Raw genomic sequence first — 57,671 nt, forward strand, 5'->3', positions numbered from 1 at the left:
CCACTGATCGCGCGGCACGTCGAAGTCCGCACACAGCGCCCGCCACACGTCGCGGGGCTCCACACCATCTTCGATGGCCTGCGCGGCGGTGCGTCCGCCCAGCTGTGTCAGCACGTGGTCGACCACCAGTGAGCCCCCGCGAACCGGGCCGAACTGCGCATCGACCAGTTCGTGGAATTCCGTCAGCCGCACGTCACCAACTTACCCAGCCACCCGCTTGGCTTCATGGCACACCTGTACCGGATCAGTGACCCGATCGATGCTCTCCCCCGCGCGCCGGGCCGCCTCCCGGTAATCCCGCGACGACAGCACCTCCGCCACCTCGGCCACCAGGGCCTCGGCGGACAGCGGCCGAATCAGACGCGCACTACCTTGTCGCACAACACGATTCGCCAACTCCCATTGGTCACCACCGCCGGGGATCACCACCAGCGGCACGCCGGCGAGCAGGGTCTTCGACAACATGCCGTGCCCGCCGCCGCAGATCACCAGATCGGCGTGGGTCAGCAGCTCGTCCTGGCGGCCGAGGCCCACACTCGCCCACGGCGGCACGTCGAGTTCCTGCCCGCCCAGCCGGGAGATCACCACCCGCGAGCCGGCGGGCACGGTGCGTCCCGGGATCAGGTGTTCCAGCGTCAGTTCGGCCACGCCGTGGGCGCCGGTGGTGGCGGTCGACGGGGCTACCACGATGACCGGGCCGTCCCCCGGCGGGATCGGCAGCACCGCGGCCGTCGGCTCGAAATGCAGTGGGCCGACGATCACGGCCTCGGCGGGCCAGTCCGGGCGCGGCACCTCGAGCGCGGGCAGGGTGGCGATCAGACGGCGTACCGGCCCGGGTTCGCGCGCAGGCAGCCCGATCTGCACCCGCGCGGCCGAACGCTGACGCTGCCCTTTCTTCAACGACCGCGCGGTCAGGGCCCGCATGATCGAGTCACGTAACCGGCCGCGGATGCCGGTTCCGGGCGCCAGTCCGCTGCCCAGCGGGGGCAGGCCGCGCGATGGCAGGTACAACGGTTGCGGGTTCAGCTCGACCCACGGGACGCCCAGCAATTCGGCGGCCATTCCGCCGCAGACGGTGATCACGTCGGAGACGATCAGATCGGGTGTCAGGTCATGCAGCACCGGCGCGTTGAGCACGGCCATCCGCGCCGCGCGCTGGTTGATCTTCTCGCCGGCGTCGGCGTCGTCGTCGGCGTCGGTGACGTCGAGTCCGACGAGTTCGACGGATTCGATGCCGGCGGCCCGGGCGGTGTCGAGCCATTCGGTGCCGGTGAGCAGGACGGGATCGTCCCCGGCGGCAGCCAGCCGCAGACACAACGCGATCGCGGGGAACGCATGGCCCGGATCCGGACCTGCTACCACCGCGACGCGCACGCGCCTACCCTGCCATAGGGGTTCGCGCCTAGGCTGACGAGCATGACCGAGCAGACATCCGTGAGCTCCGACATCGACAATGCCCACACCGTCGAGGTCTTCTTGAACGCTCTGCAGGAGCAGGACTTGGCGACCGCCGACGCTCAGCTGGACGACAATCTCGTCTACCAGAACGTCGGGTTTCCCACCGTCCGCGGCCGCAAGCGGACCATGAAGCTGTTCAAGGGACTGCAGCGTCCCAGCTTCGGTTTCGAGGTGAAGATCCACCGCATCGCGGTCAACGGCCCGGTGGTGCTCACCGAACGGACCGACGTACTCAGGGTGGGCCCGGTGCGCCTGCAGTTCTGGGTGTGTGGCGTCTTCGAAGTGAGCGACGGCCGAATTACTCTGTGGCGGGACTATTTCGACATGATGGACATGCTCAAGGGCACCGCCAGGGGCCTGCTCGGTGCCGTGGTTCCGGCACTGCGTCCGACGCTCTAGGAGATCACGGTTAGCACTGACAGTAAGAAACCCAACCTTTTCCAGCTAGTCGGCTACTACCTGGGTAAACGACTGCCGGACTCGATGCTGGACTGGGTCCGTGAAGACCTCACCGGGCCCGGCGCCACCCGGCGGGTGATGCTCCGCGTCATGGTGCCGGCGTTGCTCATCCTCGCGCCGTTCTGGCTGGTCCCGACCGCCATGTGGGTGCGGGCCAGCATGACGATCCCGATTCTGATCCCGTTCATCTACTTCTCGCACGCGTTGAACAAGATCTGGCGCAAGCACATGCTGCGGGTGCACCACCTGGATCCGGACCTGATCGAGAAACTCGAGCGCGAGCGCAACGCCGGTAAGCACCAGTCCTATATCGAACGGTTCGGGCCACGCCCGGATTAGGCGCGGCGGAGCTGGCCCAGCTCGTCGAACGCCTGGGCCCAACCCATCAGCCGGTCGGTCGCGCCGGCCAGCTCATTGCGGTAGCGCTGCGCCGACATCGGTGAACTCGACATCGAGCCGGTGTTGGCCGCTGACACCAGTTGCGCTGCAGCGGTGACCATTTCGTTGTACTGCCGCACGCCGGCGTTGAGCTGAGCGGTGAACGCGTTGATGGTCGGCGCCAGATACGTCCGCGAATGCGGTGTCTCGGCCGCCGCGCGTTCCATCGAGACCACCTCGGCCGCGGTCGCTGCCATGGTCGCCGCGGTGCGGTCGGCGGCCTGGGTCAGCTCGCGAATCTCCTCTGGCGGCAACATCTTGCCGCGCGTCATCACGCCGAGCAGGGAGTGAAAGCCCCGCTCGGAGGCGCCCAGTGCCGACATCGACGGCCGGGCCACCGATCCGTGCGGAGGCAGCCGCCGGCCACTCGCCTGACGCTGCGGCGGCAACGGCTCGCCTCGAAGCCAGCGGTAGCGCAACAGCAACAGGGTCGCGGGCACCGCGGCGCCGGCCGCGATCACCCCCGTGATGATCAGCCCCCACACCGGCGTGCTCCATGTCGCGAGCAGCCCGGTGACACCCACCCAGAACACCGTCGCGAACCCGAAGAACAGGCCCAGCCGCAACGCCCAGCGCCGCTTACGCAGCAGCCGGGCGCGCGGATCGGCAGCGGCGCTGAGCTTTTGGGCCGCGGTGTCGGCGTACTCGCTGACGGTGTCGATACCGCGCTGGATGGCCGAACGCCATTGGCGCGTCAAATAGGGACTCACCGCCATCGAAGAATTCGCCTCCTACTGTCCGAGTGGCTTCTCGGGCTCGGGTGCACTGACCGGGGGCGCAGGCGCGGGGGTGACCGCCGGCGTGGCGCCAGAAGGAAGCGCGTCACCGCGCATCGAGGCCCGGATCTGCTCGAGCCGCGAGTGGCCGGCCATCTGCACGCTGGCCTGCTGCACCTCGAGCATCCGGCCCTGCACCGAGTTCTGGGCCAGCTCGGCCGAACCGATCGCGTTGGCGTAGCGGCGCTCGATCTTGTCGCGCACCTCGTCGAGGCTGGGCGTGTTGCCGGGCGCGGCGAGTTCGCTCATCGACCGCAGCGAGGCGCTGACCTGCTCCTGCATCTTGGCCTGCTCGAGCTGGCTGAGCAGCTTGGTGCGTTCGGCGATCTTCTGCTGCAGCATCATCGCGTTCTGCTCGACGGCCTTCTTGGCCTGGCCGGCGGCCTGCAGCGCCTGGTCGTGCAGGCCCTTGAGGTCTTCGACGCTCTGCTCGGCGGTCACCAGCTGCGCGGCGAACGCCTCGGCGGCGTTGTTGTACTCGGTGGCCTTGGCGGCGTCACCGCCGGCGACTGCCTGATCGGCGAGGGTGAGCGCCTGGCGGACGTTGACCTGCAACTTCTCGATATCGGCGAGCTGACGGTTGAGTCGCATCTCGAGCTGGCGCTGGTTTCCGATCACCTGGGCGGCCTGCTGGGTGAGCGCCTGATGCTGCCGCTGGGCCTCTTCGATTGCCTGCTGGATCTGGATCTTCGGGTCGGCATACTCGTCGACCTTGGAGTTGAAAAGCGCCATCAGGTACTTCCACGCCTTGGTGAACGGATTGGCCATCAGTTGCCCGCCTTCATATCGAGTGCCGCAGTTCGGTCGTCGAGCCCCAATTTATCGGTTCTCGATGCCCGGCCACACCCCTGCACGCATGTGGCCTGGACCAGACCCGATCTGTGGGTCAGGCGACCGCCATCGCGACGGGATGCGGGATGACCACCTTGGTGGCGACATCGATCACGCTGTCCTGGCCCGGCACGGCCGTCAACCGGGCAATGCGCTCACGGTCGGCCATTTTCTCTCCGGCATCGGTCAAGACCCGCGACAGCGGAACGTCGAGTGCGCTGCAGATCGCGCTGAGCAGCTCGCTGGAGGCCTCTTTACGACCGCGCTCCACCTCAGACAGGTAGCCGAGGCTGACACGGGCCGTATCAGACACCTCACGAAGGGTGCGTCCCTGCGAGGTCCGGGCGTCACGAAGTACGTCACCGATCACCTCACGCAGCAGTACGGCCATCGGGTGTCCTCCTCCACGAGTTGCAACAACTACTGCAACGCCGCGGGGCGCCGAATTGGTTCCCAGGAAACCTCAAGTTCGCTCCACCAGGCCGGACAGCCGGCCGATGGCCTCACGCACGGCAGCCAGCCGGATATCCCAGCGGGAGCCGTCGAGCGCCAATTCGGCGACCTCTGTCGGCCCGGGGCCGGCCAGTCCCAGGAAGACGGTGCCGACCGGATGCCCGCCGTGCGGTTCCGGGCCCGCCACACCGGTGAGGCCGACGCCCCAGGTCGCAGCGCATCGGTCCCGCGCCCCCTGCGCCAAGAGGGCCGCCGTCGGTGCCGCGACCGGGCCGACGTCGTCGAGCAGCTCGCGCGGCACTCCGGCCAGCGTGATCTTGGTTTCGACGGTGTAGGTGACCAGACCGCCCCGCAGGACGACGCTGGCACCGGGTACCCCGGCCAGCGTGGCCGCCAGCAGACCGGCGGTCAGCGATTCCGCGGTCGCGACGCTCTGGGCGCGCGCCGTCAACGCTGCGACCAGCGCTCGGGCGGCGTCATCGACCAGCGGGTCGCTCACGGGAGTCCCTGATCGCCGACACCACGTAGTCCAGCCCGGTGAGCACCGTCAGCACGACCGCGGCCCACATGATCACCCAGGCCACCGTCAGCCACGGCGACGGCCAGTTGTGCAGCGGAAGCACGAACAGCCCGATCGAGACGGCCTGCACCAGCGTCTTGACCTTGCCCCCGCGGCTGGCGGGGATCACCCCGCGCCGCAGCACGGCCAACCGCAGCACCGTGATGCCGAGTTCGCGGATGAGGATCACCACCGTCACCCACCACGGCAGGTCGCCGAGCATCGACAGCCCGATCAGCGCGGCACCGATCAGCATCTTGTCGGCGATCGGGTCGGCGAGCTTGCCGAATTCGGTGACCATGCCGTACGTGCGCGCCAGCGAACCGTCGAACCGATCGGTGATGACCGCGACCGCGAAAATGACGAAAGCTGTTATCCGATAGGAGCTTTCATGACCGTCGCCGGCAAAGAGCGCCAACAGGAAGATCGGGACCAGGACCAGCCGTACCCCCGTCAGCAGGTTGGCGACGTTGGCTATCCGCACGCGCGGGACCGCCGGACCGGTTTGGGGTTGTCCCGACACCGCAACAGAATATCGGTTGGCAGTCGGGGGCCTCACGCCCGATACTCTGCACCCGTGAGCTCCGATGTCGTCGTCCGCCGCGCCCGCACCTCGGATGTCCCCGACATCAAGCGTCTGGTCGACACCTACGCAGGCAAGATCCTGCTGGAGAAGAACCTGGTCACGCTGTACGAGGCCGTCCAGGAATTCTGGGTGGCCGAGCTCGACGGCGAGGTCGTGGGCTGCGGGGCGCTGCACGTGCTGTGGGCCGACCTCGGCGAGGTGCGCACCGTCGCCGTCGATCCGAAGGTCAAGGGCCGCGGTATCGGCCACGCCGTCGTCGACCAGCTGCTCAGGGTTGCCCGCGAACTCGAGCTGCAGCGGCTGTTCGTGTTGACCTTCGAAACGGAGTTCTTCGCCCGGCACGGCTTCGCCGAGATCGAGGGCACGCCCGTGACCGCCGAGGTGTACGAGGAGATGTGCCGCTCCTACGACATCGGTGTCGCGGAATTCCTCGACCTGTCGTACGTGAAGCCCAATATCCTCGGCAACACCCGCATGCTGCTCAAGCTCTGACGCGTTGAGTGAGCGTCGGCGCAGCGATTTGGCCCGGTTTCGCAGCGTCAGCGCTCGGTGAATGACGCTGTGGATAGCCGAGAGCTCCCACTGCCCGCCGCTGGCACGCTGACTGCCCATGTCGCGCGTGTTCGTTGGCTCCGAGGCATTGGCTGCGGGCCAGGTGAACCGCTATCAATTGGCAACCACCCATCAGCGCGTCTTCCCCGATGTCTACGCTCCGCGCGGAGACCTGACACTGCTGGACCGCACTACCGCGGCCTGGCTGTGGTCAGGAAGGAAGGCAACCGTCACCGGGCGTGCAGCGGCGGCGCTGCACGGCGCAAAGTGGTTCGATCCTGACATCCCGATCGAGCTCAACTTCGCGAACAATCGCAGTCCGCGCGGAGTCGTCACACGCCGTGAAACCCTGCTGGCCGAAGAACTCACCTACCGCGGCGGACTACCCGTCACGACGGTCGCCCGAACCGCGTTCGATCTCGCACGCCGTGGTACCGGACGCCGCGGGATCGCCGACCTTGACGCGCTGGCCAACGCAACCCACTTCACCGTCAGCGACGTCCTCACCATCGGCGACGCTCACCCACATCTACGAGGCATTCGACGACTGCCTTCCGCACTGAACGCCATCGACGCCGGTGCGCAATCACCGCGGGAGACGTATCTCCGGCTTGATCTCATCGATGCCGGCTTCCCGCGGCCAGAGACACAGATCCCTGTCGCCCGCCCCGGCGGTCGCTGGTACTACCTCGACATGGGATGGCCCCACATCCTGGTGGCCGTCGAGTACGACGGCGAGCATCACCGCACCAGCCGGACCGCCTACGCCGTGGACGTGGAGCGCCAGGACTACCTGGTGTCGCTTGGTTGGATCGTGGTGCGCGTGTTGGCTGACCACCGCCGTGCGCAGGTCATCGGGCGGGTGCAGCGCGCATTCATTGAGCGCTCACGTGCCATTTCTGCGTGAAAGATGGCACGCCACCACTCAATCAACGTCCTCGTAGTCTTCGTCGTCGTCGTCCCCGCCGCCACCGCGGATCGCCATCAGCGTCGCGGCCAGCTCGTCGGGCTTGACCAACACCTCGCGGGCCTTGGATCCCTCGGACGGCCCGACGATGCTGCGGGTCTCCATCAGGTCCATCAGCCGGCCGGCCTTGGCGAATCCGACCCGCAGCTTGCGCTGAAGCATCGAGGTCGAGCCGAACTGCGAAGACACCACCAGCTCGACGGCCTGCAGGAAGACGTCCATGTCGTCGCCGATGTCGGGGTCGACGTCGGTCTTCTCGCCGCTGGGCTTGGCGGTGGTGACGCCCTCGGTGTACTCCGGCTCGGCCTGGTCCTTGCAGGCCTGCACGACGGCGTGGATCTCCTCGTCGCTGACATAGGCGCCCTGCAGTCGCTCGGGCTTGGAGGCACCCATCGGCAGGAACAGCCCGTCGCCCATGCCGATCAGCTTCTCCGCACCCGGCTGGTCGAGGATGACCCGGCTGTCGGTCAGCGACGACGTCGCGAACGACAGCCGTGAGGGCACGTTGGTCTTGATCAGACCGGTGACGACGTCCACCGAGGGACGCTGGGTGGCCAGCACCAGGTGGATACCGGCCGCGCGGGCCTTCTGGGTGATCCGCACGATCGCGTCCTCGACGTCGCGCGGCGCGGTCATCATCAGGTCGGCGAGCTCGTCGACGACGGCGAGGATCAACGGGTACGGCTTGTACACCCGCTGACTGCCCAGCGGTGCGGTGATCTCCCCGGAGCGCACCTTGGCGTTGAAGTCCTTGATGTGACGCACCCGCGAGGCCTGCATGTCCTGATAGCGCTGCTCCATCTCCTCGACCAGCCAGGCCAGCGCAGCGGCCGCCTTCTTGGGTTGAGTGATGATCGGTGTGATCAGGTGCGGAATGCCTTCGTAGGGAGTGAGTTCCACCATCTTGGGGTCGATGAGGATCATCCGGACCTCTTCGGGCGTGGCGCGGGCCAGCAGCGAGACCAGCATGGAGTTGACGAAGCTGGACTTACCCGAACCGGTCGAGCCGGCCACCAGCAGGTGCGGCATATCAGCAAGGTTGGCCGACACGAAGTGGCCTTCGATGTCCTTGCCCAGCCCGATCACCAGCGGGCGGTGGTCGCCGCGGGTGGACGGCGCGGTGAGAACGTCTGCCAGCCGGACCATTTCGCGGTCGGTGTTGGGCACCTCGATGCCGACGGCGGACTTGCCGGGGATCGGCGCCAGGATACGCACGCTCTCGGTGGCCACCGCGTAGGCGATATTGCGTTGCAGCGCAGTGATTTTCTCGACCTTGACCCCCGGGCCGAGCTCGACCTCGTAGCGAGTGACGGTCGGACCCCTGGTGCAACCGGTCACCGAGGCGTTGACCTTGAACTGCTCCAGGACGTTCGAAATCGCGTCCGTTATCTGGTCGTTGGCCGCACTGCGCCGCTTCGGCGGGTCGCCGGCCACCAGGAGGTCCAGCGAGGGCAGCGTGTACGGGCCTTCGACGACGCGGTCGAGAACCGTGGTGTCCTGCCTGGTGGTGTCCTCGGCGGGATCGGGCTTGGGCGCCACCTTCTTGCGCCGAGCCTTGACCGGCTCGGGGACCGTGGGCGCATCCTCCTCGAGCGGGTAGTTGTCCAGCGGCGTGCCGACCGGACCCTTCACCCCCGGCCAGGCCGGCGCTTCGTCGGTGTAGGACCGCGGGTCGTCGTAGTAGCCGTCGGAGAAGTCTTCCGGCTCAACCGATTCGACGGCCTCGGGCTCGTCGTACTCGTCGTCGTACTCGTCGTCCTCGTAGCGGCCGCGAGTGCTGAACATCGAATACAGGGTGTCGGGGACCTCGCGGATCGTGGTGCCGGTCAGCAGCAGCAATCCGAACAGCGCGGCGATGATGAGCAGCGGGGTGGCGATCCACGGGGACAGTCCGTCGGACAGCGGTCCCCCGATCGCGAATCCGACGAAGCCCGCGGCGTGTCGCCGGCCGGCCGGATCCTGCGGCGCACCCGCCCACAGGTGCCACAGGCCCAGCACCGGCAGGGCGACCATCGCGCAGCCCAGGATCAGTCGCGGCCGGGCGTCGGGGTTGGGTTCGGTGCGCATCAGAAGGATGGCGATGGCGCAGATGATCAAGGGCAGCAGGACCACCGCACCGCCGACCATGGTGCGCAACATCGAGTCGATCCAGGCGCCCACCGGCCGGGCGGCGTCGAACCAGGAGCTGGCCGCGATCACCACCGAGACGGCCAGGAGCCCGAGGGCCAGCCCGTCCCGGCGATGACCGGGCTCTATGTCACCGGCTCGACCGACCGATCGAGCGGTCGAGCCGGCCCCCTTGGCCAACATCAGCCAGGTCGCCCGCGCAGCCCGCCCACTGGCTGCCGCGGCGGTGGCGACCGGCGAGGCGTTGCGTTTCTTGGCAGGCTTGCGCCGCGGGGCCGGCTTTGCCGACCGCGTCGCACCCTTTGACCTGGTCGTTCGCGCGCTTGAGCGAGCGGCCGTCTTGTTCGCCATGCGGGTCAGCCTAGTCCCAGAAACCCCATCCGCACCACCCACAACACCCGTTACACGGCGCGTCGTTGCCAGACTGCGACAAAGGCCGAAATCAGGCCCTCGGCCGCTCACCGGGACCCCTTCTTGCGGCGATATGAAGCAGGGCTAACGTAAGCGCCGTCACACCTATACCCGAAGAGCTGAGGAGCTCGTTCATGCCGGTTGTCGTCGTTGCCAGCTTCACCGTCAAGCCCGAATCCGTCGACGCCGTGCGCGAGGCCTGCAAAACGGCGGTCGCGGCCGTCCATGAAGAGCCCGGTTGCGACCTCTACGCCGTGCACGAGGGCGACAAGACGTTCGTGTTCGTCGAGCAGTGGGCCGACGAGGAGGCCCTCAAGACCCACAGCACCGCACCGGGCGTGACCGCGCTGTTCGGGGCGATCGGCGAGCACCTGGACGGCGCCCCGGACATCAAGATGCTCACCCCCATCCCGGCCGGCGACCCCGCAAAGGGCCAGGTCCGCCCCTGACGAGCGCCTGCGCGAGAAAGCGAGGACACCGCCCATGGGCGAACTCGACGGCAAGGTCGCGCTGATCACCGGCGCGGCCCGGGGCCAGGGCCGCGCGCATGCGCTGAAGCTGGCCTCGGAAGGTGCCAGCATCATCGCGGTCGACCTGTGCGACCAGATCGCCAGCGTGCCCTATCCCCTGGCCACGCCCGAGGACATGGCCGCCACGGTCAAGCTCGTCGAGGACACCGGCGCCCGCATCGTCGCCCGCGAGGCCGACGTCCGTGACCGGACGGCGTTGAAGAACGCCATGTACCAAGGCATCGAGGAACTGGGCCGGCTCGACATCGTGATCGCGAACGCCGGGATCGCCCCGATGGCCGACGACGGCGCCTGGCAGGACGTCATCGACGTCAACCTCACCGGGGTCTATCACACCGTCGACGTGGCGATGAAGCCGATGATCAAGCAGGGCGACGGCGGCGCGATCGTGCTGATCAGTTCGGTGAACGGGCTGGTGGGCATCGGCGCGCCGGTCGCGGGTTCGCTGGGGTACACCGTCGCCAAGCACGGTGTGGTCGGCCTGATGCGGGCATACGCGAATTTCCTTGCCGCATTCAATATCCGGGTCAACTCGGTGCATCCGGCCGGGGTGAACACTCCGATGATCGACAACGAGTTCACCCGCTCCTGGCTCGAGGGTTTCGCCCAGCAGATGCAGGGCGGCCCGGACATGAGCAACGCGCTGCCGGTCCAGACGCTGGAACCCGAGGACATCGCCAACGCCGTGTACTACCTGGTGTCGGATGCGGGCCGCTACGTCACCGGGGTCACCCTGCCCGTCGACGCCGGGTTCACCAACAAGCGCTGACATACGATCGGGTGACGATGACACCCGATCTGGACCTCACCAGCGTCCCGGCCTGGGCCGTCGAACCCAGTTGTCCGGCGGCCGATCTGACCGGCCGCCAGTACACGGTGCTGGCCATCGGCGCCGAGGCCGCCGAGATCGCCGCGCGCTGGACCGCCCAGATCAGCGCCGAGCATCGGGTACATCGGGTCGCCGACGCCGCCGAGGCATGCCGAGCGTTGGATGCCGATCTCGCCGACGCTCGGGTCGGGTGGCGGCTGCTGCTGGCCGGCCCCGCGCATGTATGCCTCCGAGTCCGGGCCCGCGCGCTGGAACTTGGCGCCACCGACGACGAGATCACCGTCGCGAGTACCGAGGTGGACACCCGCGAGGTCTATTGCGCGCACTGCCGCAGCACCACCACGGCTGCGACGGGGTTGTCCCAGGAGATCACCTGCCCCGACTGCGGGCGCCGACTCTTCGTCTACTACCACGTCTCCCGGCGACTCGGCGCCCACCTCGGGTTCGCGACCCACGCCGACACCGCGCCGTGAGCACGCTGGCGCTGGAGGTCGTCGGAATCGACGACGGCGTGCCCGGGATCAGGACCCTGACCCTGGCCAACCCCGATCGTTCCGTGTTGCCGTCGTTCACCCCCGGCAGCCACATCATCATCCAGTGGCCGGATGGCGCCAACGCCTACTCGCTGACCGGTGAGAGCGCCGCCCCCGCCGAATATGTCGTCTCGGTGCTGGAGTGCCCGCAGGGGCGGGGCGGATCGCGCTGGATTCACCGGGACCTGACGCCGGGGTCGGTCGTCCTCGCTCACCCACCCCGCAGCGCGTTCGCCCCCGTACTGCGCGCCAGACGACATCTGTTGGTCGCCGCCGGAATCGGGATCACCCCGATGGTGTCGCATCTGCGCAGCGCCCGGCGCTGGGGGCGAGACGTGCGGTTGCTCTACGTCCACCGCGAAGGACGCGGCGCATACGTCGACGAGATCACCTCACTCACCGACGACGCGTCGTTCTTCACCGACCGGGCAGCGTTCCTAGCCGAACTGTCCCCGACGCTGGCCAACCAGCCCTTCGGCACGCACGTCTACATCTGCGGCCCAAGCCAATTCATCGACGACATCGTGGCCACCGCCACCGAACTGGGCTGGCCACGAGGGCGGATCCACGTCGAACACTTCGGCGGCGAGCTGGCACCCGGTGATCCGTTCGAGGTCGAATTAGCCAGTAGCGGAGAGGTTTTCACCGTCGAATCGGGCGTATCGCTATTGGAGTCGTTGACCGCGCGCGGGCACGCCATCCCCAATTTGTGCCACCAGGGTGTGTGCGGCGAATGCCGGGTTCCGGTGCGCTCCGGTGCGGTGCTGCACCGCGACCTCTATCTGACCGACGACGAACGCCGCGAGGAGATGATGGCCTGCGTTTCCCGCGGGACCGGCCGGGTGGAGCTGGACCTGTGACCGGGCTGGTGTCCGCGCCGGATCTGGTGGCGTCGTTCCCTTTTCCGTACACCGCCGATTCCTATCGCTACAGCACGAACATCTCCCCCGCCGCGGTCGTCGTGCCCACCGCGACCGGACAGTGGGGCCGGCGGGTGGTCGACATCGACAGCGAGTACACCCATGAACTCGCCGAGCGGCGCCGAATCCTCGCCGCCGATCCGTCGCGTCGTGCGGTACTACCGCACATGCGCGTCGCCTGCTGGGACACCATGCTGGCGCTGATGACCGAACTGGCCACCGCCTACCCGGCGACCATGTCGTTGACCCGTGACGGCGACACCTGGCACTGGCGCAATGGATTGCTGGGTATAGAGCAGACTTTCGCGATCGGCGACGAGTCATCCTTGCCGTGCGATCCGCTGGCCTACATCGCAGGCCAGGTGCAAGAGGACATCGTCCTGCTCGACCAGCGCGATGGCGACCTGTTCGCCGACGCGGGTGTGGTCACCTTCGCCGCGGGGTGGTCGTTCGGGTTCGACGTCGGGATGACGTTCCTGGCGATCCACGGCCCGGTCCCCCGGCTGCGCGAGACCGGGGTGATCACGCGGGCCCGGGAATTCCTGATGCGCCTGCAGCCGAACGACATTTACCGCCGCACCAACTGGTCGATGACGGTGGGGCGCCGGCTGGATGTGTCCACCGAGACGTTCCCCGAGTGGCTACCCGATCGCGCTCACCTCGACGCGGTCGACGACGACACCTTCGGCCGCTTGATCCACCTGCGTGTGGAGGTCCAGCATCTGATTCGGCTACCGGAGTCCGGTGCGATCTGCTTTCTGATCCGCAGCTACATGCTGCCGCTGGCCGATATCGCCACCGTCGACGAGTGGCGGACCCGTACGGCGGCGGTACTGGCCGAATTGCCGGACGACATGGTCGAATACAAGGGACTGAGCACTTACCGCGACCGCGCGGTGTCCTGGCTTGACTCGCGCTGAGCGCCCGGAGCCTGTGTCGCTGAGATCCCTGCGGCGATGATGAGCACCAGCATGATCAACAACGGCCACACCGCGGGCGCACCCTCGGCGATCAATCCGAGGGCGAAGCCGGCGACGATCATCCCGACACTGATGACGATGTGGGTGCAGCTGATCAACACGGCCGCGTCCCCGCTGTCGGCGTGGTCGAAGATCCAGTCGTAGGCGGCCGGCAGCAGGGCTTGATTGGCTACCGCGGACAGCAGCATCGCCGGCCCGAACGCCCACAGGCCGGGCACGATGTGCCACTGCTGCGATGCAACGCACAGTGCGGCGGCGATCATGCTGATCGCGGCACTGGACAGGTAGACACCCCGCGCGCCCCGATGCCGGCGCACCACCCGCCACAGCGGGATCCCGGCCAGCAGACCGACGCCGACGAATACCAGGAACTCATCGACATTGATGCTCTGGCCCAGGAATTCGGCTGCGTAGATCGCGTAAAACGTGGGAGTCAGGATCACCGGCACGAAGGCCAGGTTGGTCGTCAGGAACTGCCGTAGCCATCGATTGGCATGCAGTTGCACGCGCCCCTCGCGCAGGGTGTCGACCATGCGCGAGGGACCTCGCGCCAGTTCCACGCCCGGAGCCCGCAGCCGCGCGCAGAACACGGCGCCCACCAGCATCGCCACCACCGAAATCCACAACAGGTCGGCGTCGTGCCAGCGGGGTGTGTCGGGCAGTAGACGTCCGGCGGTGAAGGCGGTGATGAGAACCACCAGCGCGCCGCTGTAGCCGGCCTGCTTCAACATCAGGTCGCCGCGTTCCCGGGCCGACAGCAACGCCGACATCGCCATCGGTGAGACCACCTGGGAGCTGCCGGTGACGGTGCCGATCAGCAAGCACGCCAACAGCAGTGGGTAAGCGAACAACCACTGCGGCGCCAATGCGATGTCGAGCGCGACCAGCGCAGTCAATGCGGCTTGAGTGAGCGCAATGCCGACCAGCAGTCCGGTCACCGAGTCCGTGAAACGTAATACCTTGGGACCCAGGACTGTTCCCAGTAGGGTGCCGGCAGTGAACGCCGGCGCAAGCAGCGCCACCACCACGCCGGGACTGCCGAGTTGATCCGCCATGTAGGGAATGACGGCCGAGATACTGCTCACCTGGACGCCCACCTTGAAGAAGGTTCCCTGGGTGAGCAGCGTCCGGTAGTTTCCGCCTTGTGCGGGACGCGTCACAAGCAGGAGAGCTTATCCGGCAGGGCGGCAGTAGTCCCCTAAACCTCGATGACGGTCGGCACGATCATCGGCTGGCGCCGGTAGGTCTCCCCCACCCACTTCCCGACCGTGCGGCGCACCACCTGCGCGATGCGCACCGGATCGGTGACATTGTCGGCGGCAAGCGATTCCAGCTCCGCCTCGACCTTTCGCGTCACCGGCTCCAGCGCCTTTGGATCCTCGGAGAACCCGCGCGAGTACAGGTGCGGCGGGGCGGCCAGTCTCCCGGTCTCGCGGTTGACCACGATCGTCGCCGCGACGAATCCCGAGCTGAGGATCAGCCGCTCGCCCAGCGTCGCCTCGCCCACGTCGCCGGAGATCAGCCCGTCGACGAACATCTTGCCGACCGGCACCGCACCCGCGATCGAGACCCGGCCGCCGACGAGGTCGACGCTGACGCCGCTCTCGGCCACCACGATGTTCTCCTCGGGCACGCCGCTGCGGGCGGCCAGTTTGGCATTGGCGCGCAGCATGCGCCAGGTGCCGTGCACCGGCATCACGTTGCGTGGGCGCACCCCGTTGTAGAGGAACAACAGTTCGCCGGAATAAGCATGTCCTGAAACATGCACCCGCACTTGCTGATTGGTAACCACCCGGGCACCGATCTTGGCCAGGTCGTCGATGACGCCGTAGACCGCCTCCTCGTTACCCGGGATGAGCGACGAAGACAGGATGATCAGGTCGTCGGAGGTGATCGTGATGCTGCGATGCTCCCCGCGCGACATCCGCGACAGCGCCGCCATCGGCTCGCCCTGGGTACCGGTGGTGATCAGCACCACCTGTCCGGGTGCCATCTCCTCGGCCATCGCGATGTCGACCACGTCTCGGTCCTCGACGTGCAGGAAGCCCAGTTCGCGGGCGATGGCCATATTGCGCAACATGGACCGGCCGACGAACGAGACCCTCCGGCCCAATGCGATTGCGGCGTCGACGATCTGCTGCACCCGGTCGACATTGGAGGCAAAGCACGCCACGATGACCCGCTGGCCTTCGGCACCGCGCATCAGCCGGTGCAGATTGGGCCCGACTTCGCTTTCCGACGGCCCGACTCCGGGGATCTCCGAGTTGGTCGAGTCGCACAGGAACAGATCCACCCCGGCGTCGCCGAGGCGCGACATCCCCGGCAGATCGGTCGGGCGGCCGTCCAGCGGCAGCTGATCGAGCTTGATGTCACCGGTGTGCAGAACGGTGCCCGCTCCGGTGTGGATGGCGATCGCAAGCGCGTCCGGAATGGAGTGATTGACCGCGAAGTACTGACACTCGAACACCCCGTGGGTGCTGCGCTGTCCCTCGGCGACTTCGACGAACACCGGATTGACCCGGTGCTCACGACATTTCGCGGCCACCAGCGCGAGGGTGAACTTCGAACCCACCACCGGGATGTCGGCGCGCATCTTGAGCAGATACGGGATCGCGCCGATGTGGTCCTCATGGGCGTGGGTGAGCACGAGGGCCTCGATGTCGTCGAGACGGTCGGAGATCAGCCGCAGGTCCGGCAGGATCAGGTCGACGCCGGGCTCGTCGTGGTTGGGGAACAGCACACCACAATCGATGATCAGCAAGCGGCCGAGATGCTCGAAAACGGTCATGTTGCGGCCGATTTCGTTGATGCCGCCCAGCGCCGTCACGCGTAGACCCCCCGGGGCCAGTGGCCCGGGAGGTGAGAGCTCTTCGTTCACCGTAAGACGCCCGCCGCGCGAAGGTCGGCGGCCAGCTCGTCGAGTTGTTCCGGGGTGGCAGGCATCTGCGGCAGCCGGGGCTCGCCGACGTCGATGCCCTGCAGCCGCAGTCCGGCCTTGGCGAAGGTGACGCCACCCAGCCGGGTTTGCGCGGCATTCAGCGGCGCCAATGTCACGGCGATCTTGCGGGCAGTTGCGATGTCGCCAGAGGTGAAGGCGGTCAGCATGTCTCGCAGCTGACTGGCCGCCACATGGCCCCACACGCTGACGAAGCCGACTGCACCCATCGCCAGCCAGGGCAGGTTCAGCGCGTCGTCACCGGAGTAATAGGCCAAACCCGTCTCAGCCATGATCTGCGCGCCGCCGTGCAGATCGGCCTTGGCATCCTTGACCGCGACGATGTTGGGGTGCGCGGCCAGGGTGCGCATCGTGTCCCACTCGATCGGGATGACCGATCGCGGCGGGATGTCGTAGAGGATCACCGGAAGGTCGGTGGCGTCGGCGACCGTCGTGAAGTGTGCGACCAGACCCGCTTGCGGCGGCCGCGAGTAGTACGGCGTGACGACCAGCAGACCGTGGGCTCCCTCGGCCGCGGCGGTCTTGGCCAGGTGCACGCTGTGGGCGGTGTCATAGGTACCGACGCCGGCGACGATACGGGCGCGGTCACCGACGGCTTCGAGGACAGCGCGCAGTAACGCCAGCTTCTCTTCGTCGGTGGTGGTCGGTGACTCACCGGTGGTGCCGGACAGCACGAGCCCGTCGCAGCCGGTGTCGACCAGGTGGATGGCGGCACGCGCGGCAGCGACGGTATCCAGCGTGCCGTCGGGCTTGAAGGGAGTCACCATTGCGGTCAGTACGGTGCCCAATCGGGCGCTGACGTCGACTCCGCTGGTGCTCATGGACACCTAGATTACCCGCTCCGGGTCACGCCTCCGTAGCCAGCGGTGAGGTCGCAACCTCCGTGCCGTCAGCAAGTTCGCTGATCTCGAAGTCGGCGAAGACGGCGGGCGCGGTGGCAGCCAGCTGACGCAGGCAGGCGATCGCCAGCCGGCGAATCTCCACGTCGGCGTGCTCGCTGGCCCGCATGGCGATGAAATGCCGCCAGGCCCGGTAGTTGCCGCTCACCACGATGCGCGTCTCGGTGTCGTTGGGCAGCACCGCGCGTGCCGCCTGACGCGCCTGCTTGCGCCGCAGCATGCTCGGCGTAGCCGGCTGATCAGGCCCCGCCGGCTGGTCGGCAAATTTTGTTTCCAGCCGGGTCAGCAGTTCCAGGTAGGCGGCGCGGCTGGCGTCGGCGGCGGCGAGCAGGATCTGCTGCAACTCCGGATCGTCCTCCAGCCCGGGCGGCACGACCACTTGGGCGTCGTTCTCGGGCACGTACCGCTGGGACAGCTGCGAATAGGAGAAGTGCCGGTGCCGGATCAGCTCGTGCGTGCAGGACCGGGAGATGCCGGTGATGTAGAACGACACCGAGGCGTGCTCGAGCACCGAGAAGTGGCCCACGTCGATGATGTGTTTGAGGTAGGACGCGTTGGTGGCCGTCCGGGGATTCGGCTTGGACCAGCTCTGGTAGCAGGCGCGGCCGGCGAACTCGAGCAGCGCCTCGCCGCCATCGGCGTCGGTGGTCCAGGGCACGTCGGCGGGCGCCATGAACTCGGTCTTGGCGATGAGCTGCACGCGCAGCGGCGCGATCTCGGCCACGGGCTCACCTTAATGCGCCCCAGACCCATCACCCGTCAGGTCCCCGGCATAGCGAACCTGGTTTCCGCCGCCGCGTTTGGCCGCGTACATGGCGGTGTCGGCCTGGGCGATCAGACATTCGACGAGCTCGAGCGGTGTCAGCGCGGGCGCGCGCATCATGATCGACGCCAATCCCAGGCTGGCGGTCACGCCCCACGGGAGGGCGGCGATGGCCTTGCGCAGCTCGTCGGTGTTCTGCCGGGCTTCCTCGAGACTGGCCAGCTGCGCGAAGAGGAATTCTTCGCCACCGACCCGAGCGATGGCGGTATTGCCTCCGCCGACGTTCCTGAGGCTGTCGGCGACGGCGACCAGAACCATGTCGCCGGTCGGGTGGCCCAAGGTGTCGTTGAGCCTCTTGAAGCCGTCCAGGTCGATCATGACAACCGTGAAGGAGGGCTGAGAACGGTAGTCGGCGTGCCGCAACAGGGCCTGTGCTGACCGGAAGAAGCCACGGCGGTTCGGCAAGCCGGTCAGTGTGTCGGTGGACGATCTCAGCGCGTCGATCGACAACCAATGGACAAGCACCTGGCCACAGAACGGCACCGCCAGTATCCCCCCGCACAGAATCAGCACGCTGGACAGGGCCATCGGGACGTCACCGGCCATCGCCATGCGTGCGGCGCCGACCGCGGCGGTTGCCACCCCGGTGCCGAGTGTCAGAACCAGCAGCGGGGCGGTGTGGCAGAAGGCGACGTAACCGGCCAGACCCACGAAGGCGACCGAACCGAGCATGGCGGTACGAGGGTCGGATTCGACCAGAACGCCCGCGGCGATACACGCATTACCGACGACCGAAAACACCTGCGACTGAATGCGAGTCGGCCAACGACGGCCGTAGGCCACAGCGATCGCGGCGAGCGTTGCGCTGGCCAGGTAGGTGACCGTCCGCTGCGTCGAGGTCTGCGGCCCGGATGGACTCGCCAGGGTAAGCGCAATGGCGGCAGCGACGATCAGTAAGACGGAGAACATCAGCCAGCGCATGAACAACAGCAGATGGCGTGCCTTCAGGTAGGACGTCAGCCAGTCGTAGTGATCGGGCTGTCGCCACCAAAGGCCGATACCGTGCACTTGTCCGCGAGCCCCCTACCGTGATCGTGCTAGCCACCGATGGTAGTGATGTCGGCGAGATGCGATAGCAACTTCGCGTAGGTCGGTCTGATCATCCTGCGCGACAACGGTGTTCGGTGCGCGCGACAGGTCAGCGCAAGGCTTGCCGCAGAGCCGGCGCAACCTCCCCGCGCCGGCCGACCGTGACGTCACCCAACCCCAGCCAGGACGCCATGCTCTGCAGTTCGGCGGCCAGCCTCGGAGCGATGACGGCCGGGTCGTGGCCGGGCTCGGCGAACGCCCCGACCACGTTCAACCGATCGCTGGTCCGCTCGGCCTTGAGGTCGACTCGGCCGACCAGCCGGCCGTCGAGCAGGAACGGCCACACGTAGTAACCGAACTGACGTTTGGGTGCGGGCGTGTAAATCTCTATGCGGTAATGGAATTCGAACAGCCGCTCGACCCGCGGACGGAAGAAGATCAGCGGATCGAACGGGCACAGCAGGGCGGTGCCGCGGTCCAGCCGGGGCACGCTCTGCCCCGCGCGCAGGTACGCCGGTGCCGGCCAGCCGTCGACCTCGACCTCTTCCAGCTCACCGTCTGCGACCAATGCGGCAACCGCGGGCTTGCTCTGCTTCGGATTCAGCCGGAAGTAGTCGCGCAGATCAGGTTCGGTCCCCACCCCGAGCGCGCCGGCAGCGCGGAGCACCAGCTCCCGCACCGCCTCGACGTCATCCACGTCGCGCGCGAAGACCTCGGGCGGCAGCACCCGCTCGCTGAGGTCGTAGTGCCGGGCGAACCCGACCCGGGTGGCGGTGGTCAGCGCTCCCGACGCCCACAGCGCCTCGGCCACCCACTTGGTGTCGCTGCGGTCCCACCATGGCCCCTTGCGCCCACGCGGTTCGGACTCCATGTGCGCCTCGATCTGGCCCGCGGTGCTGGGGCCGAGTTCGGCGACGGCGGCGAGGATGTTCTCGGCCAGCGCCGGGTTCTTCTTGACGATCTCGGTGCCCCACCGGCCGTGGGTGTATTCCCGCATCCGCCAACGCATCAGCGGCCAGTCCTCGACCGCCATCAGCGCAGCCTCGTGCGCCCAGTATTCGACGAGAAGGCGCGGCGCGCGGGCGCTGTGGCTCCATGCCGCGCCATCGAGCACGTCACGGTCGTAGGGACCCAGCCGGCTGAACACCGGCGCGTAGTGGGCGCGCACCGCCACTGACACCGAATCGAGCTGCAGCACCTGAATGCGGTTGATCAGCCGGCGCAGGTGCGCGCGGGTGACGGGTCCGCGGGGCTTGGGGTCGGCCAGGCCCTGTGCCGAAACGGCGATGCGGCGGGCCTGAGCGGCGGACAGCCGGGTCATGCCCGCAAGTAGCGGTGGAACCGATAGCGCAGCCCCGAACGACTGTCTTGCCAGGGGCCAGACTTGCCGACCCACGATTCGTCCAGAACCGGCGCCAGGGCGTCGTCATCCTGCAGGCGCAGGTCGATCTCCACCTCTGTCACCTCACAGTGCGTCGCCAACGGAAGGGCGAGGTGATAGACCTCCGCCCCGCCGATCACCCACGCGTTCTCGTCTTTCACCCCGTCGAGCCCGGTCACCACAGTCGCTCCATCAGCCATGTAGTCAGCTTGCCGGGTGAGTACGACATTTTTTCGGCCCGGCAGTGGCCGCACCGACGCCGGCAGCGACTCCCAGGTGCGCCGACCCATCACGACGGTGTGCCCCATCGTGAGGTCCTTGAAGCGCGCCAGGTCCTCGGGCAGGCGCCACGGGATGCCGCCATCGCGGCCGATGACACCTGAGGTCGACTGCGCCCAGATCAAACCCACACTCATACGGCGACCGGCGCCTTGATCGCCGGGTGCGGATCATAATTGCGGATCTCGACATCTTCGAACGTGTAGTCGAAGATCGAATCACGCTGAGCCAGTACAAGTTCCGGGTACGGACGCGGGTCGCGGCTGAGCTGCTCGGTCACCTGCTCGACGTGGTTGTCGTAGATGTGGCAGTCCCCTCCGGTCCAGACGAACTCCCCCACCTCTAGCCCGGCCTGCGCGGCCATCATGTGGGTCAGCAGCGCGTAGCTGGCGATGTTGAACGGCACACCCAGGAAGAGGTCGGCGCTGCGCTGGTAGAGCTGACAGCTGAGCCGCCCGTCGGCCACGTAGAACTGGAACAGCGCATGGCACGGCGCGAGTGCCATCTGCGGGATTTCCCCGACGTTCCACGCCGAGACGATGATCCGGCGGCTGTCGGGGTCGGTGCGCAGCAGGTGCAGCGCGGCGCTGATCTGGTCGACGTGCTCACCCGACGGCGTCGGCCATGACCGCCACTGCACGCCGTAGACCGGCCCGAGATCGCCGGTGGGAGAAGCCCATTCGTCCCAGATACTGACCCCGTGCTCCTGCAGCCAGGCGACGTTGGAGTCGCCGCGCAGGAACCACAGCAGCTCGTAGACGATCGACTTCAGGTGCACCTTCTTGGTGGTGATCAGCGGAAAGCCGGCCGACAGGTCGTAGCGCAGCTGGTGGCCGAACAGGCTGCGGGTGCCGGTACCGGTGCGATCGGATTTCGGTGTGCCCTGCTCGAGCACAAGTCGCAGCAGATCCTCGTACGGTGTGGCGATCGGCACGCCGCTCAGCTTACGTCCGGTGGTGGAGAGTACAAACGAAGCCATGCCGACCATCTCTGACACCGTCACCACCGCCGATGGCACCTGTCCGGTCACCCTTGCCGTCCCCGAGGGGCAAGGTCCGTGGCCCGCGGTGATCATGTATCCCGACGCGGGCGGTACCCGTGCGACGTTCGTCGACATGGCGGACCGGCTGGCGGGCCTGGGATATGTGGTGCTGGTGCCCGATGTGTACTACCGCAGCGGCGACTGGGCGCCGTTCGACATGGCGACCGTGTTCAGCGACGGGGCCGAACGGCAGCGGCTGTTCTCGATGATCGGCAGTGTCACTCCCGACGCGATGGCGGCCGACGCTCGCGCGTACTTCGACTACCTGGCGGCCCGGCCCGAGGTCAGCGGCGAGAAGTTCGGCACCACCGGCTACTGCATGGGCGGCCGCACCTCGTTGATCGTCGCGGGTCGGGTGCCGGAGCGGGTCGCGGCTGCGATGTCGTTCCACGGTGGCGGGCTGGCTTCCGGCGATCCGGCGAGTCCGCATCTGCTGGCCGACCGGATCGGCGCCACGGTCTACGTCGGCGGCGCACAGGACGATGCATCGTTCACGACCGCCGACGCCGAAACCCTGGACAAGGCGCTGACCGATGCCGGCGTCGAGCACACCATCGAGTGGTACCAAGCCGCTCACGGTTTCGCGGTGCCGGACAACCCACCGTATGACGAGGCCGCCGCGCAGCGGCACTGGGACGCGATGAAGGACGTCTTCGGAGCGAGCCTGTCGTCTTAGGGAGCATGGTCGTGCCGGTGGCGGATGCTGCTCAACCCGCGGATGACGCCGCGCGATGCGTAGATCGCGACGACGCCCGACAACACGATCAGGAAGATGAACATCACCAGCCAGTTGCTGCGGCTATGCGGGACGTTCCACCAGACGATGGTGAACAGGACCGCGCACACGAAGACCACGATGTCGCGCCAATTGCCCTTGTAGGACGCGGCGATCTCGCGCAGTTCGCGACTCTTCTCGGTGGCGGTGATGAGGTCGGCGATGCGGTCGTCGATGCTTTTGCGTAGCGCCGCGCGCAGTTCGACGTTCTCTTCCGGGATCTTGTCGAGCAGCTCGATATCGTCCTTGATCGCGCCCCGAACATCAGGGCCCCTCAGATTGCCCGCGGCGACACCCAGCAGCGCGCCACCGGCGATCGGGGCTGCCCCCAGCGCGATATCAGCGATTCCCATGGCACAGACGGTACCGACCGGCCCAGCGGTCCAGGAAGCGCGTCAGATCGGGTCACTGCCCCATCAGCGTTGCCGCTACCGTCGCACCGAGGTTCCAGCACGCCTCGACGTCGGACTTGGCCGGCTTGCCCATGACGACGACGGTTTCGACTGCCTTCACCCAACCCAGTCCGGCGGTGATGCCGTCGATGGCACGCTGCGCTCCCTCGGTGCCCTCGTTGCCGTGCAGGTAGACGCCGAACGGCCGGCCGCGGGTGGAGTCCAGCAGCTGGTAGTACGACTGGTCGAAGGCGTGCTTGAGCGCCCCGCTGATGTAGCCGAGGTTGGCCGGGCTGCCCAGTAGGTAGCCGTCGGCTTCGAGCATCTCGGCCGCCGAGACCGTCAGCGCCGGCCTGCGCACCACCTCGACCCCCTCGATCTCTGGATCAGTAGCCCCGGCGAGCACCGCCTCGAACATCTCCTGGCAGTGCGGCGACGGCGTGTGGTGCACGATCAGTAGGCGCGCCACAAGCGAACCTCCGTCCCGTGGTTCAACGGATCAAGCCAACACCCTCTGTCGGACGAACGCATCGCCCGGGCATACCGTACTGGTCCGTCAGCCCATCGCATCGGCCTGCGCCAGGTATCCCTCGAAGTCCGCTCTGAGCGCCTTCTCCCGGAAGCGGTTTGAGAATTGCCGGTAGCCCAACTCATCTCCAGCATTCCTGGCAAGCAGCGCCCGTAACCGCAGGAGCGGTAGTTCGTGCAGGACAAACCCGGGGTCGGTCGGCACGGCAGCCAGCGCGCGCACCGCTTTCTGGGCTTCGTCGACGTCGGATGGTGTGCCGCGACAGAGTAAAGCCTCGCCAAGCACCTCGGTGGCAGGGCCACGATAGAGCATCTCGCCGGTACGGAACTCGTCGTCCACGACCTGGCGTGCCAGTGCGATGGCGCCGTCGAGTTCGCCGGACCCGAGTTTTGCCCGAGCGAACTCGATATCGGTCAGCCTCTGCAATGTCAGAGTGAGTTTCTCGCCGACGATCATCTCGCGTGCTGCGGTCAATGCGTCGACGCCCGCCGCTCGGTTGGCGTCGGGACTGTGCAGCAATGCCATCGCTTTGATCAGATATGCAAAGGCGACGGCGGTGTTGTCCCCGGACTGTTGGGCGATCTCCAGCGATTCCGAGGTCGCCGAGATATCTTCCGCGTCGGGCACTATGGCGCGGTTTGGCGTCGCCCCCGCGAATTTGTAGATCTGGGCGAGAACTCGGGTTGGGGCGTCATACGATCGCGCCATCGCAATGCCCCGCCCGATGTCAGCTCGCCATCCCGGGCGGCCCAAGCACATCGCCGATGCACCTCCCAAGGTGATGGCCCAGGCAAGCGGAGATCCGATGACGAAGTTCCCCCTGACGGGGTCACCGTCCGCGAGGTCGATGATGCGCTGTGTCAACCGCAGGCTTTCGATCACCTCACCGGCTTCGAAATGAGCCTGCGCCGCACCATAAAGGAGGCCGACGGACATCTCGGGCTCTCCTATCGACTCGACGAGTGCCGCGAACTCGGATGCCGTCTGTACGGCTTCGCGGTGGCGCGAATTGAACGTCAACGTGTTGAGGTGACCCGCCATGCCCACTGCCAGCGACTTCTTGTCGCCTGCTGCGGCCGTGATGTCGCGCAACTCCTCGAAGCCAGTGGTCTCCGGAACACCACCCACCCGAAAGGCGCTGCCGCACAGCAGAGCCCGCGGCGAGATCCGCATTGCCAAACACTTGGCGTCATCGCCGGGGATTTGGTCGGCAACGCGTACGGCTTGTTTCCAACTTGCTCGTGCCGCCCGGATGTCGCGCTGGCCATACCCGGTCGCGGCGCGCATGAACCATTCATAGGCATCGGACAGCTCACCCGCGGACTCGAGTTGAGTCGCGATCATGGCCGCACCCTCACTGGTGGCTGCAGCACTGGTCTGCTGCATCATCGCCGCTACCCGCCGGTGCAAGTCCGAGCGCGCGGCCTTGAGCTGCGATTCGTACGCCACCTTCTGTGTGAGTGGATGGTGGAAGGCGTATTCGGCGTCGGCTCCGTACGTGAGCTGGTCGACGAGCTCGGCTTCAATGAGTGGCGTCAGGTCTGGTCGCTCGAGCAATCGCTCCAACAGCCCGGCGCGAAATCGAGCACCAATGACCGCTGCGGCGTTCAACGTCCGCTTCGCCGAGGGAGTGAGCCGGTCGATCCGGTCACCGATGGCGGCCTGCAATGTGGGTGGTACATGCACGTCGTCTACTTGTCCGAGACATTTGTAGGCGCCTGGCTCGCCCTCGATCTCACCGCGTTCAGCCAGATCGCGCACGATCTCCTCGGCGCAGAACGGGATGCCCGCCACGCGGGAAGCGACCACGGTAGACAGCCTGCCCACCGACGAATCCACACCGAGCAACTCGTCCAGCAACTCACCGATGTACGAATCGCTAAGCGGTGCAAGGACGATAGCCTCGGTTCCAGCGAGATCCGTCAGGGCCCCCTGGTACTCGGAGCGATAGGTGATCAACATCGTTGCCCGCATTCTTGGGAAAGCGGCAGCGAAATCGGCGAGAATCGACTCGCTGACACTGTCTATCCAATGCGCGTCTTCGATGACATATACGGCGGGGTTCGACCGAGCCAGCGAAACGGTGTTGATGAGTTCGATGAGCCGGCGCCGCCAGGCGTCCGGGCCGATGTCAGGCAGCGCCATTTCGGTATCGCGGATGCCCAGCAGCTCGTCGAGCAACAACAGGTCCTCGGCATCGGCACGGGGAGCGGCTGCGCGCACCCGCATCCGGGCGGCCCCTGTTGGGAGGCTGCCGATTCCGAACATTGCGCGTAACAGTCGCGAGACCACCTGGAACGAAATCTCCCGGGTGTGCGATTCGCAGTAGGTGGAAAAGATCTCAAAACCCCGACCCGTCGCCGCGGCGACGGATTCGCGAACCAACCGCGTCTTGCCGATACCAGGCGGCCCCGACACGGTAACCACCGACCCGGACCCATCGAGCGCCTTATCCAGGATTGCCGAGATTCTCGCCGTCTCCGTCCCGCGGCCCACGAGGCGAGAATGCCGACGACCCACTCGGCGTTCAGCAGAGGCTGACAACAACTGATAGACGGGCACTGGGTCCACGAAGCCCTTGACGCGGACGAATTCCTTTGTGCCTAACACGAAATTGTGCTGAACGAGGCTGGCGGTCGACTCACTGAGCATCACCCCTCCCGGCGGCGCGATCGACTCCATGCGCTGAGCCAGGCCGACCTGCTCGCCGACTGCGGTGTAACCGAAAGAGCCTGAACCCATCTCACCGGCAATCACTTCACCAGAGTTCAGCCCGATCCGTAGCTTGAGATCGATACCGTCCTGGCGTCGAACGTCTATGGCGAGCGGCCGCGCCGCCTCCTGGATCGCCAACGCGGCCAGACAGGCACGAACAGCATGATCCTCAAAAGCTACCGGCGCGCCGAACACCGCCATGATTCCATCGCCGGTGAAACTGCCGACCGTGCCCCCGAATCGCCTCACCACCCCAGCGCACCTGTCGGCCAGTTCGGCCATGATCTCGCGCAGGCGTTCCGCACCCACCGCCGCGGCGATGTCCATCGAGCGGACCACATCGGCGAATACGACAGTGACCTGTTTGTACTCAGGCCGGGCACCGGCGTCGCCGACCGGTGAGCCACAGCTGTGACAAAACCGTGCGCTCTCCAAGAGCTCGGTGCCGCACGTCAGGCACACCACAATGAGCGTCATCCGACCCTCCGCCGATCCGGGACGCGCGTTAAGTGCTCCCTAAAGCTAGCGGGTTGACTACGTCCACGCCGGGCATCGGCGTTCGTGATGCCGATGTGCCAGCACCGATCCTGGCAAAATCGGCAGAGCCAGGCGCACCTGCCTGTCCCGTGCTAAACCATGCCTAGCGATGCCCGAGCGACCGAGCGGGGGCCAAGCTATGAGTGCATCGAGCAATTCGAGCCCGGTAGGCCGGGTCGGCGCTCTGGCAATCGCACTGGGAATCGGTTCAGCAATCCTCTGGGCACCCGGGTTATCTTTCGCTGACTCAACAGGTTCCGGAGGCTCCGGCGGTTCGGCCTCCTCAGGACCGTCGGCCGCCAGAGCACCCTCGACTGGCCACGCCGCCCCGACTCGAGTGCGCCCCGCCCGGCCGTCGACGGGTGGCTCTTCCCGCGCGAAGACCAGCCCGGGGCACGAGGAACGTGCGTCCGATACACCCTCGGCGGAGCCGGTTCACCGTATCGGCGTCAGCGGAGCCACACCGGCGTCAGCCGCGATACCGGAGGCCTCTCCACTCGACGCGGGTGCGACCTTGCTGGCGGCATCGAACGTTGCCGACAAGCCACATGCTGCGATGGTGGCAACGCCTGCGGGCATTCTCGGCTCGATTCTCAAGGTGTTCGGGATCCCCAGCCCGCCGCACCTGCCGCCGCCACCGCCGCTGATGTCGTTCGTCCTGGAGTGGGCCCGCCGTACCCTCAACGCGTCGACCTCGACGTCGGCAACCTCAATACAACCGGAGTTGAGCTCGACGACCACCACCATCAACGTCAAGGACTACGGAGCGGTGGGCGACGGCGTCACCGACGACTCGGCGGCGATCAAGGCAGCGGAGTCGGCACTGACGTCCGGCGAGCGCCTCTACTTCCCCGAGGGCGACTACCGGTTCGCTCAGCAGAATCCCGCAGGCAACGCCGCGATCCTCCTCAATGGTCTGTCGGACGTCACGGTGGAGTTCGCGCCAGGCGCGCGTCTGCTGATGGACAACCTCGATGCCAATGGCCTCGGCACCAGTTACGGCATCCGCGTCGTGGGCGCGGCATCCGGCGTGACGATCCTGAACCCCACCATCGAATGGACCACCCGCCCGTCGGCCCGAAGCTTCGGTGACGGCATCTCTGTGCTGGGCTGGCCGTCCGATTCCCCTCCTCCGGTTGGCTGGAGCGGCTCGACCGGTGAAGTCGCAGACATTTCGATCGTCAATGCGCGCGTGGTGAATTCACCGCAAGCCGGCGTCGTGGTGATGGGCGCCTCCGACGTGACCGTCACCAATCTGACAGTGATCGGCTCCCTCGCCGACGGGCTGCACTTCAACGCCGACCGCCGGGTCACCGTGGACGGGCTCTACGCCGAGAACACCGGTGACGACGGTCTGGCCTTCGTCACCTACTACGACCCGACACAGCCATGGACGTACGGCCCTACCGACGGGCCGTTCAACGAATCCGGTCTCGGCGAGTGGAACAACAGTGACTCAACGGCGACGAACATCACGGTGACCGGCGGCAACGCCAGCGGCATACGGGTCCAGGGCAGCTATGACATCGCCATCAACCACGTCACCGTAACCGGTAAAGACTTTGGTATACAGGTCAATTCGTCCATCTCCACCGGCCCCGGCGACTGGACCAGCCTGGCCTCGCGCGACATCTCGATCTCCGACGTCACGATCGACGACACCGGCACCGGCATTGTGCTCGGCACGCACAACGTCGACGGCACCGAAGATCCGATGTGGTGGGACTTCTCCGGCGTGGACATCAGCGATGTGACGATCACCAACTCCGACAACTGGTCGATCGCCGTGGAAACACCTGCCACCGGGACGAGCAGGTTCGCCGGGGTCACCTTGCGCGACATCTACGCGGAATCGAACGGCACTCCGTCAGGCGGCGGCAACGGCGGCATGTTGCTCGCCTCGCTTCAGGACTCCACGATCGACGATGTGAAGCTCGTCTCCGACCACGATGCGAGCATCTATCTACTTGGTGCGAGCCAGATTCGGAGCGAACTTTCCGTCGATGAGCTGCCGTCGTCGAATCTCACTGTCGACGACCTTGCACTCGAAGGCGCGGGGCGGATCCTGATTCAAGACATCGCCGGGGTGACATTCGGCGACGTGACGTCGTCCTATGCGGACGGCGCGGGTATCGAGCTCTACCGGGTCAAAGATGCCTCGTTCGACACCCTCACCGCCTATCTGCCCGGGCGCGGCGACGGCGCGGGCTACGGCGTTCGCCTTCTGCAGGTCGACGATATCGACATCGCGAACATCGTGGTCACCACCGACGACCACGTCGGTTCATCGTTCTGGGCGGTCGAGCTCGGCGGTGGCAATCCGACGCAGGACATCGCCGGAACCGATGTCCACGTCGAGGACGTCAGCTATGTCAGCGGGCTGGCCGACATGGGTTCCCCGATCGTCGTCCAGGGTGGTCCGTACGGGCCGGCCAACTGGTACATCACCGCACGTTGGCTGTATCAGGGTGATACCAGCCCCCATTGGACTACCGCAACGTACGGCGACATCAGCCCCCTTTAGTGCCGCGATTTCGCTTGCATGGCAACGGCTTTGCGCATCGTTTCCCGCGCTCGTCCGCGGTCGCCGGCATAGTCGTAGGCACGGGCCAGCCGGTACCACCGCTGCCAGTTGTCCGGGTCGGCTTCCAGCTCGGATCGCACGGTGTCGAACAGGGCATCGGCGGCATCGCGGTCGATCCGGCCGCCCGGAGTCCGCGGCAGACCGCTCACGTCGAGCTCCATGCCGTCCTCGACGGCCAGGCGCGCCAGCCGCTGATGAGCAAAGCCGGCCCGCAGTGTCGCGACCATCGCCCACGCCCCGACGACCGGCAGGATCAGCACCCCGATGCCGAGCGCGATGGCGACCGGCGTGCCCGAGCCGATCAACGTGATCCCGGTGCGCCCCAGCACAACGAAATAGACCACCAGGGCCGCACACATGAGGCCGATCAGCAGCTGGATGCGCAGCGCACGGTTCACAGGTCGAGCAGCGGTTCGATTCCGATGGTGAGCCCGGGCCGGGTCGCAACCTGGCGGACGGCGAGCAGGACGCCGGGAACGAACGAGGTGCGATCGAGGCTGTCGTGCCGGATGGTCAGCGTCTCGCCGAGAGTGCCGAACAGCACTTCCTGATGGGCGACCAGCCCGGTCAGCCGAATGGAGTGGACGGGAATGCCGTCAACGTCCGCACCGCGCGCGCCCTCGAGCCCGGTACTGGTGGCATCGGGATTGGGCGGCAGGTCCTTCCGTGCCTCGGCAATCAACTTGGCGGTGCGCGTCGCGGTACCCGACGGGGCGTCAGCCTTGTGCGGATGATGCAGCTCGATGACTTCCACCGACTCGAAGTATGGTGCGGCCTTCTGCGCGAAATGCATTGACAGCACCGCACCGATTGCAAAGTTGGGGGCGATGAGAACGGCCGACTCGGGTTTGGCGGCCAACCAGGAGCGAACGGTGTCCAGCCGCTCGTCGGTGAATCCGGTGGTGCCGACGACGGCGTGAATTCCTTTGTCGATGAGGAACTTCAGGTTGTCCATCACCACATCGGGGTGGGTGAAGTCGATCACCACCTCTGTGTCGCTGTCGGTCAACAACGACAGCGCGTCACCGGCGTCGACTTCGGCACTGAGCGTCAGGTCGTCGGCCGCCCGCACCGCCTCGCACATGGTGGTTCCGACTTTGCCTCGGGCTCCCAGGACCGCAACTCGCATGGATGCAGCCTAGTCGGGCCACAGGCAGGCCAATGCAGCAAACACCCCTCACAGCACGTCGGCAGGTCCTACCATTTGCTGAGGGGAGGTCGGGGATGATCAAACAAGCCGGTTTGGCCGCGATGATGAGTGCCGCACTCATCGCGACGGCACCGATCAGCAATGCCGCAACCGTGCTGACACTCGAGGGCGGCCTGGTCGGGTTGCAGCACATCTGGCATTTCACGCCAACGCAGTTGCAGGGCGATCCGTGCAAGTCGCCCAACCACTGTCAGCCCGTCGACTACTTCGCATTTCCCGGCGGCGCCTACACCGATCAGGGTGCGGAGAAGGTCGTGCAGGCGATCGATGCCCTGCCCGACGACGAGCAAATCGTGCTGTTCGGGCACAGCCAGGGCGGTCAGGTCGTGTACTCCGATCTGCGCCGGTTTGCCGCCGACCCCGCCAATGCCCCGGATCCGTCGCGGCTGACGTGGATATCGATCGGCAACCCCGAGAACTCGTACGGGGGCCGGCGGGGCAAGACCGAGTCCGCCACCGATCCGTGGCTACCGCCCGACACCGCGTACCAGGGCACCGAGGTCATTCGGCAGTACGACGGGTGGGCTGACTGGCCCGACGATCCCCGCAATCTGCTCGCGGTCGCCAACGCCGTCGTCGGGATGTTCTCGATCCACACCGACTACCGGCAGGTCGATCTCGACGATCCGAACAACGTCCGCTTCACACCCGAGGTGAACGGCCAGCCGGGCAACGTCACCTATGTCTGGGCGCCCACGAAGACGCTGCCGCTGGTCGCATGGGCCGGGCCGTTCGCCCCCGCACTGGACAACGCGCTGCGCCCGATCGTCGAGAAGGGCTACCACCGGCCCGTGGATATCCCGGATCCGACCCCGCCGTCGTCGTCGACTGCCGTCAAGCAAGCTCAGAAGACCGCCGCAACGAAATCCATAGGCTCACCCAAGCGCGCCGGCGATCGGCACGCGACCCCATCGACCAGCCAGCGAAAGGCGAAAGGTTCGACGGCCTCCTCGGCTCGGTGACGCCGACCAAAACTTGTCGGTGCTTCGAACTATTGTTCGATACATGAGTTCGATCGATGGATTGTTGGATGCGCTCGACGATGTCGTCGCGTCCATCGCTGCGGTCGATCTGGAGACGGTGCCCCCGGCGGAGCGGTTTGCGGTGTTGGAGCGGTTGGAGACCGCCCGGCGTCGTCAGGTCGCGGTGGCGCATGCCGGGGTGGCCAAGTTGGAGCGGTTCGAAGGGTGCCCGCCGGTCGGAATTGCGTTGGCGGATGTGTTGCGGGTCAGCCCGCGCGAGGCCAAGCGAAGGATGCGTGATGCCGCGCAGCTGACGCCGCGGACCACATTGACGGGTGAGCCGTTGGCGCCGGTGTTGCCCGAAACATCGGAAGCGTGGCACTCGGGGCAACTCGACGGTGAACATCTGCGGGTGATCCAGAAGTTCTTCCGGGACCTGCCCGATCACGTGCCGCCGGCCGAGGTGGACAAGGCCGAACACTCGCTGGCTGAGAAGGCGGCGGTGCTGCGCCCGGATCAGTTGGAGCGGGTCGCCCACCGGTTGGCGTTGCATCTGAATCCTGACGGCACGTTCTCTGATGAGGATCGGGCGCGCAAGCGGGGGTTCGTGTGGATTGGTGGCCAGCAGGTGGACGGGATGAGTGTCGGGCGGTTGATCGCCGACCCGGAACTGCGTGCCGAGTTGGATGCCTGGTTCGCGAAGTTCGCCGCTCCGGGGATGTGCAATCCGGAGAATCCGACCCTCACCCCGACCGATGAAGCCGTCGAGCGTGATCTGCGTAGCTATGGGCAGCGTCAGCACGATGCGCTCAAAGCCCTGGTGCGCGGCCAGCTCGGGGATCCGAAGTTCGGTCAGCACAACGGCTTACCCGTCACGGTCATTGCGACCGCCACCGTGCAGGACCTCCAGAACAAGGCCGGGCACGCCGTGACCGCAGGCGGCACACTGCTGCCGATCCCGGACCTGATCCGCATGGCCGCCCATGCCTTCCACTACCTGGCCCTGTTCGACGGGGTGAACGGACGCGCCCTGTGGTTGGGCCGCACCAAACGGATCGCGTCAGCCGATCAGCGAATCATGCTGCACGGCAAGGATCGTGGCTGCACCCGACCCGGATGTGACGCCCCCGGCTATCACAGCGGCGTCCATCACGCCGCCAAGGACTGGAAATACGGCGGCAACACCGATATCGAAGATCTGACGCTGGCCTGCCCACCGGATAACCAACTCGTCGAAACCGGCGGCTGGGCCACCCGCCAACTCCCCAATGGGCAAACCGAATGGATCCCACCACCCGGGCTCCCCATGCTCAGAGGCGGCGTCAACGACTACCACCACCCAGAACGCCTACTGGACAACGACTCCGACCCGCCAGCCGACGATGCAGGCGCCGCCTAGAGCGGCGCGGCGCCCCGCAGGTGCTCGAAGATCAGCGACGTCTGCGTGCCGGCCACGTCGGCGTCGGCGTTGAGATTCTCGACGACGAACGAGCGCAGGTCGTCAGTGTCGCGGGCGGCGACGTGAATGATGAAGTCGTCGGCGCCGGCCAGGAAGTAGACGTCCATCACCTGCGGCTTGCGCCGGATCTGCTCGATGAAGGTGCCGATCTTGCCGCGGGCATTCGATTGCAGGCTCACCGAGATCATCGCCTGTAGGGAGAGCCCGATCGCGGACGGGTCGATATCGGTGTAGAAACCGCGGATCACACCGAGGTCCTGCAGTCGCCGCACCCGCCCATGACAGGTCGACGGGGCGATGCCGACGGAGTCGGCCAGCGCGCTGTTCGAGATGCGCGCATCGGCGTGCAATGCCGCCAGAATCCGCCGGTCGACGTCGTCGAGGTCTGCGCTCCGAACATCCTTCGGCGCACCCGTCGAACGGCCACCAATTTTCGTCGATCCTTCAGTCATAGCGCAAGTTTAGTGAATCTTTGTCGTCCTGATTGCCATCTCATCGATAGTTCTTCACAATTCTTACAAGCCAATTCCCGAACTAGGAGCGATCATGCGTGTCGGCATCCCGACCGAGATCAAGAACAACGAGTACCGCGTCGCCATCACCCCGGCCGGCGTGTCCGAGCTGGTCCGCCGTAAACACGAGGTGCTCGTGCAGGCCGGCGCCGGCGAGGGATCAGCGATCCACGACGCCGATTTCAAGGCCGCCGGCGCGCAGATCATCAACAGCGCCGATCAGGTGTGGGCCGAGGCCGATCTGCTGCTGAAGGTCAAGGAGCCCATCGAGCCCGAGTACTCGCGGATGCGCAAGGGCCAGACCCTGTTCACCTACCTGCATCTGGCCGCGTCCCGGCCGTGCACCGACGCTCTGCTCGCGTCGGGCACCACGTCGATCGCCTACGAGACCGTCCAGACCGCCGATGGCGCGCTGCCGCTGCTGGCCCCGATGAGTGAGGTCGCCGGCCGGCTGTCCGCTCAGGTCGGTGCCTATCACCTGATGCGCACCCAGGGCGGCCGCGGAGTGCTCATGGGCGGCGTCCCCGGTGTCGCCCCGGCCAAAGTCGTCGTGATCGGCGGCGGGATGGCCGGTGACAACGCCGCCGCCGTCGCCTGGGGTATGGGCGCGCACGTCACCGTGTTCGACCTCAACGTCAACATCCTGCGCAAGATCGACGCCGAGTACGGCGGCGCCATCGAGACGCGCTACTCCTCGCGGCTCGATCTCGAGGACGCGGTCAAGCAGGCGGACCTGGTGATCGGCGCGGTTCTGGTGCCGGGCGCCAAGGCACCCAAGCTGGTGACCAATGCGACTGTGGCACAGATGAAGCCGGGCGCGGTCCTGGTCGACATCGCCATCGACCAGGGTGGCTGCTTCGAAGATTCCAAGCCCACCACGCACGACGATCCGACGTTCCGCGTGCACGATGCGGTCTTCTACTGCGTCGCGAACATGCCCGGCGCCGTGCCGCGCACATCGACCTACGCACTGACCAACGCCACGATGCCCTACGTGATCAAGCTTGCCGACAAGGGCTGGCAGGACGCGTGCCTGTCCGACCCGGCGCTGGCCAAGGGCCTGTCGACCCATCAGGGCCACCTGCTCAACCACGAGGTCGCCCACGACCTCGAACTGCCCTACACGGATCCGGCCGGCTTGCTGGCCTGAAAACCTTTGTGAGCCAACGGCTCACCTGCTAACAGCGGACCGGGATAGCTCATCGAGCGTCCCGGTTCGTTGGTTTCAGGCCATCTCCGCCGGTGGATGTCCCAGGCAGATCAGCGCTCCCAGTGGGTCGCGCAACACCGCCAGGGTGCCCCACGGGGTGTCCTCGCCGGGCATCATGATCTCCGCACCGAGGGCCTCGGCCTTCTTCACCGTCGCGGTCACGTCGTCGACGGTGATGTACACCTGCCAGAACGACGGGACCTCGGCGGGAAACAGCTTGGCGGCGTCCATGATTCCCGAATAGGCGCTCTCGCCGGCGAAGACCTGCCCGTAGCGGTCGGGCCCGATGGCATTCGGGTCGCCGCCGGTTCCGATCTCCTCGATGCGGGTGTCGAGAATGGTCCGGTAGAACGCCAGCGATGCGTCGTAGTCCTTGCTCTGGCATTCGAACCAATAGGGCGTGCCGTGTTCACCCCACTCGGTGAAGCCGGGATGCGTGCCGGGTTGCCAGAATCCGGTGACGGCACCGGCCGGGTCGACGACCACCATCATCGAGCCCAGGTCACCGACGGGCATCGGCGGCACCATCACCGTCGCGCCCGCGGCCTGCGCAGCTGCGACCGTGGCGTCGCCGTCAGTGGTGTGCAGGTACACCGACCAGATATTCGCCGGGCCGGCCTCGTCCATCACCGGGAGCAGCCCGGCGACCCGTTTTCCGTTGCGGGTGAAGTTCTGGTAGCCGCCGAACTCGGGATTCGCCGGCCCCTCCAGCTCCCAGCCGAAGATCTCGCCATAGAACTGCGCGGCCCGCGCGGGATCACTGCTCATCAAGTCGAACCAGATGGGCGCCCCGACGGGGGCGGCGTATTCAGGCACGATGCATCCTTTCGGCTGACTTTTCACACGGTCCTCAGTACTGACACGCGGCGGGCTCAAAACTCATCGCGGCCGATGGTCAGTCGAAGAGATCCCCATCGACGTAGAACCAGCGCCGGGCCCGTACGGCGAACCGGGACCGCTCGTGCAGCGTCCCATTCCCGCGCCCGTCCCGGTAGTGCGCCCGGAATTCGACCTCCCCGGTCTGGTCCTCGCTCCGGCCGTCGACGGTGTCGAGGATCTCCAAGCCGGTCCACTGCAGCCCGCTATCCGACGTGACGACGGCCGGGCGGGTACGCGGATGCCAGGTCTGCCAGACGTAGTCGAGGTCGCCGACGGCGTAGGCGCTGTACCGCGACCGCATCAGCTGTTCGGCGGTCGAAGCCTGACGCTCACCCCGGTGCAGCGCCAGACAACAGCGACCAAACGGCTCACCGGACCCGCAGGGGCACGCATCGCTCGCCTGCATCCGGTGCGTCTACCCCTGGCCACGCAGCGTGGGCAGGATCAACGTCGCCACCTCCGCGACGAGGTCGCGCAGCGCAGGCGCGTTCGCATCGTCCGATAGCGTGCGTGTCATGATCGCCAGCAGGAAGCGTTCGCCATTGGGCCCGAACGCGATTCCGACGTCGTTGGTGCTGGCATAGTCACCGGATCCGGTCTTGTCCGCGGTGGTCCAGCCCGGCGGCAGACCCGCTCGCATGCTGGAGGTGGTGTTGGCGCGCATCCAGTCTTCGAGCTGCTTACGATGCGGCGCGTCGAGCACGTCACCGGTGAGCACCGCCACGATGCCGCCGCCCAGTGCCCGCGGGGTGCTGGTGTCCCGGGGATCGCCCGGCAGCGCCGAATTCAGTTCGGTCTCCCAGCGATCCAGCCGGCTGCGGTCGTCGCCGATCGAGCGGGCGAACGCGGTGATCGCCGGCGGACCCCCGATCACCCGCAACAACACGTTGGCCGCGGTGTTGTCACTGACCTGCAGTGCTGCCGCGCACAGATCCGAAAGTGCCATCTGTTTACCGACATTCGGCTCGGTGCGCGGGGAATTCGCCCTCAGCAGCTCCGGATCGACCAGCGCGGTGTTGGTGAGCTGTAGCTCCCCTGCCTGAGCCTTCTGCAGCACCCGGGCCGCGAGATAGGCCTTGAACGTCGAGCACATCGCGAACGGATCACCGTCGCGGTGCGCCACCGTCAGCTTCGAATCGAGGTTCTGGGCGTACAGACCGACAAATGCGTTGTGCCGCTTCTCCAGCGCCCCGATCCGCTGCTCGATCGGCGGCAACGGTTCAGCCGGGTCACTCAGTGTCGGGCGCGCCGGTGCGGTCTTGTCACCACATGCACTGAGGACGGTCAGCGCCGCACCGACGACGAGTAAGCGACGACGCGAGAGGTTCATCGAACCTCCCCGGCCAATGCCGCGACGATATCGGCGGCGCTGCCCCCGCGGGTGCGCCGCCACGACGTGCCTGCCCACAGATTGGTGCCGTGCGGATCCCCTGCCGCGACCGCCGCCCGGCGCAGGGGGCCGGTCATCTGGTTGACCTCCGGATAGCCCAGCGGAGCCACATCGTCATAGCGCCGGGTGAAGTCGTTGGCCAATCCGCGCGCATAGCGTCCCGAAAATGCCCGCGTCACCACGGTTTCGGTGAAATGTTCATCGGTCAGCGCGGCGCGGTGGGCACCGTTGGTCCCGGCCTCGTCGGCCAGCAGGAAGGCGGTACCGGCCTGCGCCGCGGCGGCTCCAGAGTCCAGTACCCGCTTCACATCGGCCGCACCCGCCAGGCCCCCCGCTGCGATCACCGGCACGTCGTGGGCCGCGGTGATCGCGGCCAGCAGCGCGTCCAGTGGATCATCGCCGAGGGAAGCGACCGGGTCGAACGTGCCACGATGACCGCCCGCCTCCGGGCCTTGCACCACCAGAGCGTCCGCGCCCGCGGCCACCGCCACACCTGCCTCAGCCAGGCTTGTCACGGTCACCGCGGTCAGCACACCGCGGTCACGCAGGCGGCCAAGGATTTCCGCGGCCGGGCACCCGAACGTGAACGAGGCCACCTCGGGCGCAAGGTCGGCGACCACGTCGAGTTTGGCCTGCCACCCGTCGTCGTCGGGCTTGGCTGCCGCGACCTCGGCGCCATAGTGTTCGGCCAGCGGGACCAGCAGGTCGCGGTAGCGCTCCAGCGCATCGGGCGTGGCGGCAGACGGTTGCGGCACAAAGATGTTCACGCCGATCGCGGCCGTCGTGAGCGCGCGCGCAGCGGTGATGATCTCGGCGAATGCGTCGGCGCTCAGATAGCCTGCCGCCACGAAGCCCAGACCACCGGCATTGGACACCGCTGCCGCCAGGGCCGGTGTACTCGGACCGCCTGCCATTGGTGCACCGAGAATGGGTACCGCCAAATCCTGCAGGCCGAACGTCACGACTAGCTCCTGATGGTCCGAAGTGGCTGTGGCAGAGAGCGTTTCGACTTATACGGACCGAGTACGGCACCGCCGAACGGCTTGGTCAGCACCCGGCGGGCGATCGCGTTGACCTCGTCGACAGTCACCTCGTCGATGCGCTGCAGCGTGGTGGAGATACTGCGATATTCGCCGTAGTTGAGCTCACTGCGGCCCAGCCGATGCATCCGCGATGCGGAATCCTCCAGGCCGAGCACCAGGCCGCCGCGGATCGACCCTTTCGCGATCCGGCATTCCGCTTCGGTGATGCCGTCGCGTGCCACGCCTTCGAGAACCTCGGTGGTCAACCGCACCACCTCGTCGAATCGCTCCGGAAGGCAAGCCGCATACACCGACAATGCCCCGGTATCGGAGAACGTGTCAACCGACGAGAACACCGAGTACGCCAGGCCCCGGCTTTCTCGAATCTGTTGGAAAAGCCGTGAACTCAGGCCACCGCCCAGGGCGGTGTTGAGCACCGATAGCGCCCAGCGGTGCGGCCAGTGCCGGCCGGGAACCCGCACGCCCAGCGACAGATGGGTCTGTTCCGCGTCGCGGTTGATCAGCGCCAGGGCGGGCTGGCTGGTCAGCCGGCCGGTGCCCTTGCGCGGCGGTTGCGGGGTGCGGCCCTTCTCTAGATGACCCGCGAAGTGCCTGCGCACCAGCCTGACCACCTCGCCGTGGTCGACGTTTCCGGCTACCGCCACGACCATCCGCTCCGGGGTGTACCGGCGGACGTGGAAAGAATGCAGCTGCGCGCGCGTCATATCGGACACCGAGTCGACGCTGCCGATGACCGGCCGGCCGACGGGGTGCTCGCCGAACATCGCCGTCAGGAAGACATCTCCGAGAGTGTCTTCGGGGTCGTCGTCGCGCATCGCGATCTCTTCGAGCACCACGTCGCGTTCGAGTTCGACGTCATGGGCGGCGCACACGCCGTTGAGCACGACGTCGGAGACCATGTCGAGGGCCAGCTCCAGGTCGTCGTCCAGGACGTGCGCGTAGTAGCAGGTGTGTTCCTTGGCGGTGAACGCGTTCAGTTCGCCGCCGACGGCGTCAATGGATTGTGCGATCTCGACGGCGGTGCGGGTCGGCGTCGCCTTGAACAGCAGGTGCTCCAGGAAGTGCGCGGCGCCGGCGACGGTCGGGCCTTCGTCGCGCGAACCGACGTTGACCCAGATACCGACCGACGCCGACCGCACCGACGGGACGAACTCGGTGACGACCCGCAGTCCGCCGGGAAGTACGGTGCGCCGCACCGCAACCGGCGTCTCGCTGTCGAGACGCCGGCCGCGGCGAAGTGCAGTGTTGATCCCCTGGTCGCTGCGCTCCTGCCCGCCGGACTCAGCTGCTGGCGGTCGCGGCATCGGCATCAACAGGAGCCGGTGCGTCTTCGGGAGCGGCTGGCGCGTCCTCGTCAACCAGGACCAGAGAGATCTTGCCGCGGTTGTCGATGTCGGCGATCTCGACGCGGAGCTTGTCGCCGACCTTGGCCACATCCTCGACCTTGGCGATGCGCTTGCCGCGGCCCAGCTTGCTGATGTGCACCAGGCCGTCGCGACCCGGCAGCAGCGAGACGAAGGCACCGAAGTCGGTGGTCTTCACCACGGTTCCGAGGAACCGCTCGCCAACCTTGGGCAGCTGCGGGTTGGCGATGGCGTTGATCATGTCGATCGCCGCCTGCGCCGACGGGCCGTCGGTGGCGCCGACGAACACGGTGCCGTCGTCCTCGATGGAGATCGACGCGCCGGTCTGCTCGGTGATCGAGTTGATCATCTTGCCCTTGGGGCCGATGACCTCGCCGATCTTGTCCACCGGCACCTTGATGGCGGTGACGCGAGGTGCGTACGGGCTCATCTCGTCAGGCTCGTCGATGGCCTCGGCCATCACCTCGAGGATCGTCAGGCGAGCGTCCTTGGCCTGCGCGAGAGCACCGGCCAGCACCTGCGACGGGATGCCGTCGAGCTTGGTGTCCAACTGCAGAGCGGTGACGAAGTCCTTCGTGCCTGCGCACTTGAAGTCCATGTCGCCGAAGGCATCCTCGGCACCGAGGATGTCGGTCAGTGTGACGAAGCGGCGTTCACCATCGACGTCGTCGGACACCAGGCCCATGGCGATACCGGCGACCGGGGCCTTCAGCGGCACACCGGCGTTCAGCAGCGACAGCGTCGACGCACAGACCGAACCCATCGAGGTGGAACCGTTGGAGCCCAACGCTTCCGACACCTGGCGGATCGCGTACGGGAACTCTTCGATGCTCGGCAGCACCGGCATCAGAGCACGCTCGGCGAGCGCGCCGTGGCCGATCTCGCGGCGCTTGGGCGAGCCGACGCGGCCGGTCTCACCGGTCGAGAACGGCGGGAAGTTGTAGTGATGCATGTAGCGCTTGGAGGTCTCCGGTCCCAGCGAGTCGATCTGCTGAGCCATCTTGACCATGTCCAGCGTGGTGACACCCATGATCTGGGTTTCGCCACGCTCGAACAGCGCGCTGCCGTGCGCCCGCGGGATGACCGCGACCTCGGCCGACAGGGCGCGGATGTCGGTGACACCGCGGCCGTCGATACGGAAGTGGTCGGTCAGGATGCGCTGGCGCACAAGCTTCTTGGTCAGCGAGCGGTAGGCCGCGCCGATTTCCTTCTCGCGCCCGGCGAATGTCTCGCTGAGCTCGCCGAGGACCTCGTGCTTGATCTCGTCGGTGCGCTCGTCGCGCTCGTGCTTGCCGGCGATGGTGAGCGCCTGCGAGAGCGCCTCGGAGGCCACGTGCGCGACGGCCGCGTAGACATCGTCCTGGTAGTCCGGGAACAGCGGGTAATCGGCGACCGGCTTGGCGGCCTTGTCGGCCAACGCCTGCTGCGCATCGCACAGTGCGGCGATGAACGGCTTGGCGGCTTCGAGGCCTTCGGCCACCACAGCCTCGGTCGGTGCGCCGGCGCCGTCGGCGATGAGCTCGATGACATTGTCGGTGGCCTCGGCCTCGACCATCATGATGGCGACGTCGTCGCCCGCCTTACGGCCGGCAACGACCATGTCGAACACCGCACGCTCGAGCTGCTCGACCGTCGGGAAGGCAACCCACTGGCCGTCGATCAGGGCGACGCGGACGCCGCCGACCGGTCCGGAGAACGGCAGACCGGAAATCTGGGTGGAGGCCGACGCGGCGTTGATCGCCAGCACGTCGTACAGATCCTTGGGATCCAGGCTCAGGATCGTGACCACGACCTGGATCTCGTTACGCAGGCCCGAGATGAACGTGGGGCGCAGCGGGCGGTCGATCAGCCGGCAGGTCAGGATCGCGTCCGTGGACGGCCGGCCCTCGCGGCGGAAGAACGAGCCGGGGATGCGCCCCGCGGCGTACATCCGCTCCTCGACGTCGATGGTCAGCGGAAAGAAGTCGAAATGATCTTTGGGGGACTTGCTGGCGGTGGTCGCGCTCAGCAGCATGGTCTCGTCGTCGAGGTAGGCGACGACGGCGCCGGCGGCCTGCTGGGCCAGCCGGCCGGTCTCGAAACGAATGGTGCGGGTGCCGAAGCTCCCGTTGTCGATGACGGCGGTCGACTCGAAGACGCCTTCGTCGGTTTCAGCTACAGACATGGATGTCCGTTCAGCCTTTCTGAGTTCACTGTTCAGCTGTTTCGCGTCATCACAGATGAACCCAGGTAGACCTGAGCACTACGAGGCTTGGGCCTGGTTGCGGCTACGGCCGTCGATCGAAGCGGCCGGGCTCTCCCCAGTTCTTTGGGGCCCGGCAGCCACTACCGAAGACCGCCCGCGCAGGGAAGCTTCGCTGTGACACGCAGGAACGGGACACGCGGATATGCATGAACCGCACCCGATGTTTGAGCCGGAAAACGGCTCACAACGGCCCCTATGTTACACGGCGGGGTGTTGCGCTCAGCGGCGCAGACCCAGCCGCTCGATCAGCGAGCGGTAGCGCGCGACGTCGAGGTCGGCGACGTACTTGAGCAGCCGGCGGCGACGGCCGACCAGCAGCAGCAGCCCGCGTCGCGAGTGGTGGTCGTGCTTGTGCTGCTTGAGGTGCTCGGTGAGGTCGGCGATGCGCTTGGTCAGCAGCGCCACCTGGGCTTCCGGCGAACCGGTGTCGGTCTCGTGCAGACCGTACTGGCCCAGGATTTCCTTCTTCTGCTCGGCAGTCAGCGCCACGAAAACATCTCCATCAAATCGGTGCCGCGTGTGGGGACTCACGGGCGTGACCACCGCGGACTGCAGTACACGCCAGGTTGGCCACTCTAGCAGCGGGTACGGCGGGAACCGAAATCGCGAAAGGTCGACGCCCTTGACAACATACAACCATTTGGTTGTATGTTGGTCAGGTGACCGTAGACCAGGAGGACCGGGCAGACGCCCTGTTCCATGCGCTGGCCGATCGGACCCGGCGCGACATCATGCGCCGTGCGCTGGCCGGCGAGCACTCGGTGTCCGCCCTGGCGACGAAGTACGACATGAGCTTCGCCGCCGTGCAGAAACACGTCGTCGTGCTGGAGAAAGCCGGCCTGATCCACAAGCGGCGCAGCGGCCGCGAGCAGCTGGCCAGTGGTGACGTGACAGCCGTGCGCTCGGTGGCGGCCATGCTCGCCGAGTTGGAGCTCCTCTGGCGGGGGCGCATCGGTCGCATCGACGAACTCATCGCCATCGAGAACAAGGAGACTGAACAATGCCCGTGACCGACGTCCAGCACGATGCCGAGAATCTGACGCTGACCATCACCGCCGAGTTCGCCGCTCCGGTGCAGCGGATCTGGCAGGTGTACGCCGACCCACGCCAGCTGGAGAAGGTGTGGGGACCGCCCACGCACCCGGCGACGTTCGTCGACCACAGCCTCACCCCGGGAAGCCGGGTCACCTATTACATGACCGGCCCGGACGGCGAGAAATACGCCGGCTACTGGGACATCACGAGCGTCGACGAACCGACGAGCTTCGCGTTCCGTGACGGCTTCGCCGACGCCGACTTGAACCCGAATCCCGACATGCCGGTCTCGGAGAACACCTACACCTTCACCGAGCACAATGGCGGTACCCGTGCGGTCTACGTCGCCAAGTTCGCGTCCGCCGAAGGTCTTCAGCAGGTGCTGGACATGGGTGTGGTCGAGGGTTCGACGCTGGCGATCAACCAGATCGACGACCTGATCGCGTCCTGAGGTTGCTCAGTCCTGAGCCGACAGGATCGCGCGGGCCTTCTCGGTGTCCTTGCCCATCGCCTCGACCAGGTCGTGTACCGAATCGAATTTGAGCTGGCCGCGCAGCCGGGCGACGAAGTCCACCGCCACGTGCTGGCCGTAGAGATCGGCAGCGGTGTCCAGGACGAAGGCCTCGACGGTGCGGGTCCGCCCGGAGAACGTCGGGTTGGTGCCCACCGAGACCGCGGCCTGGTACCGCTCCCCCGGTACCACCGAACCGGTCACCGGGCCGTGGCCCAGCACCGTGAACCAGGCCGCGTAGACGCCGTCGGCCGGGATCGCGGAGTACATCGGCGGGGCGACGTTGGCGGTCGGGAAACCGAGCACCCGCCCGCGCCCGTCACCACGCACGACGACACCTTCGACGCGGTGCGGGCGGCCCAGCGCCTCGGCGGCCGTCACCACGTCACCGGCGTCGACGCAGGACCGGATATAGGTCGACGAGAACGTGACGGTCTCGCTCTGGTGATGTTCGGCGACCAGCGACAGGCTCTCGACCGCGAAGCCGAACCGATCGCCGGCCTTGCGCAGGGTCCCGACGTTGCCGGCTGCCTTCTTGCCGAAGGTGAAGTTCTCGCCGACGATCACCTCGACAACGTGCAGCCGCTCCACCAGCAGTTCGTGGATGTAGCGGTCCGGCGTGAGCTTCATGAAATCTGTCGTGAACGGAACGACGAGGAAGACGTCGATGCCCAATTCCTCGGCCAACTCGGCGCGCCGGGCCAGCGTGGTCAGTTGGGCCGGATGGCTGCCGGGGAACACGACTTCCATCGGATGCGGGTCGAACGTCATCAGCACCGTGGGCACACCGCGGGACCGGCCTGCTTTCACCGCACGGGCGATCAGTTCGGCGTGCCCACGATGTACACCGTCGAATACACCGATCGTGACCACACATCGGCCCCAGTCCGAGGGGATCTCGTCCTGTCCGCGCCACCGCTCCACGTCGGCAAGCCTACGGCGCGCGACCGCGGCGAGACACGCGAGATCCCCAGATCAGGTGATGATTGCCTAAACTTTTGGATGTGAGTCCTGACGACAGCCCGAACCCCGGGGTACGCGACCTGACGACGGTCGCCCAGGACTACCTCAAATGCATCTGGAGCGCCCAGGAGTGGTCACGCGACAAGGTCAGCACCAAGCTGCTGGCCGAGCGCATCGGGGTGTCGGCCAGCACGGCCTCGGAGTCGATTCGCAGGCTCGCCGATCAGGGCCTGGTGGACCATGAGAAGTACGGCGCGGTGACGCTGACCGAGCGGGGCCGAGCCGCGGCGCTGGCGGTGGTTCGACGCCACCGCCTGCTGGAGACGTTCCTGATGCGCGAACTCGGCTACGGCTGGGACGAGGTGCATGACGAGGCCGAGATCCTCGAGCACGCCGTCAGCGACATGATGCTCGACCGCATCGACGCAAAGCTGGGATATCCGACCCGCGATCCCCACGGCGACCCCATCCCCTCATCCGACGGTCAGGTACCCACGCCCCCGGCCCGGCAACTGTCGGCATGCGAGAACGGCGAACTCGGCACGGTGGCAAGGATTTCCGATGCCGACCCCGAAATGCTGCGCTACTTCGACACCGTCGGCATCAGCCTGGACTCGCGCCTTCGGGTGCTAGCCCGGCGCGACTTCGCCGGAGTGATCTCCGTGTCGGTCGAGTCATCCGACGGCGCAGCAAACACCGTCGATCTGGGCAGCCCTGCGGCCCAGGCGATCTGGGTCGTCGGCTGAGAAAGCCGCCTGGCAAACATCTTTGCCGGCAGCGGAAATCGCGTGCTCAGCGGCGTGATTCCGTAAAATCTCTCCTATCCATGGGGAGGGACGGGGGCGGATGGCGTGGTTCCCTGCTGATCCGCAGTCGGTGACAGCGGGCTGGCTTAGCGAAATCCTGGGTTCCGAGGTTCGGCATTGCCGACTCGAGCAGATCGGGATCGGAGTCGGACTGCTCGGGCGGCTGTATCGCGCGCATCTCGAGGGCCCCGGTGCGCCGGCGTCGGTCGTGGTGAAATTTCCGACCCTCGACGAGCGAGCCCGGTCCACGGTCTGCGAGGACATGGAGTTCTATCTGCGCGAGACGAGCTTCTACCGCGAGGTCGGACAGGCCAACCCGCTACCGCCGGCCCGGCCGTACTTCGTCGCATTCGACGACGCCACCCACGACTTCGTGCTCGTGCTCGAAGACCTGGGCCGGTTGCGGGTGTCGGATCAGATCGTCGGCTGCACGGTCGCCGATGCCGAGTCGGTGGTCGATGCCATCGCGGGCCATCATGCGTACTGGTGGGAAAGTGAGCGCCTCGCGGAGTACTCCTGGTTGCGGCCGTACACCGATGGCCCGATGCCGCGGGTGGTCGCCCGCAACTTCACGGCGGCCTGGCCCCGTTTCCTGGACACGGTGGGCGCCGACCTGTCCCCCGCGATGAAATCGTTCGGCGAGCGATTCCCGTCCTTGGTGCCGTGGTATCTGCAGCAGATCGCGCGGGCGCCCGGCACGTTCTTGCACGGCGACTTGCGACTCGATCAGTTGTTCTTCGCCGTCGATGCATCCGATGCGCCGGTGACAGCGCTGGACTGGCAGGTCACCTCCGTGGGGCGCGGCGCCTACGACATGGCGTACTTCCTGAGCCAGAGCCTCGCCATCGACACCCGGCGCCGTTGCGAAGCCGACCTGATCCAGCGGTACGCGCAGCGGCTCGCCGAACACGGAATCGCTTATTCTCCAGACGAATTGATGCGGGATTATCGGCTGACGACCGCCTGGTGCTTCGCCTACCCGGTGATCGGCACCGGTCAGGTCGACATCGCCAACGAGCGCCAGCGGCAGCTTCTGCTGACGATGCTCAGCGGCGCCGCGACGGCGATCGAAGACCACGACGCCCTGTCGCTGGGACCGAAATGATGAGCGACTGCACCTCCTGCGGCAGCGCCAACGAACCGGACGCCCGGTTCTGCGAGAGCTGCGGGACTGCCGTGCAGCGCTCATGCGGCGCGTGCGGGGTCACCGCCAGCGCGACGGCGCGATTCTGCCGGGCCTGCGGCGCCGCACTGAATGATCAAGGTGCACAGCAGGTTGCGAACCCGACCCGAAAGACCGTGACAGTTCTGTTCGCCGACCTGGCCGGCTCGACGGCGTTCGAGGAGCTGGTCGATCCCGAAACGGCCCGCGAGGTCATGGGGCAATACCACGAGTTGCTTCGTTCGACCGCGCAGCGCCATCGCGCCGGCGTGACGAAGTACATCGGCGACGGGTTCATGGCGGTGTGGGGCGTGCCCGAGATCGGAGCGGGCGACGCCGGGCACGCGGTCGATGCCGGGGTCGAACTGCAGGAGCGGTTCGTCGGACTGGCCGGCCGGCTGGCGGAGGTGCACGGGGTCGAGCTGGCGTTGCGGGTCGCCGTGAACACCGGCGAAGTCGTGGTCGGGAGCGAGGACGCCGACTTGGTCGGTGATGCGCTGAATGTCGCGGCGAGACTGGAATCCGAGTGCCCGCACGGCCATGTGGTCGTCGGCGAGGAAACGTGGCGATCGACTCGGGGGCGGCATCGCTACGATCCGCGCGGCGCGGTGCAGGTGAAAGGCCGCAGCGCTGCGGTTCCGGTCTATCAATGGGTCGGGCGCGCCGACACCGCGGAGTCCATTCCCTTCGTCGGCCGGTCCACTGAATTACAGCGCCTGCAAGTGGTTTTCGACGACGCAGTCGCCGCGCATGCGGCCCGTCTGGTCACCGTTGTCGGAGATCCCGGTGTCGGCAAGACCCGACTGGCCGGGGAGTTCATCGGCTCACTCGGCGACAGTGTCCGGGTCATCCGCGCGCATTGCGCGGTCGAAGGCAGCCCCGCCCTGGCACCACTGGTCGACGTCTTGCGGACCCGAGACCTCGATCGCGATGTTCCGGCCGATACCACTGAGCGAGAACGGATTCTGCGCGATCTCACCGGGATGACCGCCGGCGTCGCAGGTTCTGTCGAAGAGGCGTTCTGGGCGCTGCGCCGCTACATCGAGGTCCTTGCCACCGACCAGCCTCTGGTCGTCCTGGTCGATGACATCCAGTGGGCGGACACCCTGTTGCTCGATTTCGTCGAGCACCTCGTCGAGTGGGTGCGCGGCACGCCTGTCACACTGATCGCGCTTGCACGACCTGAATTGCGGGAGACCCGAACCGATCTGGTGACCGTCGGCGGTTGGGTCGCCGACGCGCTGCCGCTTCGCGGCCTCGAAGCTCAGGCCACCGCCGAACTCGCCGCGCGCGTACTCGGCAGCGAGCAGCTGCCCGAGGAATTGCTGGCCCGGCTGCCGTCGTCGACGGGCGGCAACCCGCTGTTCGTGCGGGAATTGGTCGGCATGCTCGTCCACGACGGTGTGCTGGTCGCGCAACCCGGCGGCTGGAGCCTGACCGTCGACGTCGATGCCATCTCCGTCCCGCCGACGATCCATGCTCTGCTGGCGTCCCGGTTGGAGCGGCTCACTGCAGCCAACCGCCGGGTGCTCGAAGTCGCCTCGGTGATCGGAACGGACTTCTCCCCCAGTGCGGTGGCGGCGCTGGCCGGCGCCGGCGTTTCCGAGATCATGTCCACTTTGAATCGGCTGCGCCGTCTCGACCTTGCCCAACCGAGCGGTGCATACACCGGCGACGAGCCGGTCTGGCGGTTTCATCACGTTCTCATCCGCGACGTCGCCTATCGCAGGCTGTTGAAGGCCGAGCGCGCCGATCTCCATGAGCGCCTGGCGAATTGGGTGCACGCCGGGGGCGCCAGCGTGGCATTCGAATCCGACGAGGTGATCGCCCGCAATCTCGAAGCGGCCCACGACTACCGGTGCGAACTCGGCCTGCGCGACGGCCACACCGGCGAACTCGCCCTGCGCTCTTCGCGCAACTATCTGGCGTCCTCCCGCCGCGCCCTCGACCGTGACGAACTCGGCTCGGCGGGCAGTCAGGCGGCCCGGGGTGCGTCACTGGCCGCCGCCGACGCCACGCTGCGCGCCGAGCTGCTGATGATCGGCTGCGAGGCGTTGTTGTCCGCCGGCGACGTGGCGGCCGGTGCACCACTGGTCGAAGACTTGGAGAAGGTTGCCGGCCACGAGTTGGCGCCGTGGGCGACCTGCTATCGGTGTCAGCTGCTGGTGTACACCGATCCCACCCGGCTACCCGACGTCGACGAGCGACTCCAGGGGGCGATCGACGAGTTCACCCGGCGCGACGACGCCGCAGGCCTGGCGAAAGCACACCGGGTGCGGGCGGGCGCGCGGGCACGACTCGGACGGATCGGCGATTGCGAAGCCGACCTGTTCGAGGCGCTCATCGCGGCTCGTCGAGGTGGGGACCATCGGCAGATCACCGCGGCGCTGGGTGCCGCTCCCGGCGCCGCGCTGTGGGGACCGAGTCCGGCACCGAAGGCCGGCGGCCGGTGTCTGGATGTGGTTCGGATGCAGCGGATGACGACTGCGACACCGTCCTTGGAGGCCACCTCACTGCGCTGCCTTGCGGTTCTCGAATTGCTGCGCGGCCGACCCGACAAGGCCCGTGCGATGCTGGCTGACGCACGCCAGATCGTCGCCGATCTCGGTCTGCGGCATGGCCTCATGGAAACCGAATTGTTCGCCGGAATCCTCGAATTGATGGTCGGGGATGCGGTGGCCGCCGAGCCACATTTCCACGTCGCATTGGAGGGACTCGGCGCCCTGGGCGTCGGAGCTGACGCCGGCCAGGCCGCCGCGCTGCTGGCCAGATCGGTTCTGGCGCAAGGACGTATCGAGGACGCCGACAACTACGCACGGGAAAGCGAACGCATCGCCGGGCACAATCTGAAGACGGCGATCGCCTGGCGCTCGGTGCGAGCCGAGATCCTCTCGGCCCTGGCGCGGCACGATCAGGCCGTCGCAATGGCCCGGGAAGCGGTCACGGTAGCCGAGGGAACCGACCTCGTGCTCGACCATGCCGATGCGTGCCTGGCGCTCAGCCGGGTGCTGACGGCCGCCGGTGACGAGCGCGCCGCCGCCGATGCCCGCAGCGCAGCACAAGCGCTGTATGCCGCAAAGGATGCGGTGTTCATGGTCGCCCGAACAGTGGATGTCGCAGGATCCGGCGGGTCGCCCAAGCCCGAGAGCGCGACTCCGCCGACACCGGCGACATCCAACCGGGCAAGCCGGATCGCCGACCTCGGCCGTCAGGCTCTGAAGTCTGGAGATCCGGACGCCGTCGTCGCGTTCTACTCCGATCGGATGGTGTACGACGACCGCCGGCGACTCAGCGGCGACCCGATCGAGAGCATCGCCGACCTGCGCAGCTCCACGCAACGTCATCGCGCCCAGTACTCGCGAATCGAGTGGCGGACACTGGCCGTTCGTGGCGAATCGCTGGCGCTCGGCCTCGACACCTGGTCTGACGATTCTGGAAATCAGACAACGACTTTCAACCTTTTCGAGGTCGGCGACGACGGCCTCATCCGCTACCACGCCAGATTCGACGAGGGCGACAGCTACGAGGCATTTCGTGAGCTCGACCAGCGCTACGCCGCCGGGGAAGGTGCCGAATCGCCGGCGTCGACGCGTAACCGACGGCTGACACTGTCCAACCGGGCCAGCGCCGTTGGCGATCGGACGATATCGGCAATGCAGAATCACGATGTCGACGGCACTGTCGGGCTGTGGTCCGACCACTTCGTCTACAACGACCAGCGTCGACTGGGCGGTAACCAGATTCGCGATCGCGCCACCCTGCGCGGCGCGATCGAACGAATATGCCGACAGTACAACCACTTCGAAGCTCGTAATCTGGCCTTCCGGGGAAACAACGTGTACCTGGGCTGGATCTGCTGGTCTGACGATTCCGGCAACGAAGCCAGGTACGTCGGCGTCTACGAGATCAATGCGGACGGATTCGTGTGTTACCACAGCCGTTTCGACGAAGAAGACTTTTGGCCGGCGTACCGGGACATGGAAGCCCGCTACTACGCGGGCGAAGGCGCCCAGTTCGCCGTCAGTGGGCTGGCCGCCGCCGAATGGGTGGTAGGCATCAGCCAGGGTGACATCGAGATGGTCCGTGCCGTCTCTCACCCCGAATTCCGATGGTTTGCACCCCCTTCAGCCCTCAAGGAGAAAGAACGCTCCGTCGATGACATGTTCCGTTGGATGCAGGCTCGGGGAAGCCAGGTTTCGTCTCAACGCCACTGGGTGCCCGCTATTGTGTGGCTCTCCCCCGACTGCAGCGTCGGGCTCGGCGAGATTGAAGGTGTCGGCGCAGACGGCGATGCATATCGGTGGAACTTCCTGTTTGTGGGCGAATGTCGCGCTGGACTGCTGGTGGAAATCACGGAATTCGACACCACCGACGAAGACGCGGCCTTCGCCCATGCCGAGTCGCGGATTACCGCGGGATCAAGCCGTTTCGCGGTGACCAACCACAGCAGCGAGGTCGGCAAAAAGGCAACCGCGGCACTGCAATCCGGTGACTTCGACACCCTGGTCACGCTGTATTCCGATGACATCGTCTACGACGATCACCGGCGGCTCAGCGGTGAACCGATCGTCGGGCCTGCCGGCGTTCGGGCCGCCTCGGAGCGGCTACGCCGACAGTACAGCCGATTCACCCTGCGCACATTGGCCGTTCGGGGCGACAACCACAGCCTTGCCGAATGCTGTTGGTCCGACGAGTCCGGGAACCGGTCCACGGTGTTCATTGTCGGCGAGATCGACGGAGCCGGCCGAGTCGCCTATCAAGGCACCTTCGACGAGGATGCCTTCGACCGCGCCTACCAGGCCCTCGAACACCGCTACTTCGCCAGCCTTGGCCCATCCCGGTCAGCGCTGCGCGAACCGTTGACCGAGCTCATCCTCGCCGAGAATCGCGGCGACCTGGACGGTACGTTCGGGGTATTCGCGCCCGGCCTGCAGATCGAGAGTCGGTCCCGCTCGGTCTTCCCACGACGTACCGTCGCCGAGCTGCGCCAGAGCGTGGAGGCGCTCGGCGCGATGGTGGAGGCCTACCGGGTATGGGGCTCAGCCACCCACTGGGTGTCCGACAACGTGTTCGTCTCACGTCATGAACGCGAGGCCATCGGGCGCGACGGCCAGCCGTTCGAGTGGTCTCGGCTCTACGCCGCACGGATACAGGACGGGCTCATCAACGCGCTGTGCGAATTCGACGTTACGGATGAGGACGCGGCGTTGACCTACGCCGAGGAGCTCGTACGGAGTAGTTCGAGTCGGCTGCCGCTCACCAACTGCGCGAGCGGGGCGACCGAGAGGCTGAGAAGCGCGCTACTGGAAGCCGACTTGCGCAAGGTGGGCGAGTGCTATGCCAGCCGCTTCGTCCTCGACGACAGGCGCCGCCTCAGCGGCGACCCGATCCACGGCGTCGAGGCGATCACCGCGGCCACCGAGCGAGTCCTCCAGCAGTTCAATCACTTCGATCGCCGCACGCTCGCGGTGCGGGGGGAGACCCTCGAGCTCGCCTGGAGCCGATGGTACGACGATACCGGGAACGAGAGCCCGCACCTGCACGTCTTCGAGTTGGACACCGACGGGCGGATCGCCTTCGATATTCGCTTCGATGAGGACGATTTCGAGGGGGCGTACCGAGAACTCGAAGAGCGCTATTACGCCGCCGCGGGAGCGGTGGCCGCCGGATCGGGCATGAACAACGCCGAGTACGTCGCCGCGCTCAACCGGGGCGATTTCGACACGATACTCAACGACCTGAGCCGGCCCGATCTGCGAATCGAGAACCGTTCGCGCTCAGGGTTTCCCGATCGGTCAGCCGCTGAACTTCGAGCCAGCCTCACCGAATTGCAAAACATGGTCGCATCCGTACGCTCCTGGTTCTCGGCCATCTGCTGGCCGACGCCTGAGCTGTTCGTCGGACGGATGGACCGCGAAGGTCTTGGGCACGACGGCGAGCACTTCACCTGGAGCCGGGTCCTTGTCGGCACCTATCGCGACGGGCGTCTGGCCAGGTTGTGCGACTTCGATGCCGAGGACGACGCTGCGGCCTTCAGTTATGCCCAGGATCTGGCGGCGGAGTGACCTAGAGCGTCGCGGGGCGGATCACCACAACGGATGTGGTGCGGCCACCCTTGTCTTCCAGCAGCGCAATCACCCGACCACCGGGATCGGCTGCGGCGTAGACACCGTCGATCCCCGCAGCACGCAACGGCCGGCCGTGACTGGTGTCCTCGGCTTCGGCCGCCGAGATGTCGCGGCGGGCAAAGGCCAGCAGGCACGCCTCGTCGAGCGAGTAGCTGAGCTGCGGATGCTCGGTTAGTTCGTCCAGCGACCGGGCGTGATCCAGTCCGTAGCCGCCAACCCTGGTGCGGCGCAACGCCGTCAGGTGTCCACCGACGCCGAGCGCGTCTCCGAGATCGCGCGCCAGCGCCCGGATGTAGGTGCCCGACGAACAGTCGACGTCGACATCCACGTCGATGAAGGGCCCAACGCGCCGGATGTCGTGCACGTCGAATCGGTCAATTCGTACCGTGCGCTCGGCGAGCTGCACATCCTGGCCTTCCCGCACCAGCTGGTAGGCCCGCTTGCCACCGACCTTGACCGCACTGACGGCCGATGGTCGCTGCGAGATCTCCCCACGCAGCGGCACTACCCCCGCTTGAATCTGCTCATCGGTGATGTGCTCGGCGGAGATATCCTGCAGCACTTCACCTTCGGCATCTTCGGTAGAGGTGCTCCGGCCCAGCCGGATGGTCGCCTCGTACGACTTCGACGTGGCGGTCAGCAGGCCGAGGATCTTGGTGGCCCGCTCGATGCCGACGACCAGGACGCCGGTGGCCATCGGGTCCAGCGTGCCCGCGTGGCCGACCTTGCGGGTGCCGAAGATCCGCCGGCAGCGGCCGACGACGTCATGGCTCGTCATACCTGCGGGTTTGTCCACCACGACGATCCCGGGTGCTGTGCCGATCCCCGGGTCGCTGCGCTCCTTCCCGCCGGAACCGCTCACAACACGATCGCCGTCAGTGCCAGCCCGCCGCCCACCGACCACCGGCCGGCCAGCTCGTTCAACGGCGGTCCGGAACGGGCGGCCGGGTCGATCAGGATCCGCGAGACGAACGTTCCAGCCACCCCGGACTCCTCGACGCCGAAGGTGATGTGCGCGTCCTCGAAACCCAGCCATCGCTCCGTCAGCGGAAACCATGCCTTGTACGTCGCCTCCTTGGCGCAGAACAGGATTCGGTCCCAGTGCAGCCCGCCAGGAAGGCCGGCGATCTCATCCCGCTCGGCGGGCAGGCTGATGGCGCCCAGCACCCCGTCGGGTAGCACGCCGTGCGGTTCGGCGTCGATGCCCACCGAACGCACACTCGCGCTGCGCCCGACCACCGCGCCGCGGTACCCCTGGGTGTGGGTGAGGCTGCCCACCACTCCGTCGGGCCAGCACGGTTCGCCCTTGTCCCCCTTGAGGATCGGCACCGGCGGGAGGCCCAGCTTCTGCAACGCCACCCGGGCGCAATGCCGCACGGTGATGAACTCGTTGCGCCGCTTGTCCACCGATTTCGCGATCAGCGGCTCTTCCTCGGGAAACGGCTCCAATTCCGGCGGGTCGTCGTAGGCCTCGGCGTAGACCAGATCGGCGATACCCGGGAGCACCGCAGCCATGAGCTCACTCATTCGCGTCTACTACGCAGACGCTCGCGCAGTTTCGCCGACTGCTCCTTCATCTCCTCGGTGATGACGAAATGCCCGCCGAAGTCGTTGAGGTAGCCCGGCGCGTACTGCGGGTCCGGCAGAATCTGGCGTAACCACCGATAAGGCTTGCGGCGCCGCCACTCTCGCGGATAGCCGACCGAGACCTCTTCGAAGCGCACTCCGTCATACCAGGTGGTCCGCGGAATGTGCAGGTGCCCATACACCGAGCAGAGGGCGTTGTAGCGGGTGTGCCAATCGGCGGTCTCCGTCGTCCCGCACCACAGCGAGAACTCGGGGAAGAACAGCACATCGCAGGGTTCGCGGCGCATCGGGAAGTGGTTCACCAATACCGTCGGCGTCATCCAGTCGAGTTCCTCGAGCCGAGCCCTGGTGTGCTTCAACCGATCCCGGCACCACGCGTCGCGGGTGGCGTACGGCTCACTGGACAGCAGGAATTCGTCGGTCGCCACGACGTTACGGTCGCGCGCGATCGCCAGGCCCTCGGCCTTGGTCGTCGCCCCTTCGGGCAGGAATGTGTAGTCGTAGAGCAGGAACATCGGCACGATCGTCGCGGGCCCACCCTGCTCGGTCCAGACAGGAAAGGGGTGTTCCGGAGTCACCACGCCCATCTCGTCACACATGTTGACCAGATAGTCGTAGCGGGCACGGCCGAACACCTGGACCGGATCCTTCCCGGTGGTCCACAGCTCGTGATTGCCCGGCACCCAGATCACTTTCGCGAAGCGTCTGCGCAGCAGATCCAGCGACCAGCGGATGTCATCGGTGCGCTCGGCGACGTCGCCGGCAACGATCAGCCAGTCGTCCGGCGACGAGGGATACAGCGATTCGGTGACCGGCTTGTTGCCGGTGTGACCCGTGTGCAGGTCACTGATCGCCCAGAGCGTGGGTGCCACAACACGCCAGACTACTTGCGCCTGGCCGGTTAGACCGCCCGCGGCAGCAGCGAAGGAGGGTCGCGCTGCGCCCCAAGCGCGCCGTACTACCTATTCTGAGAGGCGTGCGCAGCACCCTGCCCCGGCAGTTCGTCGACCGCGCCGTCTCCCGGCTGTTGCGGATATCGCCGCCGACCAGCGATTACGTCGTCCATCGTGGCGTCGGGATCCCGATGCGGGACGGTGCGGTCCTGCGCGCGACCCACTATGCGCCCGTCGGCGCACCACTCGGCACGATCATGGTTCGCGGCCCGTACGGACGGTCATTCCCATCGTCGGTGATCTACGCCCAGCTCTATGCCGCGCGGGGCTATCACGTCCTGTTGCAGAGCGTGCGCGGCACGTTCGGGTCCGGTGGTGACTTCGTGCCGATGGTGCACGAGGCTGACGACGCCGCCGACACCGTGACCTGGCTGCGCGAACAACCCTGGTTCAGCGGGCACCTCGCCACCATCGGAGCCTCCTACCTGGGCTTCACCCAGTGGGCGCTGCTGTCCGATCCCCCGCCGGAACTGGCCGCAGCGGTGATCACCGTCGGCCCGCACGACTTCCACGCCTCCTCGTGGGGCACCGGATCGTTCTCGCTGAACGACTTCCTGGGCTGGTCGGACTCGATGGCCCACCAGGAAGAGGCGATGCCGCGGCGGCTGGCGTTCGCGACCCGTGCGGCGCGCCGACTCGAACGCGCCACGCATGGACTTCCGCTGGGCAACGCCGGCCGCGACCTACTGGGCGCCGGCTCGCCCTGGTACGAGTCGTGGATCGAGCACCCACACGGTGATGACCCGTTTTGGGAGACGATGCGGATGACGTCGGCACTCGACCGCTGCGACGTCCCGGTGCTGTTGATCAGCGGCTGGCAGGACCTGTTTCTCGAGCAGACCCTCATGCAGTACGGCCGCCTGCGCGACCGTGGTGTCGACGTCGCGATGACGCTCGGGCCGTGGGCGCACAGCGATATGACCACCAAGGCCGGTGGCACCGTAGCCTCGGAGACGCTGAGCTGGCTGGGCGCACACCTCGCCGGCGCTCGCACCGCGCCCCGCCGCAACCCGGTCCGGGTGTACGTCGCCCATCACGGCTGGATCGATCTGCCGGACTGGCCACCTCCCACGGGCGAAGGCGTGTTGTATCTGCAGCCCGGTGGCCGGCTGGCCGCGGCCGCGCCGCCTGACGACGCGATGCCGTCGACCTTCCGCTACGACCCGGCCGACCCGACGCCGACGGTCGGTGGCCGCCCCCTCACCCAGAACAGCGGCTACCAGGACGATTCGGTACTGGCGCGGCGCACCGACGTGCTGAGCTTCACCAGCGGACCCTTGGACGCCGACCTCTATGTGTTCGGCAACCCGCTCGTGGAGCTGGCGCACGAGGCCGACATCGACCACGTCGACGTGTTCGTGCGGATCAGTGAGGTCGACGCCCGGGGACGCTCCCGCAATGTCAGCGACGGCTACCAGCGGCTGACCGAGGCCCGGACCGGTCCGGTCCGGGTAGAGCTCGATGCCGTCGCGCACCGCTTCCCCGCGGGCACCCAGATCCGGGTGCTGATCGCCGGCGGCTCGCATCCGCGCTACGCCCGCAACCTCGGCACCGGCGAGCCGGTCCTCACCGGCCGGCGGATGGTGCCGGCGGTACACACCGTCCACCACGGGGCCGGCGGGCTGTCCAAGCTGATCCTGCCTGCCTCGGCCGGTCTGCCCTCAGCCGACGGCGGCGCGGACCCGGCCGGCGATCTCGCCTAGCGCCGCGGCGTCGTGAACGGGTTGGGCCAGATCGCCGCTCACGGGCAGCTGTACCCAGCTGGTACAGCCGCCGTATTGCGGTTCACGGGCCAACCGGATCGGCTCGATAAGCGGGAAAGCCTGCACCACCAGCACGGTCAGCCGGTGGCGTGGCCGGAAGTCCAGCCGGTCGGCCTGCACCGACTCGGCGGTCCAGATATGCAGATCTTCGATGTCGGCCAGCCGCTCGGCGTCCGATACTGCAACGGCAGCAACCACTTTCGCGGCGGCACGGATCACGAGGTGGTCGTCGGTGCTGTCCGACGCCGATCGGGCGAGCAGGTCCCGATGCTCGGGTCGCACCCGTTCGGCGTGGCTGTGCGCGACCGTCGGGAACAACAGGAACTCCTCAGCCGCGACGGCAAACCGCTTCTCGTGGATGCCGCCCTTGCGCAGCAGCACCGTCTGCCGCCCGTCGAGCAGGGCGTGCACCGCCGCACTCCATTCCTTGAGCGCAGTGGTCACGTCGAGGTGAGTCGCGCGATGACCTCGGGCCGGCGCAGCGGTGGAACGGTCTTGGGCGGCTGACGCCGGGCCGGCAGCTCGGCCAGCAGCCGTGTCGTGACGGCCGCCACCTGCACGACCGCAGCCTCGAAAGCGTCGACATTGGCCTCGGACGGCCGGGTGATTCCGCTGACCTTGCGGACGTACTGGCGGGCGGCCGCGGTGATCTCTTCGTCGGTGGCCGCCGGCTCCAGGCCGCGCAACTCGGTGATGTTTCGGCACATGAGCTCCAGCATGCCTGCTGACCAGCCGACGCGGTGATCGGATTGATATGCGGCACCCATCTCACTCACAAGTTCGCCGCCTAGCCTGGCCGCCAACCCGTCGATCTCACGTGATCAGAAAGGTGGACCGTGGTCCCGGAACTGGCGCTCGCCGGTACGACAGATGTACGAAGGCTGCCCACCGTGAGCAAGCGAGGGGTGGGTCGGCCACGCGGTTCGAACGGAGAGGTGCGACGCCCACTGATCGTCTCGGCGGCCATCCACATCTTTGCCTACCGCGGGTACGACGCCGCGACATTGCAGGAAGTCGCGGATCTGGTCGATATCACCCGGCCCGCGGTGCACCACTACTTCCCGGGCAAGGCACCGCTTTACCGAGCCGCTCTCGACCGGGCCTACGAGATCGTCATGCCTGCCCTGGCGGCACGCCCC

Annotated in this window: 56 protein-coding genes (2 of these 56 running past the window's edge); 21 read left to right on the plus strand and 35 right to left on the minus strand. The window is 66.9% G+C overall.

The features are described from left to right. On the minus strand, positions 1-192 hold the 5' portion of the coding sequence (locus HPC46_RS08645; protein WP_005148761.1) for a DUF3046 domain-containing protein. It extends 3 nt beyond the left edge of the window; 192 of the gene's 195 nt are visible here — the first part of the coding sequence; its start codon is at positions 190-192; its stop codon lies beyond the left edge, outside the window. Between the two features lie 9 nt (positions 193-201). After that, positions 202-1,374 (minus strand): glycosyltransferase, encoded by a 1,173-nt coding sequence (locus HPC46_RS08650; protein WP_179468780.1) that lies wholly within the window; start codon positions 1,372-1,374, stop codon positions 202-204. A gap of 42 nt (positions 1,375-1,416) precedes the next feature. On the opposite strand from HPC46_RS08650, the gene HPC46_RS08655 reads away from it, so the two are divergent. Further along, positions 1,417-1,857, plus strand: coding sequence for a limonene-1,2-epoxide hydrolase family protein (locus HPC46_RS08655; protein ID WP_179468781.1), 441 nt, complete (start codon positions 1,417-1,419; stop codon positions 1,855-1,857). A gap of 3 nt (positions 1,858-1,860) precedes the next feature. After that, entirely contained in the window at positions 1,861-2,256 is a 396-nt protein-coding gene (locus HPC46_RS08660) for a DUF5313 domain-containing protein (protein ID WP_179468907.1), read from the plus strand. Here HPC46_RS08660 and pspM read toward each other — a convergent pair. The 5 genes from pspM to pgsA form a co-directional block, all read right to left on the minus strand. Continuing rightward, the gene (gene pspM / locus HPC46_RS08665) at positions 2,253-3,071 is read right to left on the minus strand and encodes a phage shock envelope stress response protein PspM (RefSeq protein WP_179468782.1); all 819 of its coding nucleotides are present in this window, start codon (positions 3,069-3,071) and stop codon (positions 2,253-2,255) included. The two genes, HPC46_RS08660 and pspM, sit on opposite strands and share 4 nt — an antisense overlap. Before the next feature lie 15 nt (positions 3,072-3,086). Further along, positions 3,087-3,899, minus strand: coding sequence for a phage shock protein PspA (pspA, locus tag HPC46_RS08670; protein ID WP_179468783.1), 813 nt, complete (start codon positions 3,897-3,899; stop codon positions 3,087-3,089). Between the two features lie 118 nt (positions 3,900-4,017). Then, positions 4,018-4,353, minus strand: coding sequence for a transcriptional regulator ClgR (clgR, locus tag HPC46_RS08675; protein ID WP_179468785.1), 336 nt, complete (start codon positions 4,351-4,353; stop codon positions 4,018-4,020). Between the two features lie 72 nt (positions 4,354-4,425). Beyond that, positions 4,426-4,914, minus strand: a complete 489-nt coding sequence (locus HPC46_RS08680; RefSeq protein ID WP_179468787.1) for a CinA family protein — start codon at positions 4,912-4,914, stop codon at positions 4,426-4,428. Beyond that, positions 4,892-5,497: a CDP-diacylglycerol--glycerol-3-phosphate 3-phosphatidyltransferase gene (pgsA, locus tag HPC46_RS08685; protein WP_179468789.1), complete on the minus strand. Its 606-nt coding sequence runs from the start codon at positions 5,495-5,497 to the stop codon at positions 4,892-4,894. Before pgsA ends, HPC46_RS08680 begins: the two co-directional genes overlap by 23 nt. Before the next feature lie 54 nt (positions 5,498-5,551). On the opposite strand from pgsA, the gene HPC46_RS08690 reads away from it, so the two are divergent. Together HPC46_RS08690 and HPC46_RS08695 are read left to right on the plus strand one after the other, a co-directional pair. After that, the gene (locus HPC46_RS08690; RefSeq protein ID WP_179468791.1) at positions 5,552-6,052 is read left to right on the plus strand and encodes an amino-acid N-acetyltransferase; all 501 of its coding nucleotides are present in this window, start codon (positions 5,552-5,554) and stop codon (positions 6,050-6,052) included. Positions 6,053-6,170: 118 nt separating this feature from the next. Then, positions 6,171-7,019 (plus strand): endonuclease domain-containing protein, encoded by an 849-nt coding sequence (locus HPC46_RS08695; protein ID WP_179468793.1) that lies wholly within the window; start codon positions 6,171-6,173, stop codon positions 7,017-7,019. 18 nt (positions 7,020-7,037) lie between these two features. Here the strand turns inward: HPC46_RS08695 and HPC46_RS08700 are convergent, their stop codons facing one another. Further along, entirely contained in the window at positions 7,038-9,557 is a 2,520-nt protein-coding gene (locus HPC46_RS08700) for an FtsK/SpoIIIE family DNA translocase (RefSeq protein ID WP_179468795.1), read from the minus strand. 194 nt (positions 9,558-9,751) lie between these two features. Here HPC46_RS08700 and HPC46_RS08705 point away from each other — a divergent pair, with 194 nt between their 5' ends. Genes HPC46_RS08705 through HPC46_RS08725 form a run of 5 tightly spaced genes read left to right on the plus strand, consistent with a single transcriptional unit; the run spans position 9,752 to position 13,349 of the window. After that, complete coding sequence (locus tag HPC46_RS08705) at positions 9,752-10,066, plus strand: putative quinol monooxygenase (protein WP_179468797.1); 315 nt, start codon at positions 9,752-9,754, stop codon at positions 10,064-10,066. 34 nt (positions 10,067-10,100) lie between these two features. Then, positions 10,101-10,916, plus strand: a complete 816-nt coding sequence (locus HPC46_RS08710) for a mycofactocin-coupled SDR family oxidoreductase (RefSeq protein WP_179468799.1) — start codon at positions 10,101-10,103, stop codon at positions 10,914-10,916. Positions 10,917-10,933: 17 nt separating this feature from the next. Then, a complete protein-coding gene (locus tag HPC46_RS08715) occupies positions 10,934-11,449 on the plus strand; it encodes a dimethylamine monooxygenase subunit DmmA family protein (protein WP_179468801.1) in 516 nt (171 codons plus the stop codon). Further along, positions 11,446-12,369, plus strand: a complete 924-nt coding sequence (locus HPC46_RS08720; RefSeq protein WP_179468803.1) for a PDR/VanB family oxidoreductase — start codon at positions 11,446-11,448, stop codon at positions 12,367-12,369. The genes HPC46_RS08715 and HPC46_RS08720 overlap by 4 nt, the downstream gene beginning before the upstream one ends. 5 nt (positions 12,370-12,374) lie before the next feature. Beyond that, positions 12,375-13,349 carry a heme-dependent oxidative N-demethylase family protein gene (locus HPC46_RS08725; RefSeq protein WP_179468909.1) on the plus strand — a complete coding sequence of 325 codons (975 nt, stop codon included), beginning with the start codon at positions 12,375-12,377 and terminating at the stop codon, positions 13,347-13,349. On the opposite strand, the gene HPC46_RS08730 is transcribed toward HPC46_RS08725, so the two are convergent. From HPC46_RS08730 to HPC46_RS08765, 8 genes are all read right to left on the minus strand, one after another. Next, positions 13,310-14,569 carry an MFS transporter gene (locus tag HPC46_RS08730; protein WP_179468805.1) on the minus strand — a complete coding sequence of 420 codons (1,260 nt, stop codon included), beginning with the start codon at positions 14,567-14,569 and terminating at the stop codon, positions 13,310-13,312. The genes HPC46_RS08725 and HPC46_RS08730 overlap by 40 nt on opposite strands. 38 nt (positions 14,570-14,607) lie before the next feature. Beyond that, positions 14,608-16,287 carry a ribonuclease J gene (locus HPC46_RS08735; RefSeq protein WP_179468807.1) on the minus strand — a complete coding sequence of 560 codons (1,680 nt, stop codon included), beginning with the start codon at positions 16,285-16,287 and terminating at the stop codon, positions 14,608-14,610. Beyond that, entirely contained in the window at positions 16,284-17,192 is a 909-nt protein-coding gene (gene dapA / locus HPC46_RS08740; protein WP_179468809.1) for a 4-hydroxy-tetrahydrodipicolinate synthase, read from the minus strand. Before dapA ends, HPC46_RS08735 begins: the two co-directional genes overlap by 4 nt. Before the next feature lie 19 nt (positions 17,193-17,211). Further along, positions 17,212-17,988 carry an FAD-dependent thymidylate synthase gene (thyX, locus tag HPC46_RS08745; RefSeq protein ID WP_179468811.1) on the minus strand — a complete coding sequence of 259 codons (777 nt, stop codon included), beginning with the start codon at positions 17,986-17,988 and terminating at the stop codon, positions 17,212-17,214. A 9-nt stretch (positions 17,989-17,997) separates the two neighbouring features. Further along, positions 17,998-19,095 carry a GGDEF domain-containing protein gene (locus HPC46_RS35740; protein ID WP_179468813.1) on the minus strand — a complete coding sequence of 366 codons (1,098 nt, stop codon included), beginning with the start codon at positions 19,093-19,095 and terminating at the stop codon, positions 17,998-18,000. Between the two features lie 130 nt (positions 19,096-19,225). Beyond that, positions 19,226-20,437 carry a winged helix-turn-helix domain-containing protein gene (locus tag HPC46_RS08755; protein ID WP_179468815.1) on the minus strand — a complete coding sequence of 404 codons (1,212 nt, stop codon included), beginning with the start codon at positions 20,435-20,437 and terminating at the stop codon, positions 19,226-19,228. Then, positions 20,434-20,913 (minus strand): dihydrofolate reductase, encoded by a 480-nt coding sequence (locus HPC46_RS08760; protein WP_179468817.1) that lies wholly within the window; start codon positions 20,911-20,913, stop codon positions 20,434-20,436. The genes HPC46_RS08755 and HPC46_RS08760 overlap by 4 nt, the downstream gene beginning before the upstream one ends. After that, the gene (locus tag HPC46_RS08765; RefSeq protein ID WP_179468911.1) at positions 20,910-21,710 is read right to left on the minus strand and encodes a thymidylate synthase; all 801 of its coding nucleotides are present in this window, start codon (positions 21,708-21,710) and stop codon (positions 20,910-20,912) included. The genes HPC46_RS08760 and HPC46_RS08765 overlap by 4 nt, the downstream gene beginning before the upstream one ends. Before the next feature lie 43 nt (positions 21,711-21,753). Here HPC46_RS08765 and HPC46_RS08770 point away from each other — a divergent pair, with 43 nt between their 5' ends. Then, positions 21,754-22,494: a dienelactone hydrolase family protein gene (locus HPC46_RS08770; protein WP_179468819.1), complete on the plus strand. Its 741-nt coding sequence runs from the start codon at positions 21,754-21,756 to the stop codon at positions 22,492-22,494. Here HPC46_RS08770 and HPC46_RS08775 read toward each other — a convergent pair. From HPC46_RS08775 to HPC46_RS08785, 3 genes are all read right to left on the minus strand, one after another. Beyond that, complete coding sequence (locus HPC46_RS08775; RefSeq protein ID WP_179468821.1) at positions 22,491-22,946, minus strand: hypothetical protein; 456 nt, start codon at positions 22,944-22,946, stop codon at positions 22,491-22,493. The genes HPC46_RS08770 and HPC46_RS08775 overlap by 4 nt on opposite strands. A 52-nt stretch (positions 22,947-22,998) precedes the next feature. After that, positions 22,999-23,403: a flavodoxin family protein gene (locus HPC46_RS08780; protein ID WP_179468913.1), complete on the minus strand. Its 405-nt coding sequence runs from the start codon at positions 23,401-23,403 to the stop codon at positions 22,999-23,001. A gap of 138 nt (positions 23,404-23,541) precedes the next feature. After that, positions 23,542-26,706 (minus strand): adenylate/guanylate cyclase domain-containing protein, encoded by a 3,165-nt coding sequence (locus tag HPC46_RS08785; protein ID WP_179468823.1) that lies wholly within the window; start codon positions 26,704-26,706, stop codon positions 23,542-23,544. Between the two features lie 616 nt (positions 26,707-27,322). Here HPC46_RS08785 and HPC46_RS08790 point away from each other — a divergent pair. Then, a complete protein-coding gene (locus HPC46_RS08790; RefSeq protein WP_233716324.1) occupies positions 27,323-29,290 on the plus strand; it encodes a glycosyl hydrolase family 28-related protein in 1,968 nt (655 codons plus the stop codon). Here HPC46_RS08790 and HPC46_RS08795 read toward each other — a convergent pair. Together HPC46_RS08795 and dapB are read right to left on the minus strand one after the other, a co-directional pair. Continuing rightward, a complete protein-coding gene (locus HPC46_RS08795; RefSeq protein ID WP_179468915.1) occupies positions 29,287-29,709 on the minus strand; it encodes a tetratricopeptide repeat protein in 423 nt (140 codons plus the stop codon). The two genes, HPC46_RS08790 and HPC46_RS08795, sit on opposite strands and share 4 nt — an antisense overlap. Positions 29,710-29,744: 35 nt before the next feature. Further along, the gene (gene dapB / locus HPC46_RS08800) at positions 29,745-30,479 is read right to left on the minus strand and encodes a 4-hydroxy-tetrahydrodipicolinate reductase (protein ID WP_179468827.1); all 735 of its coding nucleotides are present in this window, start codon (positions 30,477-30,479) and stop codon (positions 29,745-29,747) included. A 95-nt stretch (positions 30,480-30,574) separates the two neighbouring features. Between dapB and HPC46_RS08805 the strand changes: the two genes are divergently transcribed. Further along, positions 30,575-31,522, plus strand: a complete 948-nt coding sequence (locus tag HPC46_RS08805; RefSeq protein WP_179468829.1) for a PE-PPE domain-containing protein — start codon at positions 30,575-30,577, stop codon at positions 31,520-31,522. A 43-nt stretch (positions 31,523-31,565) separates the two neighbouring features. Continuing rightward, positions 31,566-32,921 (plus strand): HNH endonuclease signature motif containing protein, encoded by a 1,356-nt coding sequence (locus tag HPC46_RS08810; protein ID WP_179468831.1) that lies wholly within the window; start codon positions 31,566-31,568, stop codon positions 32,919-32,921. On the opposite strand, the gene aldR is transcribed toward HPC46_RS08810, so the two are convergent. Further along, positions 32,918-33,433, minus strand: coding sequence for an HTH-type transcriptional regulator AldR (gene aldR, locus HPC46_RS08815; protein WP_179468833.1), 516 nt, complete (start codon positions 33,431-33,433; stop codon positions 32,918-32,920). The genes HPC46_RS08810 and aldR overlap by 4 nt on opposite strands. Positions 33,434-33,527: 94 nt before the next feature. On the opposite strand from aldR, the gene ald reads away from it, so the two are divergent. Then, positions 33,528-34,643 (plus strand): alanine dehydrogenase, encoded by a 1,116-nt coding sequence (gene ald, locus HPC46_RS08820; protein WP_179468835.1) that lies wholly within the window; start codon positions 33,528-33,530, stop codon positions 34,641-34,643. A gap of 75 nt (positions 34,644-34,718) precedes the next feature. Here the strand turns inward: ald and HPC46_RS08825 are convergent, their stop codons facing one another. The 7 genes from HPC46_RS08825 to rpsO form a co-directional block, all read right to left on the minus strand. Further along, positions 34,719-35,519 carry a VOC family protein gene (locus HPC46_RS08825; RefSeq protein WP_179468837.1) on the minus strand — a complete coding sequence of 267 codons (801 nt, stop codon included), beginning with the start codon at positions 35,517-35,519 and terminating at the stop codon, positions 34,719-34,721. Positions 35,520-35,598: 79 nt separating this feature from the next. Further along, complete coding sequence (locus HPC46_RS08830) at positions 35,599-35,988, minus strand: YchJ family protein (protein WP_179468839.1); 390 nt, start codon at positions 35,986-35,988, stop codon at positions 35,599-35,601. Positions 35,989-35,997: 9 nt separating this feature from the next. Then, positions 35,998-36,912 (minus strand): class A beta-lactamase, encoded by a 915-nt coding sequence (gene bla / locus HPC46_RS08835; RefSeq protein WP_179468841.1) that lies wholly within the window; start codon positions 36,910-36,912, stop codon positions 35,998-36,000. Continuing rightward, positions 36,909-37,934, minus strand: coding sequence for a nitronate monooxygenase (locus HPC46_RS08840; RefSeq protein ID WP_179468843.1), 1,026 nt, complete (start codon positions 37,932-37,934; stop codon positions 36,909-36,911). Before HPC46_RS08840 ends, bla begins: the two co-directional genes overlap by 4 nt. A gap of 2 nt (positions 37,935-37,936) precedes the next feature. Next, the gene (locus HPC46_RS08845; protein WP_407665481.1) at positions 37,937-39,319 is read right to left on the minus strand and encodes a M16 family metallopeptidase; all 1,383 of its coding nucleotides are present in this window, start codon (positions 39,317-39,319) and stop codon (positions 37,937-37,939) included. Then, a complete protein-coding gene (locus tag HPC46_RS08850) occupies positions 39,297-41,543 on the minus strand; it encodes a polyribonucleotide nucleotidyltransferase (RefSeq protein ID WP_179468845.1) in 2,247 nt (748 codons plus the stop codon). Before HPC46_RS08850 ends, HPC46_RS08845 begins: the two co-directional genes overlap by 23 nt. A 300-nt stretch (positions 41,544-41,843) precedes the next feature. Further along, entirely contained in the window at positions 41,844-42,113 is a 270-nt protein-coding gene (rpsO, locus tag HPC46_RS08855; protein ID WP_005148712.1) for a 30S ribosomal protein S15, read from the minus strand. 170 nt (positions 42,114-42,283) lie between these two features. On the opposite strand from rpsO, the gene HPC46_RS08860 reads away from it, so the two are divergent. Next, complete coding sequence (locus tag HPC46_RS08860; RefSeq protein WP_179468847.1) at positions 42,284-42,634, plus strand: ArsR/SmtB family transcription factor; 351 nt, start codon at positions 42,284-42,286, stop codon at positions 42,632-42,634. Beyond that, positions 42,625-43,110 carry an SRPBCC family protein gene (locus tag HPC46_RS08865; RefSeq protein WP_179468849.1) on the plus strand — a complete coding sequence of 162 codons (486 nt, stop codon included), beginning with the start codon at positions 42,625-42,627 and terminating at the stop codon, positions 43,108-43,110. The genes HPC46_RS08860 and HPC46_RS08865 overlap by 10 nt, the downstream gene beginning before the upstream one ends. A gap of 6 nt (positions 43,111-43,116) precedes the next feature. Here the strand turns inward: HPC46_RS08865 and HPC46_RS08870 are convergent, their stop codons facing one another. Next, positions 43,117-44,094 carry a bifunctional riboflavin kinase/FAD synthetase gene (locus tag HPC46_RS08870; RefSeq protein ID WP_179468851.1) on the minus strand — a complete coding sequence of 326 codons (978 nt, stop codon included), beginning with the start codon at positions 44,092-44,094 and terminating at the stop codon, positions 43,117-43,119. Positions 44,095-44,174: 80 nt separating this feature from the next. On the opposite strand from HPC46_RS08870, the gene mntR reads away from it, so the two are divergent. The 3 genes from mntR (at position 44,175) to HPC46_RS08885 (ending at position 52,166) form a co-directional block, all read left to right on the plus strand. Continuing rightward, a complete protein-coding gene (mntR, locus tag HPC46_RS08875; protein WP_179468853.1) occupies positions 44,175-44,879 on the plus strand; it encodes a manganese-binding transcriptional regulator MntR in 705 nt (234 codons plus the stop codon). 100 nt (positions 44,880-44,979) lie between these two features. Further along, positions 44,980-46,044: a protein kinase family protein gene (locus tag HPC46_RS08880; RefSeq protein WP_179468855.1), complete on the plus strand. Its 1,065-nt coding sequence runs from the start codon at positions 44,980-44,982 to the stop codon at positions 46,042-46,044. Further along, positions 46,044-52,166, plus strand: a complete 6,123-nt coding sequence (locus HPC46_RS08885) for an AAA family ATPase (RefSeq protein ID WP_179468857.1) — start codon at positions 46,044-46,046, stop codon at positions 52,164-52,166. The genes HPC46_RS08880 and HPC46_RS08885 overlap by 1 nt, the downstream gene beginning before the upstream one ends. A 1-nt stretch (position 52,167) precedes the next feature. On the opposite strand, the gene truB is transcribed toward HPC46_RS08885, so the two are convergent. From truB to HPC46_RS08900, 3 genes are read right to left on the minus strand one after another with little or no spacing between them, the layout of a single operon-like run. Beyond that, on the minus strand, positions 52,168-53,091 hold the full coding sequence (gene truB / locus HPC46_RS08890) for a tRNA pseudouridine(55) synthase TruB (RefSeq protein WP_179468859.1): 924 nt from the start codon (positions 53,089-53,091) through the stop codon (positions 52,168-52,170). Then, a complete protein-coding gene (pptT, locus tag HPC46_RS08895) occupies positions 53,088-53,756 on the minus strand; it encodes a 4'-phosphopantetheinyl transferase PptT (protein ID WP_179468860.1) in 669 nt (222 codons plus the stop codon). Before pptT ends, truB begins: the two co-directional genes overlap by 4 nt. Then, a complete protein-coding gene (locus tag HPC46_RS08900) occupies positions 53,753-54,688 on the minus strand; it encodes an ACP phosphodiesterase PptH (RefSeq protein ID WP_179468862.1) in 936 nt (311 codons plus the stop codon). The genes pptT and HPC46_RS08900 overlap by 4 nt, the downstream gene beginning before the upstream one ends. A 104-nt stretch (positions 54,689-54,792) precedes the next feature. Between HPC46_RS08900 and HPC46_RS08905 the strand changes: the two genes are divergently transcribed. Continuing rightward, complete coding sequence (locus tag HPC46_RS08905) at positions 54,793-56,472, plus strand: CocE/NonD family hydrolase (protein ID WP_179468864.1); 1,680 nt, start codon at positions 54,793-54,795, stop codon at positions 56,470-56,472. Here the strand turns inward: HPC46_RS08905 and HPC46_RS08910 are convergent. After that, a complete protein-coding gene (locus HPC46_RS08910; protein WP_179468866.1) occupies positions 56,431-56,976 on the minus strand; it encodes a DUF1802 family protein in 546 nt (181 codons plus the stop codon). The two genes, HPC46_RS08905 and HPC46_RS08910, sit on opposite strands and share 42 nt — an antisense overlap. Beyond that, positions 56,973-57,239, minus strand: a complete 267-nt coding sequence (locus tag HPC46_RS08915; protein ID WP_179468919.1) for a DUF2277 domain-containing protein — start codon at positions 57,237-57,239, stop codon at positions 56,973-56,975. The genes HPC46_RS08910 and HPC46_RS08915 overlap by 4 nt, the downstream gene beginning before the upstream one ends. Before the next feature lie 228 nt (positions 57,240-57,467). Here HPC46_RS08915 and HPC46_RS08920 point away from each other — a divergent pair, with 228 nt between their 5' ends. Further along, positions 57,468-57,671: the 5' end (the start) of a TetR family transcriptional regulator gene (locus HPC46_RS08920; RefSeq protein WP_179468868.1), read on the plus strand. Its footprint extends 261 nt past the window's final position; the window shows 204 of its 465 coding nt (coding positions 1-204); the start codon lies at positions 57,468-57,470; its stop codon lies off the right edge, out of view.

It is taken from the genome of Mycolicibacterium vinylchloridicum (genome assembly GCF_013404075.1).
In the GTDB taxonomy this organism is placed as follows: domain Bacteria; phylum Actinomycetota; class Actinomycetes; order Mycobacteriales; family Mycobacteriaceae; genus Mycobacterium; species Mycobacterium vinylchloridicum.

Coding starts and splice junctions, on each gene's coding strand:
- HPC46_RS08795 (WP_179468915.1), bottom strand. CDS start 29,709: ATGTGTGCGGCCCTGGTGGTCTATTTCGTTGTGCTGGGGCGCACCGGG.
- HPC46_RS08710 (WP_179468799.1), top strand. CDS start 10,101: ATGGGCGAACTCGACGGCAAGGTCGCGCTGATCACCGGCGCGGCCCGG.
- HPC46_RS08775 (WP_179468821.1), bottom strand. CDS start 22,946: ATGGGAATCGCTGATATCGCGCTGGGGGCAGCCCCGATCGCCGGTGGC.
- HPC46_RS08805 (WP_179468829.1), top strand. CDS start 30,575: ATGATCAAACAAGCCGGTTTGGCCGCGATGATGAGTGCCGCACTCATC.
- pspA (WP_179468783.1), bottom strand. CDS start 3,899: ATGGCCAATCCGTTCACCAAGGCGTGGAAGTACCTGATGGCGCTTTTC.
- HPC46_RS08755 (WP_179468815.1), bottom strand. CDS start 20,437: ATGACCCGGCTGTCCGCCGCTCAGGCCCGCCGCATCGCCGTTTCGGCA.
- HPC46_RS08850 (WP_179468845.1), bottom strand. CDS start 41,543: ATGTCTGTAGCTGAAACCGACGAAGGCGTCTTCGAGTCGACCGCCGTC.
- bla (WP_179468841.1), bottom strand. CDS start 36,912: ATGAACCTCTCGCGTCGTCGCTTACTCGTCGTCGGTGCGGCGCTGACC.
- HPC46_RS08885 (WP_179468857.1), top strand. CDS start 46,044: ATGAGCGACTGCACCTCCTGCGGCAGCGCCAACGAACCGGACGCCCGG.
- HPC46_RS08810 (WP_179468831.1), top strand. CDS start 31,566: ATGAGTTCGATCGATGGATTGTTGGATGCGCTCGACGATGTCGTCGCG.
- HPC46_RS08770 (WP_179468819.1), top strand. CDS start 21,754: ATGCCGACCATCTCTGACACCGTCACCACCGCCGATGGCACCTGTCCG.
- HPC46_RS08915 (WP_179468919.1), bottom strand. CDS start 57,239: ATGTGCCGAAACATCACCGAGTTGCGCGGCCTGGAGCCGGCGGCCACC.
- HPC46_RS08830 (WP_179468839.1), bottom strand. CDS start 35,988: ATGCAGGCGAGCGATGCGTGCCCCTGCGGGTCCGGTGAGCCGTTTGGT.
- HPC46_RS08700 (WP_179468795.1), bottom strand. CDS start 9,557: ATGGCGAACAAGACGGCCGCTCGCTCAAGCGCGCGAACGACCAGGTCA.
- HPC46_RS08845 (WP_407665481.1), bottom strand. CDS start 39,319: ATGCCGCGACCGCCAGCAGCTGAGTCCGGCGGGCAGGAGCGCAGCGAC.
- HPC46_RS08655 (WP_179468781.1), top strand. CDS start 1,417: ATGACCGAGCAGACATCCGTGAGCTCCGACATCGACAATGCCCACACC.
- HPC46_RS08785 (WP_179468823.1), bottom strand. CDS start 26,706: ATGACGCTCATTGTGGTGTGCCTGACGTGCGGCACCGAGCTCTTGGAG.
- HPC46_RS08880 (WP_179468855.1), top strand. CDS start 44,980: ATGGCGTGGTTCCCTGCTGATCCGCAGTCGGTGACAGCGGGCTGGCTT.
- HPC46_RS08715 (WP_179468801.1), top strand. CDS start 10,934: ATGACACCCGATCTGGACCTCACCAGCGTCCCGGCCTGGGCCGTCGAA.
- dapB (WP_179468827.1), bottom strand. CDS start 30,479: ATGCGAGTTGCGGTCCTGGGAGCCCGAGGCAAAGTCGGAACCACCATG.
- ald (WP_179468835.1), top strand. CDS start 33,528: ATGCGTGTCGGCATCCCGACCGAGATCAAGAACAACGAGTACCGCGTC.
- aldR (WP_179468833.1), bottom strand. CDS start 33,433: ATGACTGAAGGATCGACGAAAATTGGTGGCCGTTCGACGGGTGCGCCG.
- pspM (WP_179468782.1), bottom strand. CDS start 3,071: ATGGCGGTGAGTCCCTATTTGACGCGCCAATGGCGTTCGGCCATCCAG.
- pptT (WP_179468860.1), bottom strand. CDS start 53,756: ATGAGTGAGCTCATGGCTGCGGTGCTCCCGGGTATCGCCGATCTGGTC.
- HPC46_RS08695 (WP_179468793.1), top strand. CDS start 6,171: ATGTCGCGCGTGTTCGTTGGCTCCGAGGCATTGGCTGCGGGCCAGGTG.
- HPC46_RS08790 (WP_233716324.1), top strand. CDS start 27,323: ATGGTGGCAACGCCTGCGGGCATTCTCGGCTCGATTCTCAAGGTGTTC.
- HPC46_RS08760 (WP_179468817.1), bottom strand. CDS start 20,913: ATGAGTGTGGGTTTGATCTGGGCGCAGTCGACCTCAGGTGTCATCGGC.
- HPC46_RS08705 (WP_179468797.1), top strand. CDS start 9,752: ATGCCGGTTGTCGTCGTTGCCAGCTTCACCGTCAAGCCCGAATCCGTC.
- HPC46_RS08865 (WP_179468849.1), top strand. CDS start 42,625: ATGCCCGTGACCGACGTCCAGCACGATGCCGAGAATCTGACGCTGACC.
- HPC46_RS08780 (WP_179468913.1), bottom strand. CDS start 23,403: ATGTTCGAGGCGGTGCTCGCCGGGGCTACTGATCCAGAGATCGAGGGG.
- clgR (WP_179468785.1), bottom strand. CDS start 4,353: ATGGCCGTACTGCTGCGTGAGGTGATCGGTGACGTACTTCGTGACGCC.